Source organism: Colwellia sp. BRX8-5 (genome assembly GCF_014077325.1).
Taxonomy (GTDB): Bacteria; Pseudomonadota; Gammaproteobacteria; order Enterobacterales; family Alteromonadaceae; genus Colwellia_A.
In genome coordinates this window covers 57,672-115,342 of record NZ_JACGVR010000008.1, presented here as the reverse complement: position 1 = coordinate 115,342, position 57,671 = coordinate 57,672, and the positions used below count along the sequence as shown (strand labels likewise).

The window sequence follows — 57,671 nt, the reverse complement described above, 5'->3', positions numbered from 1 at the left end:
TAATGAAGTTAGCACTTGTTTTTGTTCAAAACTTGCAATGGCTTCAACACGGCCATAACAAGGCTCACCTAATTTTTCAGCAAGCTCTTGGTATAGTTGATAGGGGTCTTTACCGGTAACAGCAAGAATTTCTGCTGCCAGTAACGCCATAATAAAACCGTCTTTATCTGTTGTCCAGCAACTACCATCACGAGATAAAAAAGCAGCACCCGCACTCTCTTCACCACCAAATGCATATGAAGCATCACTGAGACCATCGACAAACCATTTAAAGCCCACCGGCACTTCTGATAAAGGACGGTCAATATAGTTAGCAACACGGTCTATAAGTGAACTAGACACTAACGTTTTCCCAATTTTACTGGTTTTAGGCCAGTCACGATGAGTCATCAAATAATATATAGCAACGGCTAAGTAATGATTAGGGTTCATTAACCCGCCCGTGCGAGTGACGATACCGTGGCGATCAAAATCGGGATCATTGCCAACAGCAATATCAAACTTGTCTTTTAAAGCAATGAGTCCGGCCATGGCATAAGGAGATGAGCAATCCATGCGAATTTTGCCATCTTTATCAAGTGGCATAAAAGCAAAACTGGCATCAACAACAGGATTGACAACTTCAAGATTTAACTGATATTTCTTTGCGATAACTGGCCAGTAATGAATCCCTGAACCACCAAGCGGATCAACACCAATTTTAACACCGGCTTTCGCAATAGCTTTCATGTCAACCACTTGTTCAAGTTCGTTAACATAAAAAGTAATAAAGTCTTGTTTTGATAATAAAGCGGACGAACAAGCTTGCTGGTAGCTAACTTGTTTGACATTGATGAGCTTTTCGGCAATTAAGTCATTGGCTCGTTGTTCAATTTTTTTAGTCACACCACCTTCAGCTGGCCCGCCATGAGCTGGATTATATTTAATGCCGCCATCTGTTGGTGGATTGTGAGAAGGGGTAATAATTAAACCATCGGCTTGCTTATCTTTATTTATCGATAATTTATTATGAGCAATAATGAGCCTAGAAATAACCGGGGTTGGTGTAAAACCATCATCGTCTTGAATAACGACCGGGATGTTATTAGCAATTAACACCGACAGCGCATTAGCAAAAGCGGGCTCTGAAAGGGCATGGGTATCTTTACCTAAAAACAATGGCCCTTTCAATCCTTGTTCAATGCGATGTTCGGCAACTGCCTGGCAAATAGCCAGAATATGTTGCTCATTAAAGCTGGTTTTACTGGCATTACCGCGATGACCTGAGGTACCAAAAGTTACCCTTTGCGCGGTAATAGCAACGTCTGGCCTTAATAAAAAATAATCACTGACTAATTTACCAATATTGATACGGTCTTGTGGTCTAACTGGTTTTCCTGCGTGTGCATGAATAGTCATGATATTCCCTTTATTTTTTATTTAAATATTATCGTCGACAACTTTATACGGCTTATAAAAGATCTCTAATATTTTCGGCATCTTCGTTAGTGTAACCTAACATTAGCGATGCTTTCGTTAACATCATTTTTTTACGGGTAGTGTTCGAGTTTGTCATTACCCAAAATGGACTATCAGGTATTTGTAATGGTTTGGTACTGCTACCACTGGCGGAAAGCTCATCTTTGCTTTTGGCAAAATATAGACGGTCTCGCCCGCGGATCTCAGAGACAACAGCAAAACTTTCACTGTGCACGCGATATAAAGCGGCAAGAATAAGTAAAAATCGACCAACTGCACCACGTTGCATGGCTAACTCTTCTTTATTGATATAATTGAGTACATTATCAATACTAGGTGGTTCTGCCATTACTTCTTCAACTATCACGGCTTCCATTTCGATATTTTCTTCAACGCCAGGCACTAAGTTGTCAGTGGTGACTTCAACATCTTGAACACTTTCGACAAGATCATCAAGCGCATCTTCAGCTAACGTTAAACTCAGTAAGCGACGCAAGATTGACGAAGCACTTTCGCCAATAAATTGGGTATTCGACACTATGTGTTGATAAAGTTCTTCATCTATTTCAATGTTTTTCATTAATTACCCTAGAATTTTATTATTCGCGCAGGATTATACTTAGCTTAAGGAAAACTTTCCAGCGCCAATATCTCGATAAAGCCTCAAAATAATTGCATGGTGCAATAAAAGCTAAGACAATAAAGGTTAAAGCAAGTATATACATTCGATGAGCTATCAATGACTAAGAATTTACATTACCAACAACAAGGCTCCGGCGCCGATATTATTTTAATACATGGCTTATTCGGTAGTTTAGAAAATCTCAATATGGTGGCAAAAGGTTTAAAAGATAATTACCGAGTAACTAATATCGATGTGAGAAATCACGGTTTATCTTTTCACAAAAATTCAATGAGCTATCAAGAATTAGCCCAAGACGTTGTCGATCTAATGGCAATAATTAATATTGAACGTGCCCATATCCTTGGACATTCGATGGGCGGTAAAATAGCCATGCAGCTTGCACTAGACCATAGTGAAAAAGTGGATAAGCTTATTGTTGCTGATATCGCGCCTGTTGCCTATCCACCTCACCACAATCTAATTATTGAAGGTTTACAAAGTATTAAGCTTGAAGACATTAATAATAGAAAAGATGCAGACAAGCAATTGTCTGCATTCGTTGATGACATAGGCGTTAGGCAGTTTTTATTGCGTAATTTAGTGGCCAAAGATGGAAAATTCAATTTCAAATGCAATTTAGATAATATTCAGCAATGTTATCGACAAATAATGGCGGCAAATGAAGGTAAACAAGATTTTAAAGGTGAAACCCTTTTTATCAAAGGTGGTAACTCTGATTATATAACCGCAGCGCATCGTGATATTATCCAAGCATTATTTCCAAATAGTCGAGCCAAAATCATACAAGGCACGGGGCATTGGTTACATGCAGAGAAAACGACAGTATTTAACAAAATTGTTAATGACTATTTAAGCCTTTAATATCGACTTATAAACGCTTTAAAACGAATGAATCAAATAACCTTTTTAGGTTTGCTACAATTAATTGATTGAAAAAATAGCGTCAAATTGCCTTGTCATTTGTGGTAAAAATTATGTGTTTAAGCGTTAGATTATGCTATAGTGCGCCTGAAATTTTTAGGGTGAATTATGTTAGCTGAAAACTTAGAACTTATTGAAACTATTGGTTTGAATTTATTTTTTGCTTTTATCTTTATTTTCATTGGCTTATCAGTCCATGATGTAATGACAAAAAATGATGTTCCCAAAATGGGCCGTATGGTCGTTTATTTGGTTCTATTTTTAGGTTGTGCTGGCTTTATTGCCAAAGGCATTATTCAACTGGTTTGGGAAAGCCAAGGGGTTGGGTAAGAGTTAACAATGGCAAAAGAAGCAAGTGATTTAACCACTATTGATTTGTTTAGTGATGAAAAGCGTCCCGGGCGCCCAAAAACAAATCCTCATTCGCGTAGCGTGCAAGTAAAAATAAACAAGCGCAATCAAGTTAAACGCGATAAAAACAATGGCTTAAAACGAGTTGAGTTTAAAATACATCAAGACTTGTTTGAGCAACTCGACGACTTAGCTAAAGTTAAAGGTGTTAGTCGCGGAGAACTTATTGAGTCGATATTGAAAAATTCAATGACGACACCAGCATTAAATATTAGTAAATAAGGGTTTTATACCATGGCAATTGTAGGTTTATTTTTCGGTAGTGATACAGGCAATACTGAAGCTGTCAGCAAAACTATTCAAAAAAAGTTAGGCAAAAAATTAGTTGAAGTAAAAGACATCGCAAAAAGTACAAAAGAAGAAATAGCTGAATTTGATTTAATCATTTTAGGTATTCCAACTTGGTATTATGGCGAAAATCAATGTGATTGGGACGACTTCTTACCTGAGCTTGAAGAAGTAGACTTTACCGATAAGTTAGTCGCTATTTTTGGTTTAGGTGATCAAGAGGATTATTCTGAATACTTCTGTGACGCAATGGAACCTTTAAAAGATATTGCCGAGTCAAGAGGCGCAATTATTGTTGGTAACTGGTCAACTGAAGGTTATGAATTTGAAGCATCTAAAGCCTTAGTTGATGAAAAAACGTTTATTGGTTTATGTATTGATGAAGACCGTCAGCCAGAATTAACTGAAGCGAGAATTGACAAGTGGGTTACTCAAATATTTGAAGAAATGTGTTTAGCAGAACTTGCAGACTAATTTATTTCTTATAAGCCACTAATAATAAGCCTGTATCGACAGGCTTTTTTTTGTCTTACTTTTACCTAATTAGGTCAATAAAGTCGGTTTATTCTTCTGACGTATATATAAACGCCTATTTAGTTTAGCCACTAGCTCACCATCAATATTTTTGACATAAACATTGACCGTGGGTTGATATTTTTCACCATGACGGGTTTTTTCAATAATCTCATTAATAAAATCATCACTGACGTAAAAATCAGCTGTTACTTCGCCTTTCCCTGGTCTGATAAAGTCAATGTCAGCTGATTTATCCCAGACATAATATTGATTATCTAAACGCGCTAAAATCATTAACACATAAAAAGGGTCGGTCATCGAGAATAGTGAACCTCCAAAATGTGTGCCTAAAGCATTTTTATTCCATGCTCGCATTTTTAAACGCACCTTGGCTTGTCTAAAATCACTAGATAGCTCTGTAACTTTGATACCCGTAAATAAAAATGGCGGCCAAATATTTAGCAGTAATTTTAATAACCACGCTTTTCTTAACATCTAAATCTCCTTTGATCCTATAATCACTCGCTCATACAGCTCATCGTACCAGTAAAGCTATTGGTGTTTATACAAATTTCGAAAATCAAAGCCAATGAATTTACTATTCATTTCAACTAAGGCTTCCCTCAAGCAGAAGAACCCCCTATAATTTTGTTTAAATTACCGAATTAGAGAATTAAAGTTAATGGCAGACCAAAATGAAGAGCTAAAAAGAGCTGGATTAAAAATCACCCTGCCGCGAATCAAAATTCTCACTATTTTGCAAAATCCGAATAATCAGCATATTAGTGCGGAAGATGTTTACAAAATATTATTAGTGCAGAATGAAGAGATTGGCTTGGCTACCGTTTACCGTGTACTTAATCAATTTGACGATGCGGGCATTGTTAGTCGTCATCATTTTGAAGGCGGTAAATCAGTTTTCGAATTAAGTCATAAAAAGCATCACGACCATCTTGTTTGCTTAAAATGTGGCAAAGTAGTTGAGTTTGAAGATAACGTCATTGAACAACGCCAAGAAGATATTGCTAAATCACATAAAATAAAGCTAACAAACCATAGTTTATATTTATATGGTGAGTGTGAAGATGAAGAAGCTTGTGATTCATACCGAACATCTAATAGCTAAGTTGTAGTATGAATTTCGCTTAATAAAACCTGCTTTTAGCAGGTTTTTTCTTTACTGAACAACAATATAATTTCGACAAGTATTAAGATAAATTAGGTGTGTAAATAATCTTTTTCTAGACAAAGAAAAAGCGACATAAAAGTCGCTTTTTTCGTTACTAATTATAATGCTGCAAATCCATTTGCTAATTTTTAAATTTCCTAAATCATACGGAAATTATTTTTGGGTAATATCACTTTACTCAAACTTTATTACTATCCTTAATTAACATCCATTTCAGTACTAACTGTTCATTTAATTCCTTTAAATGACTCCGTATAAGCAGAGGTATTATCTCTGTGTTAAGTATCCCTTCTCAGCTAGTTTCATCCATAAATTTTCATTCATTATAAGCGTAGTAAATTAAGTTAACTTCAGCACTTGTTGTTGCATCCATTCATGTAAATCCATTTACCTTCCATTCCGTTGGAAATGTTAGTGTCCTTGCGGGTAAATCCTTTATCAACTGAATATTAACTTATACCACTTTCCATTTCGTACTTCCTATACGTGTTCAACAAATAGTATTTATCCCTTAAACTTATTTGTAGTGTTATCCATAACTTGTGTCGTCCTGACAAGATAAATATTAGCATTCATGTGTTTTGTCGCTAGCAAGGTAAACGAAATAAAATTAACGTTATTTTGTCTTTTTATCGAACAATTAAAATTTATTACTATTAAACATATAGTTACAAAGTGTTTCGTTTTACACTTACAAATTATTGTATGATCACTGACGTCATTGTGCGAAATGGCTTACACCAGAGGTGTGACTTTGTCGGAAGGTATCAAGATGATAAGTGATGGAATATGAAAATATCACTGAAAGTTAAAAGAAAATTGGTTACTCTTGCCAAAGTTTTCAGATCAAACAATATTTTTAGGAGTTTATGTGCTTTTGTTGAAGTCACTATTTTGTTTAACCGGTTCAGATAATCGTCGTCGATTCATCGCTATTCATATAAGTTGTTACTTGTTGTTTACCCTTACTAGCGCCATTTTTTCTTTTAACAACTTATTATCTTTTATGGCATTGTCTATTTTTGCAGGTATTTTTACTCTTTCAACAAAACGTCGTCTAAATGATGCCAACCTCAAGATAAGCTGGTTGCTGCCACCTACAGCCAGCTTTTTACTTGCTGGGTTAATTATCGTCATCAGTGATAACACCATAAGCTACTGGTTACTTTTACTCCCTTTAGCTATTTCTACATTCTTAATGACCTACAAAAGCCAAAAAATTAATCATATTCTTGGTTACGCTGGTGATGTCGATTTAACGGGCTATATAAAAAAAGGAAGTTCTCAACCTCAAAAACGTATAGAACCGACATTTAATCAGCACGAAGTAAAAGATTCATTGGCAAGCTCCTATCAAGATACCCCTGATACGTTGGCTCAACATGATAACAAAGCTAAAGACTCGCCTGTTTCCCCTGCTAATGATATTGGTGAAGCGATCAGGCTGAAGCTACTTAACAATAAACAGAAGGTATTAGTGTTAACAGTACTAATATTAATCATCATAATGGCAATAATTCTGCCATCGAGTATTACCTCAGTTGATGATGACGTTATAGCAGCAAACACTAATGAAACAACAGCCATAGAGCAATCAAAATTATCCCTGAGGCACGAAGTTACACTGCCTGATAACTTTTCTTTATTGGCATCATCTTTTGATGGTATTACTATAAAATGGCAGGGTGACAAATCTATTAGTGGTTTTTTATGGCAACAAATGACCGCACAAGGTGATAAAAGCTGTCAGGTTATCTCTTATGATAGTGGTGAAGTGATTAGAACATTGGACGTTAATCAAGAAAATAATGGTGACTATTTAGCGCGGTTTTCACCACTAGATACTAAAGTGATAATCAAGAATATTGCCATTAGAAGCAGCTTTACTTTATGTGGTTATACCTTTTCTCTTAAGGGTAGCCAAGCCATTTTAGGTAAGCACCCATATTATTCAACATTCCTTGAGAATTAAATTACTATATTTTAAGCAAAAAAATACGGCTCTAAGAGCCGTATTTCCTGAACTAGCTTATATGCATCCTGCATATTATATGTGTCCCGCTTCATCCATAAAGAACTGTCCGTAGTGTTTCCTAATAATCCTTTGCTTTCCATTCATCTTCCGTGATTGCAACTCGTCCTGAGTCACATCAATAGTGATATTTCATCCTTGGGCTTATTCCGTCAGCCGTTATTCCTTTAACCTAAATCCATTTAGTTCATTCGATGACTCCTGTCATCTGGCTTGTTCCTCTAGCCGTTATTCCTTTAACCTAAATCCGTTTAATTCCTTCGATGACTCCTGTCATCGGGCCTATTCCTTCAAGCGTCCTTTTAAGAGTACTCTACTCTATCGGTCTTCCTGACCTGCATCTTCCTGATGTGGTTAATATTACGTTAATTAAGATTTATTCGTACCCATAATAATATTTTATATTTAACGATATAAAAATGTAACAAGCATGTAAATATACAAAAACCAACATAATCAACAACTAAAGTATATAACACGTCTTTTTTTTTACATCTACTTACTCAATATCTTACATTAACGTAAGATATGTCTTACAAATATTTAATCAAAAATGCAATAGTCTGCAATAAATTGCGTGGTTCGTCACAAATAATAAGAAATGACTCACACGATGAGGAAATTTAACATTTAATTTACACCGGAGAAAATTTTGTAACCCGTCAACGATCCAATAAGGTCAGCAAAGATACGATAGCGGAAGTTAGCATTGGCTTCACTAACGACAAGAGAACCGACAACAGTGACCAAAAATGCTTTCAAAATTTATCGTTACTAAAGACTCCTCTGTGGCAAAAATGATCAAAAAAAATTATCATATAGAAACTACAATATTTAATGGCTATCCATGTACCACGAAAATCTACTAAATCTTTGCTTTGAGGCTTTATTACATCTTTACTTCACAGTTCAGTCAAATGATAGTTATACTTCTGCTACAGCTAGAAATGCGATACTAGTTAAGTTTTTAAAACCTAAATTGAAGTTAGCGGCTTATAAAGATCAAAAAAAGAATATTCAGCTCATGCTACGACTGGGACGTCAAAAAGATAAAAAATTAGAGCTAGAATTATTTGAGTTAAAAAAACTTACGTTCGATGTTTATAATGCTCCCGATTCTTAAGATCCCTGACTGGCATCTAAGCCACCATTGCCGTCAGTCACGAAGTTTCATGGCATGACTTCAAAGTGCGCCTTGTTGACATGGCCTAGTGGCTAATCTTTAGGTCAACTGATAGCAGTTAAGCAGATGGTCAGCGGTTGTTATCAAATTTCAATTTCAGCGAGATGCAGTTATATGAATAAATAAGTCGTGACTGACTTGTGGATCGCACTTACCAGTCATGCATTGCGTACTGTTTTTAGTATTTTAGCGGCCAGTGATCATCCAAGATAGTTAACTGGCTTTGATTTGATACTATTGAAATTGTAAATTGCTCCTTAAGTTCTTTTTTTTCGATATTTCCATCCAAATAAAAGTGTCAGGTTTCTTTACATTTTCTTATGTTTAATAAATATAGAACAAACCAACACATTGTATTTTATAGATAATTTAATGATGGCGTAATTCGTGCTGAATAAGCATAATAGACAGTAGTCTCTTCCTGTTTCCTAATTCTAGACACTTCCCGTGTTGAGTTTTTGCTGATATGAAGTCCTCACCTTAGGAATAAATTGTCCTTCTATGGGCATTTCAATTAACGTGATATGGAAACACCAAATGAAATTTAAGTTCCGAAACCAGATACTAGCCGTGTTTTACGCCATAACCATGTTTATTACGGGTGGCGCAAACGCTGGTTTGATTACAATAGACGCCGTTAAGCATAATATTGGGAGTGTTATAAGTTTTGACGAATTTGATGATACGTTAGGCACGTTAAGGAATGTTAAATTACATTATAGTCTTAGCATGTGGCTACGTATAGTGAATGATTGTTGCGATATAGCTGCCGACGAGTGGAACGCGGCCGTCGAAGTCAGTATTGATGACTTTATGACTTATGAAGCCTTGGGGGTTAAGACGTACGATGTTGCAACGTTTGATATTGTGGAAAGCGGCGGGTCGGTGGTGATGTATGAATTCACTATAAGCGATGTAATGGACATCGCGCCGGCCACAGGCGTTGTCGGGATTCAATGGATTTATGTGAGAATTTTCGGAAGCGGGGCTGACGCAATGTTTAGGGGGTTGAGCGGAGGGGACGCGTACTGTGAGGATGATTACCATTGTATAGGCGGCGGTTTTAGCAGTGTACGTTTAGAGTACCAATACGAGACATTTGCCACAACCACCCAGACCAATGTACCCGAGCCGTCAACACTTGCTATTTTTGCATTAGGAATGATGGGTTTAGTATCACGTCGGTTCAAGAAGTAATCTTAAATTTACTGATTCAATATCAAAATTAATTATCGACGACCCAATGCTTTGGTTTATATTAGCCAAGCCATGTAAGCCAGCGTTGTCACGTAATTTATAAAAGAATCACCAAGAAGCATCTTCCAATTAGGTAGGTGCTTTTTTGATCGCCAAGGATGGTGGAATGAGACAAACGCAGGTCCAGTTTTTGTGCGGCTCATAAAGGCGTGTAAATCTACGAATGTAGTTGTTTAATATTAATACTAACATCAGCTATACGCTTTAAAGCGTTCAGCATATGAGTTAAATATCTCCATTAATCAAGACCGCAGTGTGGAAAGGTTTTGTGTCCAGCGACGATACGCCACAGAGTCCTTTGAGCTTAAACCAGCCCCACAAGTGAGCAGAAAATTTTGGTTAATATTACCCTAAATATACTCCTGAATTTGCTAAGGCTTAATGTCCGCAATTGGCTGATAAGTGACCATTCAGTACATAGCTTAGGAGGTTTTTAAATTTCCTTATTTTTTGTGACGTTTTTTATAGTTTTCTCACGATTTTTGACGAAAATTTTTCAATCGATTTAACTCAATCTAGCTACAGCCAAGAAAATCCTGAACGAGAGTTCTAATTATTCATGAAGATCCATAATTGTGCAGATCCTCCCTCCTTAATCATACAGGGTAACGCAGACAAGGATGTAGCGATTGTTTAAGGGGGAATTACGTTTAGAGAAGGTCAATCCCCTGGAGTTGAATCTCAATATATAGAGTTTGAGGATACGAGTCACTCGCCGACCCTCGAACAGGATCAGCGCGGAGTATATGCGGTATTAAAGTCGTTTAAAAAGCATTTTTAATATGACTAATTAGCGTATGCCAAAAATATTAATGAGACGATTAAAAAGGTTATTTTTAATCGTGATGTCTAGCAATAAACATTTGCTACCCAAACTTTAATGATTTAGAGAGCGGTTGTTAGAACATGGGGTTTATATTTCATCCTTTAAATAATAAAGGCACAAAGCTATTTTGTTAACTATGCCCACCTATGATTAGTTAATAACTTCTCGCCACGAGATGACTCGATCATTTCCTCTAAAGACTCCAAAGGTGGCAACAGCAGTAGGATTATCATCATACTCACCATCATTGTCCCAATCATATTTCAACCAGTCATAGCTATCGTACAAGACGCCTATTTCCCCTTGTTTACCTGATCCCGGCGCTGTCAATTTAATATCCCGAGCTTTACCCGTCATAAACACACCCTGTCCTTCTGCACGAGTAAGTGCGGGGTCTAAACTAATATTGCTCAGGGAAATTTTATCTGCGTTATAAGTAACACAATTATTATCAGTGGTAGTAATAAAAGTTGTACCATCAAAATGTTCACTATTGATCAGTTGGTTAAGATTGGCAGTTTCAGGCCCAAAGCTATTGACTAATGATAATCTTCCAAAGCGAATTTCGACTCCCACCGGTGACGCATCAGCCGTCGTTATTACGTTAACATTGTCAGAATCGGTAATTGAAGCTATTGAAAAATCAATATCAGCGGTAAAGGGTGCCACCAGAGCGTTGGCAGAGCGGTCATAAAAAAAGTTATCACTATTTGATAGTTGATAGTGCAATACCCCTTTAGGGAGCGGATTATCTTCGGGTATTAATGTTGTTAAATCATTTTGACTCAAAATACCCGTATTCATATTAGCCGTTAACAATAGTTTAGTGCTATCAGCGCCTATCGCCACTTGGTCTAAAGTCGGCTCAGTGATACTAACCCCCGTATTGCTGAGCTTCATATAACTGTCGGTATAGTTCTGGGTAATTTGGCCCTGTTGATTGTAAGCCGTAATAGCCAGTGTTGGATTAGTTAAGTATGTTATTGCACCAATAGTGTTAGTCGCTTCGTCTTTTTGGCCGCTGTAGGCAAATGTTGTTCCTGAGTTACATGTCGCCAAAAAATAACCATCTTCTGCTATTGTTTGAATAAAGTGATCGGGGATAAAGCGACCGATATCAATTGCATCAGCTAAAACAGTAATATTAGCATTGCCATAATTACTGTCTTTTACCGCTAAGTTAAGCAAGCCTACTTCTGAATATTGTGCTTCACTATAAGTAGATACACCTGAAGAAAAATCACTAAGCGTTACATTTTCAAATTCAGGTTTTAGATAAGCCTTTAATAGACCTGTTGTTGCATAATTAAAATTACCATCTGCACTTACACCTACTGTTGGACCTGTCCTACTTAACTTAATTTGTATTTGCCCTGGCGAGTAGTTTGGCGTAATAACATCAAGACTATTGAATGCTTTTACACTTAACTCAAAATTTGCACCTGCTGGGTGTACTTTAGTTGCCGTTGACGTTGCGCCATTTATATCAGTTGTGCCCGCTTTAGCACTAACAATTAATTTAGCTGGACTTACCCAAAAGGTATTACTCGTTCCCAATACTGTTGATTCACCTAAGGTATAACTAGCATGCAAACGAATTTGACCTGCATCATGATAAATTGGCATGGGTATGACGGCAATACTATCACCCGTAAACTGTAACGTGGTAGGTGAAGTGTTTGGATGTTTGGCAATAATCCTATTGTTAGTGGTAAAGCTAAGACCGCTCGTCCCAACAGGATCGATATTTTCTTGCGATAAAGCTACGCTAACATCATCATTAAATAACCCCGTACACACTCCAAGAGTATCTTTTACAGCCTGCAACTTTAATGTATCGTCAAATACCGAACCTGATATTTGATTCGTTAATGTCAATCGATTATCGTCACCGTAGAGGAACCTAAAACCAACATTACTAAACGCCATATCACAAGAAGAGCCAACGCCATCATCACACACAAAGGGATTAGAAGAGGTAACTGAAGCGTTTGCTATTGAGAAGGTTAAGGTTTCAACGCTGGTATAACTAAAATCAATGCGAGCACTACCGTTAAAAGTAGGTGAACTGATGATATTGCCATCAGCAAGGAAATCTAATGACACTGATACGGCACTTAAACTTGAGCAGCTTTCATCAATACAGGCTTTAACGGTCACAGACTCTTCTGCACAAGTTAACCCTTGGCCATCATGTACGATTTCGTAGTGATGAACAACGGGTTCAGGACAAGTACGCGGACTACCGTTATAATTTTTTTCGCCGGTAAGTTGGTTGTTATAAATAGTACGCACATCATTTAAAGATAGCACTGAACCAAAAACCAGCAATTCGTCGAGTTGACCGTTAAAATTTACTCCATTGTTTTTAATGAGACCAATACTAGAGAAGGCTGTACTCACATCTCCAATTTCAGAGGTTACAGAATTGTCTAACTTTCCATCTACAAATACTTGCACTACTCCGGTTGAGCTGTCCCAAGTTAATACAACATGGTGCCAACTGCCGTTATTAATAGGTTGGTTTGAAACGGCGGAACGTCCATTACCTTTTTGTATTCGTATATGCCCAGAGGCATCTATATAGCCCCAAAAAATATCATTGCCACCACCGTTTTGCTCAACACCGGCAATACCAGGGGCATTCCAAGCAGTATTATTACCAACTTGAAGAGTATTTATCCAAAAGGAAAGACTTGCTGTCGTACTAAGGTATTCATCGATACCCGGTACCTCGACGTAATCGCCACTACCGTCAAAAGTACCCGCTCTACATACCTGTCCATCATTAATGGTCGTGCTATTACCAATGGCAGTACCATTAAGGCCGTTACTTAAATTATCAAGTACTTCACCACTGTTTCCGCCCCAGCTTAATTCATCAAAGTGATACTCAACTAACAGGTTTGTTTTTTCATAAACAACGATATTACTGAAAAAGCTATCAGCTCTTTGTCTTCTATCATCGTCATTTATAAAAAATAAATATTGAAAATTACCGGTATAAAATTCGCCTACAGGAATAGTAAAATGGGTTGTACCGTTACCGGTATAAGTAGCAAAATTAGAAATCCCCCAGTTTTGTGTGCCATGTACCCTAAAACTTTTATCTGAGCTGATGCCTAAATCGTTATCAAAACCTAAACCGTGTATCTCACCCTCAACAGTACTTTGAAAATCAAATTCTATAACCGTATCTACGGTAACCGTATAAGGAAAATCAATCTTTTGCCAACGATTACCATCCATGTAAAGCCCTAAACCAGCATCTCTTATCTCTACCGCTCCGGTTCTGTCTTGACTTGAACCGCCATAACTAGAAACACCATACTCACCGATCACGTCCTCGGTATATACAGATAATTTAATCGGTTTTGGTGTGTAATCAACAACTAATAACGGGCCGTTATTACGTTCCCCATCATATGATTCTGCAGTACGTTGGCAAGTCGGTAATATGCACCCCGAACCAGGTTCAACAATCAGTACTAGATTATTGTTAGCCAACCAACCGGCTCTATCAACAATCTCTTGAATGATACGGCTAAGATCAGGCGTTTGATGAAGGGCACTAATAGTATTCCAAGCTGATGGTGTCCAATTTACCGCTGCTGAGGTTTTAGCTCGGTTGTTGCTAATATTATTAGCAACACTGGAAAATTGATTAGCGCTGTCAGCATCTTCGCCAAATATAACTAGAGTAGTAGCACCACTGTCACGCTCATCAGTTTCGAAAACAATATAAGCTGAATTTATGGTTGCACCTTGAGGAATATTGACATTTTGAAAGCGCATACCAACAATTTGTAAACCGCCAACAAACTCATCAAAACCAAATTCAAGATCTGTACTATCCCGGTACATGTCGCCATCCGTGATACGTTCTTCTACGTCATCATTAGTCGAACTTATTCTAATTTGTTCAGTGACAGCCTGAGCGGGTAATGAGAATATTGATAAAGCCCAGAGAAGGCACGCGATTAAACAGCGAGAATTTTTATGATAAACATACATTTGAGACTATCCCCTAAAAAGCTATTTCCTCTACAAAACATCATAATTATAATATATAAAAAATCGTATGTATCTACTAGAAAAGTAAAAATAACTAGTCAAAGATCTAAGCTTATGCCCTTTTTTATAAGGTATAAAAAAAACACTAAAACAATAAAAACACCCTTCAAAAACAAAACTTACCTTACCACCAAATAAAAATGGATACTCACTTGTATCCATTTTTTTACTTATTCAAACAACCTATAGCTTACGACTGTTAATAAACCTGTTAAATAACGAGACCATAAAGATATTATTTATCTTTATGGTCATTAATATCTACCCATGAATTACCTCAAAGATATCTTTAAATGAGGTTTTAGTAATAATATCAATATGTAAATGTAATTTCCGCGCAATATCACTCGAAGATATAACACCTCTTATATGGTGATTACTCCTATCAACAACTAAACAATGGCGTAATCCATAATTTTTTAATGTTGAAACAACATCATTAACCTTAGCATTTTCAATATCTTTGTAATCAAGTGCGTGTAGCATAGACCTTGGTATCATCATATCTTTTACTAGTATTTCATCTCTAGCAATGCCCTTCGCAACTTCTGCTACGATACTTTGCTCTGACAACTCATTGGTACTCACTATACCTAAAAAATCATTGTTTGTTGACACAACTATTTTCATTTTTACATGTGCTTTGAGCATCAACTTTAAAGTATCAGCAGCATCAGTATCCCCTTCAATCACTAACGCCTTATGTTCTTTAAAATCAGTAAAGATATCTGTAGCTGGCGATGTTAAAGATATATTGTGAAAATCTTCTGGTGATATAATCTTATCTATTAAATCTAAATCAAATAACTGTAAACTGGTCATAATTACTACTCACTTTATTAAGAATCATCTTGTCTATAACAGAAAAACACATACTAAATAAATGATATTTTCCTGCTGCTTAATCAAGGTTTTAATCGTGTTACTCAGTTAATTAAACGCTTGATTAAAAGCATCTTTTGTATAATTACAAATCACTTTTATATTGATGTTTTTTCTGCCTAGTAAATGACATATGACAGCCGAACTTAGCATGACCTTTTCGACAACTATCAAGCTCAAAAGTAACGTGAACACAATGAATTAAATGTGTATGTATACTAAGGTTTTTACGATTTTATTAACGTAGGATTTTAATTTTGCGTCCTACGTTTAATAACAAAATATCGTTGATAGCATCTTAAATAAATCTCCACAAAAAATTGTCGAGATTAGGTCAAAAATCAATATTTAAATGGTCTAATTAAAAGCAATGAAATTTATACGATTTTTAAGGGAGGAGCTCTTGGGTGCAGGTATTGAAATTTGTCATTCAATAATATGATGTTTTTGTTTGTTGAGATTTTAAATAGATAGGTAACTTGGTTGATGCGATTATTTGTTTTATTGCTGATAAGCAATACATCAGGTTCTGCATCACATGCGATATCAGTGAAGACTTCAAGAGTGAATTGTTGAGCAATGTTCGAGTTTATTTCATCGCCAATACTATATCCTAACTCTCCATGGGAGCTGGTTATAACAAATAAAAGTATGGCGAAGATAAATTTACTCAAGCGGTTCTCAAAATAAATTACTATTAAATATATATTGAGTGACAAGTTTATTTTTTCAAGTCAGTAAATGTAATTTTTTATTTCTATGATTTTCAAGTTACTTTTTCACATGTAATTTCTCTTAAATGACACTTTAGATAGCGCTTATTTAGGCTATCTACTGGTTATATCTAACAGCATAATCTAAGTAAAAACTCAGCAAATCTTAAGTTAACTCTGCTATCTTCTACAAAGAGAAACTGTTTATTATAGGCTTACCTTGAAAATATTAATTATTGAAGATTCAACTTCATTAAGAAGAAGTCTAAAAATAGGGCTGTCAAACTTAGGTTTCACGGTAGATGATACTGGCGATGGCTCTGAAGGCCTGAGTATGGCTTTAGCTGGTGATTACTCGCTACTAATACTTGATTTGATGCTGCCATCTGTTGATGGCACTGCAATATTAAAAGCTATAAGAAAAGCCAATAAAGACCTAAGGGTACTGATACTATCAGCAAGAGATCTGACTGAGGATAAAATATCAGGCTTACTAAATGGCGCTGATGACTATTTAACAAAACCGTTTTCATTCGATGAACTCCATGTTCGTCTGCTTTGCTTAATGCGCAGAGGCAGCTTAAATATAAATGACAGCAAAATTAATATTGGCGTTTTTTCATTAGACATCCATTTAAAACAATTGCTATGCAATAGCATCGATGCCCATTTAACACCTAATGAATATAAGCTTGTTGAATGTTTATTTACCAATCAAGGTAAAGTCGTCTCTCCTGAAAAACTAAGTGACTATCTAGCCGGCCAGTACAATGCAGTAGCAAAAAATTCCATTGAAGCCCATCTATCAACTACCCGAAAAAAAGTAAGAGATATAGGTCATGATTTACCCATAAAAACCAAGCGTGGTTTCGGCTATTTTGTTGAGAAAAATTAATGACTTCTATTAAGAAAAAGTTAAGTCGATATATATCAATATCAATATCGATATTGTTAGTCTCGCTCTTTTTAATTACTGATATTAGTGTTGATAGTTGGATCAGCAGTCAGTTTGACCGCGCGATGATTAATAAAGCCGGTTTATTAGAAACCTTAGTAAGCGAGCATCCTGACAAAGTAGATTTTGATTTTGCTGATGAGTTTATGCCTGAGTTTTCAGGGGCTAACGATCCTGAATATTTTCAATTATGGCGAGATGACAAGGTATTTGAGCGCTCTGAAACACTTAAGCTTTTTGAAAATAACGACTTACCCAAGTTAGACGTTACACTACACAAATCATCAATAACAAATATAACGCTACCCGATGGGCGTTCTGGCCGGATGTATTTCACAAAATTCATCCCTCAAATCGACAGTGATGTGAGAGAAGAATACGGAATAACAAAAGCGTTCTTTGCAAAAACTCAAAAGCCAATGGAGTTGGCCTATGCAACGAGTAACGAGGGCTTAAATCAAATTCTTTGGTTTGTTGATATTATTTTTATATTGACCTCGATTTTCGCGGTTATCGCGGTAAGGATTATCGTTTTTAATGTTGTTGAGCGAGGGTTAAAACCGCTCGATGAGTTAAATATCAAACTGAAACAGATTAATTTAAATTCTGAAATTAGCACCATATCAACTAGCCAACTCCCCGAAGAACTTATCGCAATAGCAAACGGAATTAACCATTTTATCAGCGAGAATAAAATTCTTTATTCCAGAGAAAAAAGAATTACCTCTGATATTGCACATGAGTTAAAAACGCCAATCACCGAGTTACTTAATTTAAGTGAAGTTGCAATAAAATTCCCTCATGAAGAGCAGTTAGCCGCAAGCTTTAAGACGGATGTACTTGCGATCACACAGCGATTAAGAAATATCGTCAATGGGATACTTTTATTGCAAAAAAGTACTTATCAAGCTGAATTAGAGAAACAACAAGTAAATGTTGAGCTGTTACTCAAGACAATCATGGTCTCTGAAAATAAGCAGTGCAGAAATATTACCCTTAGCTTTAGTAAGCAATGTGGTTATATTCAGACCAATGAATTTGCTTTCACTACTGTGCTAACTAATCTGATTAATAATGCGATCTACTATAGCCCAGAAACAACTCCGGTGATTATTGCCGTAAGGCCAGAAAAAAATACCAATAAAATACGGCTGGATATTTCAAACGTCAGCAGTTTTGAATATTCAGAACAAGACTTAACGATGTTTTTTGAACCTTTGTGGCAAAAAGATTCATCAAGAACATCCGAAGAAAGGTACGGGCTAGGTTTAGCAATTGTTAAATCTTACTGTGAGAGAATAGGGGCTATTTTAGACGTAGCAATAGCACCTGACCAACGTATTACTTTTACTATTATAATATGATCTACGGTATTATTTTATCTAGCCTATGACTAAGCTTGTGGCGTTATGAAAAATAACGACCATCAGTACCACTCAATTGCATTTATGTTTACCGCTTTAAAATTAAATATTTGCGATAAAGCTACGATAATTCGTAAACGTCAAGGCAGTTACCAGGCAACTAAGCTGCCGTTAATATTTTGTCAAACATTGATGATATAAAACTTTTAACTTTAACGATGCCCCCATAACGATCATAAGTAGATATAATAGCTATTTCCCTTTATCAATTTTATTTGTTAATGTGCCAGTGCGTTAAATCAGTATCGATGTGGGGACGACCTCACCGCTCTATTTTTTCAGGGGACGACCCCTAAATTTAATAGAGTGTCTCTATGTATTGGTTCATCTTATTTCTCGCAGGAATTTTAGAAGCTGGCTGGTTAGTTGGTATTCAAAAATCAGAATCTTTTACAAATATCCCATATGTAATATTCGCTGTTCTTTCAATGACGCTTAGCTTAGTGTTGTTCTCAATAGCATTAAAAGACATTCCTGTTAGCCAAGCATACCTCGTTTGGTTAGCTATAGGTGCGTCATCAATTTCAATCATAAACCATTACTTTTTTGATCAACCACTTTCAATTCAACAATTGTTTTTCTTTTGTTTGATCTTTGTTGGTGTGGTTGGTCTAAAAATATCTAATTAATACAAAAATTAAACTTAGGAAATATATATGTCTGGTGAAAAAAACTTAACAAAATTAATCGCGTCAATGACGCCTGTTTTAGTCGAAAATGAATATGTGTTTGGCACTCTTGAGACATACGATTATCAACAAGTTTTGTTGCTAAACCCTTTAAGTACTTTTCAAGAAAAGGAAGGACTAACCGTTATATTGACGAAAGAAAAAGCCGATGAATTTGGCATTTCTTACTCTGGTGTTTTTAAATGTATTACATTGAATGTACATTCAAGCCTTGATGCAGTTGGGTTAACCGCTGCGGTTTCTACTAAATTGACGCAATCCAATATTAGTGCAAATGTGGTTGCTGCTTACTATCATGATCATGTTTTTATTGCCGTTAAGGATGCAGAACAAGCATTAATTGATCTTAACGCACTGACTCAACAAGGCATTGCAGGTTAATACCGTACTGGTTATTGAAAGGCATTACATGGTTTGTATACTGCTGAAGTATCTACTTTGTCAGAGGTTGCCTTTCAAATTTAAAACCCTAATGACTTCAATGTTGGCTTAGTTGCCAGTTAGGATAAATCCGCATCTATGACTTATGATTATGCTCAGTGGCCTAATAATATATTGATGCTAACGTCGCTTAATCGGAACAGTTACTATTATAAAAATGAGTATTAACGACTCTTTTTCAGAAATGATGATGATTTATTTCTGAAAGTTGGTGGTTAACCTAAATAACATTAGCTGGTCAATGTATTAGGTCGCAGTAGTCAATGGTAGAAATCGAAAGTTCTAATATAATTGGGTGGCATAACCGATGTTATTATTCAAAAAAGTAATGCCTAAAGAAGTACCTATTATTGAAATAAATGCCAATGTCGTTCAGTTTCGTTACAAATATGTTTTTTAACACTGGCCACCTTTTATCTAAACTATCGATTTAGTGGCGAATGCCAGATGACATGACTCAATTTAAAAATACTAATCTTAATCTTTATAAAAGACAGCTTAAAAAAAAACGCTCTTCGCCTTTTGACTAAACTGAGGCTTGAATTTTAATCTAGTCACGCTTTAACCGAATAGGTAAACTAGAAGAATCACCTATTTAAGATTCTTCTAGTTTACGGCAGGTATTATCAATTTTTTTAATTCGAGTGTTGCAACTTCTTTACCTTCTTTTTCTTGCTCTACTCTAAAAGGAATAAAGTTATGCTCGACACTTAACCAAAAATGGGTTTTTCTTGAGCTATTGGTTTTTACTCGAGAAACCTTTAACGTATCAACCAGCCCCATTGGTGTCTTAATTTTTTCTCTACCTGAATATTCAAATATATAACTTTTAACTGAATTATCATCATAAACAAAATATTCTAAATGCTGTTCTTTTTTTTGTAAGTCATGGCTCAATTTCTCGATAACTAATAACGGGTCGAGTATATTAGCTTTTAAAGCAAGCGACCATTGTTCAGCGGTATCGCTCCCTAAAACAAGTTGGTTAGCATAATCAAATTCAATCGTTTGATTCTTTGTCTTCTTAAATGTTCGCTCATCTTTGCTGGTATATTTTATTGGTTTTATCTGTTGAGCATCATATGAAAACTCACTAGATTCTTCGGTATTAATAACATAAAAATATTTTGAAGCCTCCGTTTTAAATGTCAATTTATACTGATTATCAGCAGTTTTTGATAACATCCGCTCTGCTGTTCCATATTTATCACCTTTTCGATAAACGGTATAATGCGCTGTATATTCTGCCAAAGTGGCATTATTCGCTACAGTGGGTTTCTCTGTACTTTGTGCATAACAACTGACCATAACTAAACAGGACAATATATAAGTTCGAATATAAGTTGAGCGTAAAAAATGAGAGTAGAGAAACATCCAAATAGTACCTTGTGGTGGTGATGCAGAAAAATCACATGGAAAACGTTCTCTTTTTAGCGTAAATCACGTCCAAGGTAAATTGATTTTTATCTTAAAGGCTATTTTCAGTTTAGCCTAAGCGAACCTTAAGTTTGTATTATTACTATGAAGACACTAACCCATAGGTGTTTTTATGAATTTAATAATTAAATATATCTCTTATTTCAACAATATAAAATTAACAACGAATCAATTATTGTTCTTTACCAGTTGCTACATAGCACTGATCTTGAATTTACCTTTTTTGATCAAATCCACAACGATTATTACGGCGCTTGATAACTATAATTTATTCTTTTTGGTATCATTGCCAATATTTTTATTAGCGTTAACCATGATCATTCAAGGGCTTTTTTCATTTAGATGGTTAACTAAACCTTTGTTGATCGCTACGGTGATTTGTTCTGCTTTAATATTTTATGGCACCATTTCATACGGGATCGTTTTTGATTACGGTATGGTGCAAAATACTATAGAAACCGACACGGCTGAAGCGTGGTCCTACATAAATTTTCACGCTATTATATTCTTTATATTTTTTGGATTGCTCCCCTCGTTCATTATTTATTCGGTACAATTAATTTATAAGCCCTTTTTCAAAGAACTGTTAAGTCGACTAAAAATCATTGGCCTAAGTCTTATCTCGGTCTTTTTAATAGGCGTCTTTTTCTATTCAAATTACGCGGCTGTTGGCAGAAATAATAAAGACCTTATTACCTACATCATCCCTTATAAAATGGTGGTTTCGTCATTCAAATTTGTCCGAAATCATTATTTTTATCCACCATTAGAATTTAAGGTCTTAGATACAACACCATCAATAGTGCGTGACAGTCAGAAAAAGCATGTCACCGTAATGGTATTAGGAGAAACAGCTCGCGCTCAAAGTTTTTCACTAAATGGCTATAGTAAACGGACTAACCCATATACCGAAAAACAAGGTGTTGTCTCTTTCTCAAATATGAGTTCATGTGGAACGGCAACGGCTGTTTCTGTCCCCTGCATGTTTTCAAGATTAAATAAAACGGGTTATGACAAACGTGTTGCGATGGCACAACAAAATGTTGTAGATCTTATTCACTTAGCGGGGGCTGACGTTTTATGGATAAGTAATAATAACGGCAGTTGTAAAGGCGTTTGCACGCGGGTAAAAACGAAACAAATAGACACTAACAAATCAAACCCTTTGTGTGATGGTGAGTACTGCTATGACGAAGCACTTTTAGCGCCCTTAAAAAGTAAGCTTAATGAACTAACCCATAAAAACACCATGATCATACTGCATATGATTGGCTCTCACGGACCCACTTATTTTAAACGCTACCCTAAAGACAAACGTATTTTCACTCCTGATTGTCAACGCAGCGATATTCAAAATTGTACACAAGAGCAACTTATTAACAGTTATGACAACACTATCGCTTATACCGACTTGGTACTCTCAAAAATTATTAATGAGTTAAATCAAGTGGCTGAGAAAAATGATATTGAAACTTCTTTGCTTTATATTTCAGATCATGGCGAATCACTTGGTGAGAATGGACTTTATTTACATGGTTTGCCCTACGCCTTCGCTCCAGAGGAGCAAACCCATGTTCCCATGATCTATTGGAACGACCCAATGCAAAATGACTTTGACCTTAATTGCTTGAAAACATCCGCAAAATCACCTATAACTCATGACAATGTTTTTGACACTTTACTTAGTATTATGTCAGTTCGAACAAAAGCATATTATATTGATAATGACCCTTTTCTGGCGTGTAAATCACAAGGTGCTATAGCACGCACCACTATAACCCAAGACAAATCAATGGAGATTCAAGACTAGTGTTTGACAATATAAATAAACCCAAAGGGTTGCATAGAGTCTATTTAGCGGCTTTAAATTCACTACGCGCATTTAAATGGCTTTACGCCAATGAGTCAGCATTTAGACAAGAGCTTTTACTGCTTATTATAGCCATACCACTGTCTTTTGTTTTTAATATAAGCTTCAAAGAACAAGTGATATTAGTTCTGGCGATTCTCTTTGTTATATTTACAGAAATATTAAATACCGCCATCGAAGCTGTTGTTGATAGGGTTGGTTTAGAGATTCATCCATTGTCTGGGCTTGCAAAAGACTTAGGATCTGCAGCAGTGATGATCAGCCTTATTGTCGCCAGTAGCATTTGGCTAATAATACTTCTGTAATGCTCATAAAAGCTTAACTTCAGTTTAAGTTAAGCTTTCCTTAAGTTTTATACTTTAAGGTAAGTATCGTGTTTTATTAGAGATATTAATAACGATGTTTACCTCTACAACCGCTTTAGTTCGTCCATTTTTACTGTTTGCATTATTATTAATTTTTACACTTTTTGTCGCTAGGCTTGGCTTTGCGATTTGGCAAATTGAACGTTTTACCGATTTTAGCAGTATGGTTACCCTGATACTTAATGGGCTAAAAATCGACTTAAGCACGCTAGGTTATCTATTAATTTTACCTGGAATAGTTCATCCCTTGCTAATGCTGTCTAAATTTCAAAGCACATGGCTTAGCGCGTTAAGAGCAATGTTTTTCTTTATTTTTATGGCAGTGCTCTTTTTTGAGCTTGCCACACCTGCATTTATTAATGAATATGGATTTAGACCTAACAGGTTATTCATCGAATATTTAGCTTATCCTGATGAAGTCATGAAAATGTTATTCAACGGACACTTATTGACCATAGTTGTATTATGTTCCTTAATGATGGTGTCTAGTCCGTTTATTTGGCGTACGGTAGGTAAACTCACTCGTACCAAAAAGCCAATAATTGCTGTAACGCCCTCATCATCATCCCTATCATTTATCATGCTCTTTATTGTGCTTTTTCTCTGCGCCAGAGGTACTGTAGGTCATCGCCCTATTAACCCGTCATTCGTTTATTTTTCTACCGACCCACTGATTAATTCATTAACCTTAAATTCAATCTATAGTGTTGCTCATGCCTATAAACAGTTCGGTAATGAAAAGTATGCATCAAAACTTTATGGCACTATGGCTACAGAACAAGTTATTAAACTTGTTCGCCAGGAAACTGGCTTAAATACACAAGTTTTTAATAATAATGCGCAACCTTCTTTTAGCGCTAGGGCACCCGTTTACCAAGGAAAACCTAAAAATTTAGTGATAATTTTAGAAGAGAGTTTAGGTGCGCAATTTGTTTCATCATTAGGAGGGCTACCACTTACGCCTGAAATTGATAAATTAAATACTGAAGGCTGGGCGTTCAAAAATTTATATGCTACCGGTACACGCTCTGTAAGGGGCATTGAAGCGGTTATTACTGGGTTCACACCAACGCCAGCTCGAGCAGTAGTAAAGCTTGATAAATCTCAGCATGGCTTCTTCACCATCGCAAGTTTACTTGAGAGAAATAATTACACCACGCAATTTATTTATGGTGGAGAAAGCCATTTTGATAATATGAAAGGTTTCTTTTTAGGCAATGGCTTTAGCGATATTGTTGATTTTAACAAAATACAAAACCCTCAGTTTGTCGGTTCGTGGGGAGCCAGTGATGAAGACTTGTTTAATCAAGCTGATATCGAATTAAGCAAATTACACAAAGGTGATAAACCTTTTCTAAGTTTTATTTTTTCATCCAGCAATCATGATCCTTTTGAAATACCCTCAGGTAAAATAACGCCACTAGCATATTCAACAGCGCAATTAGCTCTGTACGATTCAAAAGAACTATTGCGCCATCAGGCGATCCAATATGCAGACTATGCTCTGGGTAAGTTTATCGACCAAGCAAAAAAACAACCCTATTGGCAAGATACTATATTTATTATTGTTGCTGACCATGATGCTAGAGCGTTAGGAAACGACCTTGTTCCTATTAAAAATTTCCATATTCCAGGCGTTATTCTTAATTCAGGCAATAAACATTTATCTGATGAAAGAATTGTAAGTCAAATCGACCTTGCTCCGACCTTGCTGTCCTTAATGGGCGTAACTAACGATTCCCCTATGATTGGCCGTGATTTAAATAATACCCAGGTCAAAGGAAGGGCAATGATGCAATATGCCGATAACTTTGCCTATATGACCGATGAGAATGTCACAATACTGCAACCACAAAAGCCACCAGTAAATTTTGACTATTCTTTAAAGAAAAAGAAACTAGAACCTAAAGCAATTAACGCGAAACTTGCTGAGATCGCTTTAGCCCATGCTTTATGGGGAAGTTTAGCCTATGAAAATCAGTGGTATTCCAGTAAAACTGAGTGAAACACTGAGCAACACAACCTTAAGTTATTGATTTTAATGACTTATTAAAAATATCACTGACATATTTTCGTCAGCATTCCATTCGTGAGCTTTATTAAGTCGGCGGGGCTCAATTCTATTTCTAATCCTCGCCGGCCTGCACTCACATAGATAGAGGCGTAATGGTTAGCTGAGGCGTCAACAATTGTTCTCAGTGCTTTTTTTTGCCCAAGTGGGCTTACTCCTCCAAGAACATACCCCGTTGAACGTTCAACATCAGACTTATCAGCCATATTAGCTTTTTTAGCTCCAACAGCTTTTGCAATAAGCTTCATACTAAGCATAGCGGAAACCGGAATAATACCTACGGCTAAGCTTTTATCATCTAGCATTACCACTAAAGTTTTGAATATTCGTTGTTCGATGACACCTAATTTTTCGGCTGCTTCGAGTCCATAGGACTCCGCGGTTTCATCATGAGAATACTCATGTATTTTATGTAAAATTTTATTTTTTTTAGCTACATTGATTCCTGGTGTCATTTCAATATCCTAAGTGAGTAGCCTAAAGAAATCGCTGATAATTGTTGGCTAATATATTATTATAAAAACAATGTTCAAACTTAAAGAGCTTCTTTAAAGCGACTCTTTATTTTCATGCTGACAGTTCCAGCATATCTCAAAGGAAGCATCATTTGTTTCGGCGCAGCTTTTACATAGCCAGTCTTCGCCTTTGTTTGCCTGCTGATATGACGTTAATATCGTCGTCGCACGTTCAAAATCAGCCTCATTAACAAGCCAGACTTCTGGCCAAGCATCAAAAGCTGATATTTCACCTACGGCTCCTTGAGCAAATTCATTTTTAATAAAGCAACTTATTTGTTGTGCTTCAATAAGGTTTTTAACATTGTTAACCATAAAATGGTTTTCGTGAGCATAAAGCAGTTTCATCATTTCGCCCTAGTGATAGTTATTAATAGGTAGGGTGTAGTTAGCTAAAATATTAACCAATAAATTCATTATTACTTTGTTAATAACACTGAATTTACGCAAGTACGTGTTGGCTAATATGCTGATTAAATTGGATAAGATCGAAAGAACCTTTAATCTCAAATTTAGCCATACCGAGTTCACTGACATAGACTTCTATTTCACAATCTAAATCTAATGTGCCCGATGACTCAACTGAAAAAGCCTGTATTTTGCTATAAGGTAAAGAAGTATAGTCGACCTTTGAACCGGTAATTCCCTGAACGTTGGCGGCAATAATGCGCTTATTCGTGAATACCACTTGGTCTCTAATACTTTTAAAGGCCGCAAAAATTGACTCCCCCTCAATCATAAACTTGTGAAAGTCTTCTCTCGCATCTTCGATTTCTATTGGTTTTAATTTGAACACCGAAGAGTTTTTAAAATCTATCATAGTTAATCCTTATGTAATTAATTTTCGAATACCGTAATAAAAAGCATAGCTTTGCAGTATTGACAAACGTGACATTTATCTCCAACTTCATGGTTTCCCACGATGATGTTACGCCATAGCAGTATAGTTGGGGTGTGCTTGTACCCTATTGATCCACATTTGAATCGCAGGATATTCAAGCAGGTTAAAACCACCCTCTTCTGCTACGTGTGTATATCCATAAAGTGAAATATCAGCGGTAGTCAATGTGCTCCCGACAAGATAAGGTGTTATTTCCAATTGCTTCTCCATAATTCTTAGAGCTTTGTGACCCCCTTCTTGTTTGGATTGATATTCCGCTTTACGGTTATCAGGTAAACCAAGATATTTAGCAATAAACCTAGCAACAGCAATAAATGGCTCATGGCTATATTGTTCAAAAAATTGCCACTGCTGTACCTTTGCATTTTCATATCTATCTTTAGGTAACAGTGATGAACCTGAGGCAAGGTAATTCAAAATAGCGTTAGATTCTGATAAAAAACGTCCGTCATCGAGCTCAAGTAACGGAATTTTTCCTGTTGGGTTCTTTTTCAAAAACGACGCTGTGCCACTCTCACCTGCAAGTATATTAATATTAATCCACTCATGCTCTATCTTTAAAATTGAGGTGACAAGCTTAATTTTATAACAATTACCTGACTGAATATCCGCATATATTTTCACTAAATTATCCTTAAGCATGCCACGGTGCAATAATTGCTCGAACAATTATTATCGACAATATAAATAATAGCTTGTGTAATCAAACAGCGTAATACTTTACTGACTAGCTATGCCGATTACTCGTCCAACAACCAACCTTGCTCTACCGCATTATCAATTTGCTGACAAACATATAACCATAACTGAGGAGCGAGTCCTTCAAGAAAACTATTACGTTTTAGTACCTGTGATTTGTTAACCTTATGCTTAACCCAACTGCCCCCCTCATTCTTTATATTTTGTAAAAAGGGTAAAACGCTGTCTATGGCTTTAGCAAATCGAGCATCAACAGTTTCAGCTTCTTCGAACTCTAACCATAAGGCATTAAAAGCTTGAAATTGTTTATCCGGCAATAAACCAAAGATACGGGTTGCTGCAGCAATTTCTTTTTCTTGTTGCTCTGCTAGTGCTTGTTTATCGGAAAAAGCAAACATATCCCCTGCATCTATCTCGACAATATCGTGAATAAGTAACATACTCATCACTCGTGCTATATTGACCTTCTCTACTGCATACTCTTGAAGTATTTCAGCCGTTAATGAAATATGCCAACTGTGCTCTGCACTGTTCTCAAATCTATTTTTATCAGACTTGACCAGCGCTTGTCGATAAATTCCTTTGAGCCTATCTAATTCAATAATAAAATCTAATTGTTTATTGAGTTCTTCCATTGTTTTTCCAAAATGATAAGGTAAATGAAGCATAATTTGACGACAGTTCGCCGCCTATAGCATAAAAGATCGTGCTTAGTGGTGGTCAACAAATCATCAAATAATGGCGAGGCGGGAATGAGCAACTAAGTGGCGTTTAAAACCAAACCTTTCGATTGATTAATGATCACAAGTGAGAAGACAATTTCTGTTGCTCCACCAATAAATGCGCCAATGATAAAATTAGCACCTAACAATATACATAACATACCAGAAAATATCAGCACGCTTCCTAAAAGCCAATATATTTTTAAGCCATACAGCGTATTAAACACTAGATAACGTACACCAATGATCATCAGCATTATCGGATAAAACCATTCAACTTGCAGCTTTGCTACATAGAAAGCCAAAAATAAACCAACAAATAAGATAATTGTACTTTCTAATGCCAGTTTTCCAAGTGGATTTTTAGGATAGTGATTGCCAGGACGTTTAAAGTATTTTGACAATAGCATCGACAACGGATGGATAAACATACCGCCAAAGAATAATGCTAGCATACTCAATTGATTCGAATGCACTAAGGCAACTGAACCAGCAGCACACCAAATTAAACCAGAAACTAATACACCAATTCCACCATCAAAATATGAAAAGCGCATGTTTTCCTGTGCTGCTTCAAACTTCATCTAAACTCCTTAACTTTGCAATGCATGTCCTATTAACGGCAATTCACTAACAATAATATCCTTAACAAAAATATTGAGTAAAACCCTATAGCTAATACTTAGTGTTTGAACATTTTTTGTAAGCTAAAATGGATAGTTAAAGCACAAAAATTTGATTAATCAACAAAATATAACATTGGCCACTTTGAAAATACAACCGCTACATTTTTAACTTAGGTAAAAAAACACCTTAAATTAAGTAAAAAAATACCAAATATTAATTTGGTATTTATCTAAAGTTGACCAAGAGATTCAGTTTAACTTTTACTTCGGTAATGAATCATCAGTGAACCCGAAACATTACCAATAGAGAGCTCTTTAACCAGTTCATAATCAACTTCTTTAAAAAATTGTTGATATTTCTTTGTTGTCGCATAAACAGCAACCCCTTCACTTGCAGAGTGCTCTTCTAATATTGTATTGACGGCTGCCATAAGGTAATGACCAAAGCCATGATGTTGATGTAAAGGATGAATCGCAATAAAGGCAAGCATATGAAATTTCTTCATTGGTACAGCAGCAAGTACTGTTTTTTCTTTTTCAATCATCTGTTTGGTACTAAAGTAGCCAGCACCTAGCATCATCTTTAAACGCCAGTGCCAAAATCGCTCTGAACTAACACTTTCATCTGGGCTATTTAAACAAGCAACACCTACCATTGCCTCCCCCAAGTATAAGCCAACCATAGGTTGTTTAGCATGCCAAAAAGCACTTAACTCTTCTCGAATGGCTGCACGCAACTTTTGTTCGTAATCGTTGTTTTCATTGGAAAATATTTCTAGAAAAACAGGATCATCATGATAAGCTTGATACAATAAAGAGGCAGCGAGTTTTAAATCTTCACCTGACAAATAAGCAGCTTTTATATCAAGATTTTTTTTATCACGTATTACTTCTGACATACCTTGTCATCCTTGCGTTTATTATTTTTATTTCATCACCATAGCAGTAAAAAACGAATAAGGTCAAACAAAACTCCAACGCTTTCAAGCTATTTTCTTAAGACAAATATGTAATAATAAACCGTCGATAGCAGGTGCCGTTATAGTAAAAACATTAGGGTTTAGTTGTAAAGGTAGCACTAGCGGTTACCTTTACACTATAAACAATAACGATTAACCTGAAATGTTGCGTCTATAATCTGCACCATTACCCGTTTCTAATAAAACACCATCTACAAAATGTAAATATGTGCACTCGTCCTTAGTGGTTAAATCATCTTTATGGACACGATGAGTACGATAAAAGAGCACCTGTATTTCTTTACCGTCTATTTGGTATTTTTCATTGAAGTCGCCAAGCCCTAGCTTTTGCTTAACATCACTATAGCTGGCATTTAATTGAATTTTGTCAATTTTCTTACGGTTTTCATATTCACGATCGCCAAACGAAGTTGACATTGAATGCCCTTCATCACCGCCACCAACAGCAATAACACATCCCGTTAATGATAAAGTTAAAGGTGCCGCAATAAGTAATGCTATAATTGATTTTTTCATAAGTTTCCCTGATTAATATTTTATGTGTAAATATTTTATATAATTTAAACAACGTTATTGGTCTACAACTTACTTAATAGCAAGGGATAAACCAACTCGGCAACACATTGATATATATAAATAAAATAAAAACCAGGTAAACACGGCGAACATGTTTTGTGATATTCGCTAAAACATAGCCTCTTTGACAAGTAATTATAAATTTATGACCATAACTGACGAAATAACAATCATCGCTAATCAATTAGCTAATCAAGGTAAAAAGCCAACGGTAGCCTTGCTTAAAACCAAACTAAAAACACCAGTTCCACTGCCAACCCTTATATCAATATTAAGAAATTGGACCCATGACCCTAAACTGATCACATTAACCGGTGAAACTAAGAAGCTTGTTGAAAAAAATCAAACGCTAGCCTTGAACTCTCCAGAAATAGAGATGATGATAACTAAAGCAATAGCAACGGCATTAGAGCCAATAGAAACTGAATTAGCAGAGCTAAAAGCCCTGATCATTAGCCTAAAAAAAATATAAGTTAAGGAATTCTAGGGCTGAGCATATTAATAAAGCTAACCAGTGAGTCGGCCACTTTCTTATGCGCTTTAGCACCTACTTTTTCGACCCAGATCTCCCCGTTGTCATTGTTGACACTTAAAATCATATTATCGTCGTCGGTCAAGGCAAAAAATAAAGTTAATGGTTGCTTTAATTTCTGCTTCATTAATATATGCCCTATCACATTCTCTTGTAAACGTTGGAAGTCATCTTTGCTCCAAGCAAAAAGTAGTGATAAAGCGCCTTCCTCACAGCTTGCATCTAAGGTGTCGCTGTACAAACTGGTGAAATAGGTTTTAAAATCCGCGTTTATTGTTATTTCTAACGCTTTTTCAACATTATCAAAGTTAATCGGGTCGCTGATTTCACAAGGTTGCCAATATTGATGATTTTCATCATAATCATCTGATAAACATGGAGAAGGCCATTGTTCGTCTTTTTCTATAAGCGGTAAATGCTGGTAACGTTCTTGGTATTGTGATAAATATTTTTGTGAAAATAATGATAAAGATTGCATTAACTCGCATGGTGATGATTTCATCTGTTAAAAAGATCCTTTAAAATGTAACGACAAATAGCCAATAGACTAAACTAGCCATTGTATGACAAATTATAAAAACGCAAAAGTATTAAGCCAATTAACACTTGGAAAAGCCACTAATTATTGCAGTGAATATAACCCAGAACTCTTACAAGCGGTACCTCGAACTTTAAATAGAGACAGTTTAGCTATTCACGCCGAAAGCTTACCCTTTATTGGCGAAGATGTCTGGTATGCCTATGAACTTTCGTGGCTCAATAGCAAAGGTAAACCCATTGTTGCTGTTGCAGAATTTCGTTTTCCTTGCACCAGCACTAACATAGTTGAGTCTAAGTCATTTAAATTGTATTTAAATAGCTTTAATCAGAGTCGGTTTTCATCTTGGCAAGAGGTTGAAGATTGCTTAATTAAAGATCTATCCAATACCGCTGAAGGCAAAGCGGGCGTAAAGCTATTTCCTGTTGATAATTGCCCTGCACTGGAAATAAATCATCAGATTTTTTCTGAAAACACCCTATGTATAGATGATGTTGAACTTGATATTGATAACTATCAACTTGATCCAACGCTGCTCAACAATGCAAATATTGCAGGGGAAATTGTCAAGGATGAATCTTTAGTCAGCCATTTATTAAAATCTAACTGTTTAATTACTAATCAACCCGATTGGGCAAGTATTTATATTCAATACAGTGGTCAAAAGATTTCACCGAGCGCTTTGCTAGCTTACTTAATATCATTTAGACAACATAATGAGTTTCACGAACAATGTGTTGAAAGAATATATTGTGATTTAATGAAATATTGTCAAGTGACTGAGTTGACTGTTTTTGCGCGCTACACCAGACGAGGCGGTTTAGACATAAATCCATTTCGATCGACGTCTACCTTACACGCACCAACCGGAAGAACGCTAAGACAATAAACACTATTTGAGTTAAATCAATTATAAATCATTATCAATGCTGACTTTTTAGCATCTTAGGTTTACTATTAAGTCATATAATTTAAAAGTGTGTTCATTTTTATATTAACTATATTTAGCTATACTCAATGCAAATTTATCAAGTCCATTAGCCGATAAAGTACTTTACGGAAGACCGTTTTTTATGAGCAACAACCCAGCCGCCAACAAAGAAATAACATTACTGAAGAAAAAACTCGAACTCGCCATTACTTCACGTGCCGACGTAGAAAAAGATCTAAAATCACAGTCTTCACTGTTAATAACCTTTATTGAAAAGCTTTCTCTTGTATGCAAGGGCATGGATATTACGTTAGATAATAAGTTGGCTAAGTTACGACTTTTACTCAAACAGTCGGCGCCACTTGCTGACATTCAAGCACACATAGCCGCAACTTCACTTTTACTACAACAGCAATCTCAAATAAACATTTCAAATCTTAACCAATTACACGAAAGATTCCATATCGCTGGTTTAGCTTTGCAAAAAATCAATGGCTTACCTGCTGACTTACGACGTAAATTACGTAGTTTAATCACGGAGTCAAAAGATCCCAAAGATGCTGTTATACAATATGTTCCCTTGTTAAGTCAGTTATTAACCTTTTACGATGACGCCTTAGCAGCAAAGTTTATTGACGCTGCTCCTGTGGGGGGATTATTAGGACAACAGAACTCAACAACAAAAACGGTTAAAGTTAATAACGATGCCGAGCTGAAATACATCGCTCGTTTTGAAACAATTATTGCCGACTTAGTTGTCTCAGATAAACATGCAAAAGATATCGCTGTGATTAAGTCTCAGCTCAATGAAGGTATATCAAACAACAGCTTACTAGACAGTTTTTTGGCCGTATTTGATGTGATCATTGAAGATTTAAACGATGAAAGAAATACTGCAAAAGTATTTCTTTCAACATTAAGCGAAACCTTAACAACGGTACAGTTCGCAGTAAAAACAACACTAAACAGTTGCAAAGAATCTCAATCACAACATGGTTTATTAAATGAACAGTTGCAAAAACAGATTGTAGATATGGCTAATGGTTTAGATAAAGCCACGTCTCTAGCCGATATTAAAGTTGATATTAATGCTAAGTTAAAACTTATTGCTGGTACACTTTTAAAGAAAACAACCTTTGAACGTGAACAACAAGATGCTTTACACGGCCAATTATCGTCAATGACTGAAAAGGTCGAATTATTAGAAAAACAAAGCCGAAACTTTGAAAAACGTATTCAAGAACAACAAGCCAGAAGCTTACAAGACGCCTTAACTAAGCTCAACAATCGCGCCGCATTTGATGAATACTTCGCTAGAGAAATGGTGCGTTTTCATAATAAAAATTTCGACTTGGCTATTGTGGTAATGGACCTTGATAACTTTAAGCGTATTAATGATACCTACGGCCACACTGCTGGCGATAAAACCTTGCAAGTTATTTCAAGTACCTTAAAAAAACACATAGGTAGTGACGCATTTATTGCACGTTATGGCGGAGAAGAGTTTGTACTCGTATTCTCTGGTACCAATCAAGAAAACTTAATCGATAAACTTAACCGACTGCGCTTACAAGTCGCAAAATTACCCTTTAAATTTAAAAGTAATAAAGTGACCATCACCATTTCTATTGGCGTTACACATATCCAACAAGATGATAATGTCCATATGGCTTTTGAACGAGCAGATGGTGCACTTTATCAAGCCAAAGAGAAAGGCAAAAACAACGTTGTTTACCTATAAATATCGTCTGAAAATTCCGTTTTTTCCTGCAATTATCCATAAAAAGCTAATAACCTTGGTACGTTTCAAGTTATTAGCTTTACATTTTTCTGAAGGAGCTCAATGATGAATACGCAAATAAATCCTGTTGGCAATATGAACCTGCTCTCACAATCAGAAATAGAGCAACTTCAAAAATCAGCGAACAGTAAAACTTATCAAGTCTATCGAAATTGTTCACTCGCGGTATTAAATGCCGGCAGCCATACCGATGATGCCGAACAAATATATCAAAAATTTCAAGATTTTGAGATACAAGTTTTGCGCCGCGAACGTGGTGTAAAATTAGCTTTAACAAACCCACCTGGTGATGCCTTTGTTGATGGTAAAATAATAAGAGGTATACAAGAGCTTTTATCAGCGGTGTTACGCGATATTCTTTTTACCCATAATCGATACCAAGCCGATGCTAAACATACTCAGCAGATAACAGATCTTACATTTGATATTTTACGAAATGCGAATGTTATTATCCCTGAAAGCGATCCTAATCTGGTTACTTGCTGGGGTGGTCATTCTATAAACGATAATGAGTACAAGTACACTAAGGAAGTGGGTTATCAATTGGGCCTGCGAGGCTTTAATATCTGTACAGGCTGTGGCCCAGGTGCAATGAAAGGTCCCATGAAAGGAGCAACTATAGCTCATGCAAAACAGCGTAATAAAGACGGTCGTTATATTGGTTTAACAGAGCCAAGTATTATTGCGGCTGAGCCACCTAATCCTATCGTTAATGAATTAGTTATCATGCCTGATATCGAAAAACGCTTAGAGGCTTTTGTTCGAATGTCACATGGTATTGTTATTTTCCCTGGGGGCGCAGGAACCGCCGAAGAATTGCTTTATATTTTAGGTATTATGCTCAATAGCAAAAATGAAGCTCAAAAATTACCTATTATTTTGACAGGACCTAAAGAGAGCGCAGAATACTTTATTCAAATTGATCGCTTTATTGGCGCAACTTTAGGTGAAAAAGCACAAAACCTTTATGAAATTATTGTTGATGACCCAATTGCGGTAGCTAAAGCCATGCGTCATAAATTAAATGAAGTCATAACTTATCGCAAAAAAACGGGTGATGCCTTCCATTTTAACTGGTCTTTAGTGATTGAGCCCGACTTTCAACAGCCTTTTGAACCTACGCACGAGAACATTGCTAACCTGCCAATTAACTATGATTTAGACAAAGCGACATTAGCAGCAAACTTACGCCGTATTTTTTCTGCTATAGTAGCGGGTAACGTAAAATCGCAAGGTATTAGAGCAATCAGAGAGAATGGTCCCTTTGAAATATCTGGCGATAAAAAAATAATGAAACTAATGGATAATTTACTGGCGTCATTTGTTGAGCAACAACGAATGAAACTACCTGGCAGTAAATATATACCATGCTATAAAGTAATTTAAGGGTAAATGAATGTCCGCACATCTTGTATTAATTGATGCGTTGAATTTAATTAGGAGAATATACGCAGTACAAGAGCGTCCTTTTCTTTTTAATAACGAGCTTGCAGAAAACACCAAACAACAAGTCCTGTTTAATACTCAGATCGCTTGCGGACAAGCGTTAACAAAAATACTTGATCATCTACAACCTAGCCATGTTTTAGCGGTATTTGATAGTGATAAGCCTTGTTGGCGTTACGAGCTATTCCCTGATTATAAGAAAGGTAGAAAAAAAATGGCAGCACATTTGGCTGCCAGCCTTCCTGATATTCAAGATGAGTTAATGAAGCAACAAGTCGATTCATTAATACCAGAAGAAGATGAAGCTGACGATATCATTGCGACATTGGCGGTAAAAATGGCATTAAAAGATCAAAATGTTACGATCGTTTCGACAGATAAAGGCTTCCTCTCATTATTGGGTCCACATATCGGCGTTTATGATCACTTTAATCGTCGCCATCTTGATACTAACTTTGTACTAAGTAAATTCAATGTTAAGCCACAACAGCTTATGGATTTATGGACATTAACCGGTGACAATACCAATAAGATTCCAGGGGTTGCGGGGATTGGACAAGTCACTGCTGCACAGTTATTAAATCAGTATGGCTCATTAAAAAGTATACTTGAAGCAACTGATATTAAAGCAACATTAGCCAATAAGCTTGCTGAACATAAAGAACAAATTGCACTCAGCCAAGAGCTTATTACGCTCAAAAAAGACATACCACTGGGCTTTAATTTGAAAGATATTCGCCTTTCTTCATAGGGGAGTGAACAAAATATTTGTATTAAACCTTGTATAAATTAACTAAAATAATTAGCGCTTGTTAAGCTTCATATTTCAATATTGATCAACAATTTAACGGAAATTTTAATAAATGAATAAGAAAGTCATCTCTCGTATCTTAATCGCATTAGCCATTTACGGTGTTTTTGTTGCCCTAGTGGTAAACTTTTATGATGACAGTCCATCTGATATGGAATGGGGTGACCGCGAATCATATAACAAGCAATACATAGGTAAATTAACCTTAGAAAAGTTTAATTTCGACCAAGCGATAGAAGAATTAGGCAGTCCAGATATAACAGAGGCGAAAAAAGTTAATGAAGACAGTTTTCAAGTGACCTTTTATCGTACTCAACACGTTAAATCTGATGGATTTACTACCCAAGACGAATGTACCGCACTTTTATTTAAAAATGGCTCACTTATCGCTATTGGCAACACAGCTTACGAACAGTTTCAGCAACTATAAACTAACGCTGAAAGCAGCTTTAATAAAACAAAAGTCTAATAACGTTTCATTAAACGATCCTTTATACTAACAACTATAAAACACAATCAGGTAAAACCAAACGATGTAGGGTGCCTGAAAGGTTTTATCCTAGATTACACAAGTATCGCGTGCTATAACAGCACCCGTTTCCTAATTTGACAAACTCTTTTGAAAGGCAGAAAAATGGCTACACAAACCATAACAGTGATCCCCGGCGATGGCATTGGTCCCGATATTATCGATGCTACAATTAAAATACTAGACAAAGCCGGATGTGATTTTGCATATGAATATGCTGACGCCGGTCTTACTGCTCTTGAAAATCATGGTGACTTGATCCCAGAAAGTACCTTAGCGCTTATTCAAAAAAATAAAATCGCCCTTAAAGGTCCACTTACCACACCGGTTGGCGAAGGCTTTACTTCTATCAATGTTACTTTGCGTAAGCATTTCCAACTCTACGCAAATGTTCGTCCTGTAATATCGTTTAAAGGCACTAAAGCCCGCTACGAAGACATAAACATCATAACGGTACGTGAAAACACCGAAGGTATGTATTCAGGCTTAGGACAAATATTGTCTGATGATGGCGAAGTTGCTGAAGCAAAAAGTTTAATTACCCGTGAAGGTGCTGAACGCATTCTTACTTTTGCCTATGAAACGGCTATCAAAGAAGGTAGAAAAAAAGTAACAGCTGTTCATAAAGCGAATATTTTGAAATCAACTTCTGGCTTGTTTTTAAAAGTTGCGCGTGAAGTTGCTGCCCGTTATCCACAAATAGAATCGACAGAAATGATCGTTGATAATTGTTGTATGCAATTAGTAATGAACCCAGAACAATTCGATGTCATTGTAACAACCAACTTATTTGGTGATATTTTATCTGACTTGTGTGCAGGTTTAGTTGGTGGTTTAGGTATGGCTCCTGGCGCTAACATTGGTGGCGACTGCGCTATTTTTGAAGCTGTGCATGGTAGTGCACCAGATATTGCAGGCAAAAATTTAGCTAACCCTACTTCAGTGATATTAGCCGCTATTCAAATGCTTGAATATTTAAACATGGGTGATAAAGCCAGTAAGATCCGTAATGCAATTACAGATGTTATTGCTACGGGTGATAGAACGACTCGTGATTTAGGCGGCACTCACGGCACCACTGATTTTACCCAAGCGGTATTAGAGCGTTTATAAACCTAACGGGTTAGAAGTTGTTAGTAATACCCGCTTGTAACAGACATTAAAAAACCGACATTACGTCGGTTTTTTAATGCAAGAAGAGCCGTGCTATTCTTCTTTCATTGGCGGTGGAGATAATAATCTTGCATGAACAGTTATTTCTTCACGATCATAATAAAGGTGCTTAGCGTAGAGTTCATACTTTACTTTATGCTCACTAAAAGCATCTTTAAGTATTTGTAAGTCATTAGTGACTTCCTGATAACGGCCTTTCATTGGCAACTTTAAATTAAATATAGCTTCTTTACAGTAACCTTTTAATAACCACTCAGCCATTAGCTTAGCTACGCGTTGAGGTTTTTCGATCATGTCACATACTAACCAATGAACATTTTGTTTCATTGGTACATATTTGAAACCGTCCATCATGCGATGTTTAACTTGCCCTGTATCCATTAATGACTCAGCCATAGCGCCATTATCAATAGCTGTCACCATCATACCACGACGTACTAATTGATATGTCCAACCACCAGGAGCAGCGCCTAAATCAACGGCTTTAAGACCTGATGTTAAACGTTCGTCCCATTCATCGCGAGGTACAAAGTGAAGAAAAGCTTCATCTAATTTTAATGTTGAACGGCTCGGTGAAGCGCTTGGAAACTTCAACCTTGGAATACCCATAGTATAAACAGAGCTATTATCGGCTAACGAAAAACCAAAAATAGCTTCTTTACCACTTAGAAAAAGACCATGTAAGATAGCGCCATCGTTATCACCTTTTTCCATAAGAATTTTATTCTTACGTAATGCCTGGCGTAGCGGTACAGACAGCTTACGACAGAATTTCGAAAGTTCTTTACCTTCGTTTGTGTCAAGCATTTCCATCCGTAAATCAGCATATTGCCATTCGGTACCTAAAACTTCGGTAATAGCTTCAACACGATTGTAATCAGGTAAGTCAATTTTATCTGTTACGGTAACAAACCAATCGCGAGCGAATATCAGGCGGCGCAATGGGATTTTTTCCATTAAAACTTCACCGTCTTGAGGATTGTTTAAATGAAAATAGACTAAACCTTCGTTTTTAGTTAGCTGTAAATAGCCAAACACTTCATTCCACGCGGCTTTTTCTTGAATTTCTGCACCACACTCTTTTTCAAAGCCTGGGCGACAATATAATATAATAGAGGTCATAACTAATTTACCTACAAACGATCTTGGTCTGTGTTTAAAGTACACAGAGTACTATTAATTCCCGCCCAGCTGATACACAACCAACCCAGCGCAAATGATATACCACCAAAGGGAACTATTTTTCCAATAACAGTAAAATCAAAAAATGTTTTTATATACAAAACACCACTAAAAAATAAAATCCCGGCTATAAAAAAGCTTGCTGATAAATATAAAAGATTAATAACTTTAGCCGCATGACGCTTACTCATTAGAACTTGCAACCAAATGGCCACAGTAAGTAGTGCTATAGTATGAAAAAATTGATATTGCAATGCATTGGCAAGGCGTGATTGTACTTCATTTGGTAAATTTGCCCCAGCATGAGCAAACCAAGCGCCGAATAATACAGAAAAACAGCCACTGATACCAATAAATATCATAATGGCGGTCAAGTAATTTCTATAAACACAACTATATTTCATCTGGGTTATGCTCATCAATAAATTTAACCATTTCATTAACCGCCGATTGTATATGTTGAGCATGGGTAAAACCTGACTTTACTCGTGGTTTCAAATTATGATCCCCATCGGTAAAAAATATACAGTGACAACGCTCTGAAAATTCATATTGTGCAATTTCTTCTTGGCTACCTAACGCATCTCGAGTGCCCTGTAAAATTAATATAGGCATTTGTGTTTCTTGCAAAGGTGCCAACCTTAATTTTTCAGGTTTTTTCTGTGGATGAAACGGGTAACCTAAACACATTACCCCTAAAAACTTAGCTGTTTTATCTCCAGCCAATGTCGCAGCGACACGTCCACCCATTGATTTCCCCGCGATAAAAAGGGGTAAATCACTATCTAACCCGTCAATAACGGTGGAAAAACATTCCAGTAATTTTGGCATTCTATCGGGTGGTCTACGATTACCTTGCGCCAAGCGAACATCCATATACGAAAAGTTAAATCTCAATACATTGATATTTTTTTGGTTTAAAGCAAGACTGACTTGTTCCATAAATTCATGACTTTTATCGGCACCCGCACCATGAGCAAAAACAACCAAAGCTTTAGGCTTTGCTACGGTACTAATAATAGTTGAAATATCAGGAGTAAGATTAATCATCTTATTGGTCATTTAATTCTTCTTGGTCTTGGGCAACAGTATCAAGCACCCATTCACGAAATGCTGCAATTTTACCTAAATCAACTTGTCGGTCTCGACACACGACGTAGTAGGCATTTTTACTTTCTAAAACATCTTCAAAGGGACATATAAGCCTACCTGCATCAATATCAGGTTTCGCCAGGAAACTATGAGCTAATGCGACACCTTGCCCATGCATTGCCGCCTGAACAACCATAGCGGAATGACTGAATATGGGTCCATGATTGACATTGGTTGCTTTAACGTTTACTTGTTTGAACCATCGTTTCCAGTCACGGCGAGAAGTATCATGCAATAAAGTATGGTTGATCAGATCTTCGACTTTATCGAGTGGCTTTTTACCTTGCAACAATAAAGGTGAACAAACAGGAATAAGATATTCTTTTTGTAATTGTTCTGCATCAATATCGGCCCAATGGCCGCGACCAAAATATATCGCTACATCAACATCACCCGTCAATGAATTCTCAGGTTGATCTACCGCTTTAATTCGAACATCGATGTCAGGATGTAAAGCATAAAAAGCATTTAATCTCGGCACCAACCACTGAATAGCAAAACTTGGTTGTGTGCTAACAGTTATCGCGCCTTTTTCACCACGGGCAAACAATCGCTCAGTTGCTTCGTTAATGGCATTAAAGACATCTTTAATATCAAGATAGTAGGCTTGACCTTCTTCAGAAAGCAACAAAGCACGATTTTTACGCATAAATAACTTTATGCCTAAAAAATCTTCAAGCGATTTTATTTGATGACTGATAGCCGCTTGAGTGACGAATAATTCTTCAGCAGCGCGAGTAAAACTCAACTGTCTTGCTGATGCCTCAAATGCTCTCAAAGCGTTTAGTGGCGGAAGCCTGTTAGACAAAATTCACCTTTAATTATAACTTTTACATGGAATAGCATTCAAAATAAATGCATAAATAAGCAACAATGATAAATAACTATTATTCATTAGTTTTTCTAATGATAAACATTATAAATTGTCATTTCAAAAGTTACCAGAGTTAACGTAGAATTCGTTTCATAGATGAAGGACTTCATCTTTATCCCAAACATATTGGGCTAGCTATTGAATGTGATTCCCAACCCATATTCAAGAATTAAGTAAGAAAAGGTCCCAGAACATCTATATGGATATAACGTTTAATTTAAGGGTGACCCTATGAAATTTTTTAATAAAGTAGCAATATTAACAGTAGCAGCAACCATGATGGTAGCACAAGTTCAAGCCATAGAATTGGTAGAAGTAGAAACAGTCGCTGAATTTTCAATAACATTAGCGGCTGAAAAAAGTCTCGCTGATTCAATGAAATTGAGTACCTTTAGCACCATGTTAGCAACAGCTGATATTAACGTGCCAGTGACACAAATAAGCGATAAAGAAGTAAAGTCTACGCGTGACTTTGAAAAGTCACTATTGATTGCTGAGTAAGCGCTTATCTTAATTATAGGTATACTTTAAAAGCTTTTACGGAAGTTTCTCTAGAACTTCTCTAAAGTGGATAATTAAATAATAACCTATAATAACCCAGCGAAAAGAAACAAAAAAGGATGCCATTAGCATCCTTTTTTAGATCTTATTCACTCAAAACGCATGCGTTAACTTGGAAATATACGATTATTTTGCCAAAGTTTACTAAAGATAGAATCAACAGACATTGATGCCGCTTTTGAAAACTTTTCCGCTAAGGTTTTTTTCATTACGTATCTTAAAGCAATAATTTTGTGCGACTTACTTCGAGACTGAAGGAAATCATCACTGGTTTGAATTTCATCAACTAAACCAAGCTCTTTCGCGGTACTGCCAAACCAATGTTCGCCTGTTGCTACTTTATCAATATCTAAACTTGGACGACGTTCGCGAACAAAGTCTTTAAAGAGTAAGTGAGTTTCTTCTAATTCTTCAGAAAACTTTTCACGACCTTTATCGGTATTTTCACCAAACATAGTCACTGTACGTTTGAACTCGCCGGCAGTAAATTGTTCGTAGTCAATATCGTTTTTCTTGAGCAATTTATGAAAGTTAGGAACTTGCGCAATAACACCGATTGAGCCAACAATTGCAAACGGTGCAGAGATAATATGATTGGCAACACATGCCATCATATAGCCACCACTTGCCGCAACCTTATCAACTGATGCAGTTAACGGGATATTATGCTGACGAAGTCTGTCAAGTTGTGAAGCTGCTAAGCCATAACCGTGAACCATGCCACCACCGCTTTCTAAACGTAAAAACACTTCATCTTCAGGGGTTGCAACCGTTAGTATTGCTGATATTTCTTCACGTAGTGCACTCACTTCTCTTGCGTCAATGCTACCATTAAAATCAACAACAAAAATCCTAGCTTCAGCTTTAACTATAGTACCTTCATTGTCGGCTGATAATTTTGCTGCTTTCTTATCGGCTTTAGCTTTTTCTTTCGCTGCTTTCTTATCTTTCTTATCTTTTTCTTTTAATTCTTCTTTTGATAAGAGGTAATGAATAATATCTTCTTCAACATCGATAAACTCTTCAGATAAGTCATTAAGCTCTAACTCACCTTTTTTACCGGCGGGTTTCATCGCTGAAGAAGCAATAACCGTGACAATTGCGACAATCGCAATAACTAAGGTGATCGCTTTAGCTAAAAACAACCCGTACTCATACAAAAATTCCAATACATTCTCCTGTTATTAACCTCATATGTCTAAATCGTTTATTGACTTGAGGCTAATATTTAAATTTATCTATTAGCTATATGGGGCATATTGCAAATAAATAAAGTTAATAAGTTAAAAAGGCAATAAAAAGGCAATAAAAAACCCTCCTAAGAGGGTTTTTTTAGTTGTTGCTAAAGTTATTTAACAACACCTGTATCTGTTACTTGAATTAATTGTCCCATAGTCGCAAAGAATACGGCTACTTGAGATTGCATCTCTTGTGTTGCTCTAGCACTTAACGCAGCATCAGGTGAAGCAGCATTAGCACGAGGGTCAAGTATTGAACTATGATGACCATGAACAAATCTTACCACACCAGAGCCAGCAGTAGTTTCACTAACAGCTTCCAAGCCTAATAAAGCAATAGCAGGTTCTGTGCCACCCATAGGTGTAAACGGTGCTCTGTTAGTCACTGTTTGGTCTGAAAGGTTGTCTGCGCCGTCGCCAACAACTTCAATGAAGTGTGTAGGTGTTTGTGTTGCAGCTAATGCTTGTACATAAGCAATAGGGTCACCAGAATCAGTAACGGTTTGCGCCGCAAATGTGAACTGCGCGAAACCAGCATTTAGTGTTGCTTTTTGCTCAATAGATAAACCATCATAGAAAGCAAAATAGAAAGCACTTAGTTCGGCTTGAGTATAATCAGCAGGTAATGTTGCTGCAACTGCTGCGGCAAAGTCAGGCGATAACTGCATGGTTAAATTAGATTTAGCCAAGCCTTCAAATGCTGGAGAGTCTAAACCAAAGTTAGCTAACATTAAACCTGGCATAGCTAAAGAGGTACTAGCAATTTTGAATAATCCATCAATTTGTGGATTTAGTTCGGTATTTGCTAAACCAACAGCATTCATACCATATATACCACCTAATGAATGTCCTAGAAGGTGTACTTTACTGCTATCAATTTTAATTGGGTTACCATCGCTGTCAGCACCACCTAAAAAGTTCATGCCTAAACGCAAACCTAATAAATCAGCAGTACTTTGACGAGTATTATCACGCATACTCAGCATGCTACCCAAATTAACATAGTGTAATGTAGACACAGTACTGGTATTAATTTCATCAGTACCGTCACCGTCTAAATCAAAACCACGGCTACCATGCAATGGCTGATCAATTGCAACAGTTGCTATTCCAAATAAAGATAATATGCCAGTGATTGGCAACATTTGCTCTTTGGTTGAGGTAATGCCATGCACTAATATTGCTACTGGCCAACCGTTAGCAGGTTCTACTAATGGCTCTAAATCCATACTTGCACGCACTGGGTTAGCCCAAGCTAAATCAGGAGTAGTCATTTGCACATCAATCGGCATCATGACGCTTGTTGCTGGGATAGGGTTAAACTTAGTTAAATTACGTTCAGTATCAAGAGTGGCTAATCCTGGATTTTCGCTTGAGCTTAAATCACGTAAACCAAAATTCATACAAAAACCATCATTTGCATCTAACGCATCAGCAGGGATCGCCGCTGGGTTTGCTGCTGCTAAGCCAGCAAGTGTAGCGCCAGAATCACAACGTGCACGCCACCAGTCATTAACAGGAGCTAATGGGTTTTCAGCAGAAGGTACACCTGAGTAATAAGGAAGTGTAATTGAACCACGAATATAGTTTGCTGCTGAATATAATGGGATCAAACTTTCTGGAATTAAACCCGTTAATACGTTTGCAACTGAAATACCGGTATCGGCTACGCCAATTGCTGGGATTCCTTGTTGAGCATTAGCAACCATTTGAGGTACGCCAGCAGCCATCAAAGACTTAACCGTGCTTAATACACGCGTCGTTGATTGTGTTGTCATTGCAGCGGTATAAACAATAGTATCACTGCTAACCCCTGCTGCGACTACAGCAGCCTCATAACTATTAATTGCAGCTTGCAAACCTAATTGCGATGCATTGCCTAGTGGCAAAGTATTAATATCTTGACGTGCTAATTCATAGGTAGTTGAACCCGCAATAGCTTTACCATTGTTATCACGAAGATTGTTCGTCATTACCATAACATAGGTCGTTTCTGCTTTAAGCGGTTGAATCGGAATAAATAAAACATTATCGCCAGATTTTTGCGTAACAAAATCTTGCATGAACACAAGTTCACCAACAACTTTACAGGCAAGGCCACGAGTTACAGCAGTACAATCACTGTCATTCGCATCACCACCCATAATTGTTTCGAAGACTCTTACCGACGCAGGTTCAGAGGCACTAGCGGCATCTAAAGATGTACCCGCTGGGAATTCAATTCCAAGAGGAAAAGGCTGAGAAATAGACCAACCGTCCAGTGCACTAATGGCTACAAAAGGGTCTGAACCATCAGTTGGATCTGCAACAGGAATTTCTAACGTACCGTCAACGGTACCAGAAAAAATCAAGTCATTCGGAATAGAAAGTCCGGCAGCACCCGCACTTGGATTAAATTTAACACGAGCGGTTGGTGTTACGGCACTGCCGTTTTCAACCACTTCATTTTGAACATCTTTAATTGATTCATCATCACATGCCGTTAGTCCAAGAACACTGGCAATAGCAACACTAAGTACGAGCTTTTTCATTTTATCTCCCCACAGACGAGCTTTATATTATTTAGCTTTTTATGCTTTTATTTTTTATTTATCTGTAATTTCGTGAAGCGTAGCTCACAAAACTAACTTGTTCGACCAGTTAAACTTACCGTAAGAACTGCCTAAGTGCTAGCGGTTTCTTCTTTTATTATAACTTTAACTAACATTTTAGCTAAAATTTTTAAATATTACTCGTCAGTCAATAGGTCAAAGTAGTAGAATTACTGCCTTATTTACCTTCAAATAATTTGTATTGATACTATGTTTAATTACCAAATAACAGCAAATTCTTTAGCCAATAAAATAATTTTAGTTACCGGCGCAGGCGATGGTATTGGTCGCCAAGCGGCATTAACCTATGCTGAATTAGGTGCTACGGTTATTTTATTAGGAAAAACAACCGCTAAATTAGAGTCAGTTTACGACGAAATCATCGCACAAGGTTCCGCTGAACCTGCCATTATCCCCCTTGATTTAAAGGGTGCGACCAAACAGCACTACATAGATATGACCGCGACCATTGTTAATCAATTTGGTAAACTTGATGGCGCGTTACTCAATGCCTCAATGCTAGGTGAGTTAACACCTTACACGCAGATACATCAACAAATTTGGCAAGATGTAATGCAAGTTAATGTCACGGCTCAGCATCTAATGGCTCAAGCGTTAATCCCTGCATTACTGCTCAGTGATCATGCGTCATTGGTCTTTACCACCTCTGGTGTTGGTAATAGTGGTAAAGCTTATTGGGGGGCATACAGCGTTTCAAAGTTTGCAACAGAAGGGTTAATGCAAGTTATTGCTGACGAATACGAAAATACCACGTTACGTGTAAATGCGATAAACCCAGGCGCAACACGCACTAATATGCGTAACACTGCCTACCCAGCAGAACATGAAAACGATTCAGCAAAACCGGTAGATATAATGCCAGCCTATGTGTATTTAATGACGAGTGATAGTTTGGCTGTTAATGGCCAACGAGTTAACGCGCAAAAAGCAAAATAAGCAGCTAAAAAAAAGGCTGTAAGAATAAACTTACAGCCTTTATGTTTTATCAATTAAGAATTATCGTAATTCTCTTCTTAAAATTTTACCTACGTTGCTTTTGGGTAAGTCATCTCGAAACTCAACATACTTCGGTACTTTATAACTGGTTAAATTGGCGCGACAATGTTTAATCAGATCTTTTTCCGTTAATGTTTTATCCTTAAGCACAACAAATACCTTGACCGCTTCACCTGTTGCGTCATTATCTATACCAATAGCAGCGACTTCTAATACACCTTCATGCATCATGACCACTTCTTCAATTTCATTAGGATAAACATTGAAGCCTGAAACGATAATCATATCTTTTTTACGGTCAACAATTTTAAAGAAACCTTTATCATCCATAAGAGCTACATCGCCTGTCGCCAGCCAACCTTCTTTTAGAATTTCAGCCGTGTCCGCTTCGCGCTGATAATATCCTTTCATGACTTGTGGACCTTTTACCCACATCTCACCTGGTTCACCAATCTCAGCATCACTACCATCATCTTTAATGATGCGTATATCTGTCGATGACGCCGGTAAACCAATGTTGCCACTATAGCTTTTTTGATCATAAGGACATAATGTTACTAAGGGTGCACACTCAGTTAAGCCATAGCCCTCTAATAAACGTGTGCCTGTGACACGCTCCCATGCCTCACCAACAGAACGTTGCACTGCCATACCGCCGCCAAGCGACATTTTCAATGTACTAAAATCAAGGTCTTTAAAACCAGGAGTATTTAATAAGCCATTGAATAAAGTGTTAACGCCAGTAATTGCGGTAAAAGGATATTTAGCCAGCTCTTTTACAAAACCAGGCATATCACGAGGGTTGGTGATCAATAAGTTGGTACCACCTAACGTTAAAAAGGTTAGGCAGTTAGCCGTTAATGCGAAGATATGATAAAGCGGTAATGCGGTGACCACGAGTTCTTTGCCATCTTCCATCAAAGGCTTTATTGCGGCTTTTGCTTGTAATAAGTTCGCAATCATATTGCGATGGGTCAGCATAGCCCCTTTTGAAACACCTGTTGTACCACCGGTATATTGCAAGAACGCAAGATCTTCACCACAAAGTTCTACTGGCGTGTAAGCTTTGAGCATCCCCTGAGAGACAACTTTATTAAATCTAATGGTGTTTGATAATTTAAAGGCTGGTACCATTTTTTTAACATATTTGACCACACAATTAACTAGCGCACCTTTTACAGTACCCAGTCGGTCGCCTAATGAAGTAAGAATGACATGTTCAACTGAGGTATTATCAATGACTTTTTCTAAGGTACTAGCAAAGTTTTCAATGATTAACATTGCCTTAGTGCCTGAATCTTTCAATTGATGCTCGAGTTCACGGGCCGTGTATAGCGGGTTAACATTAACCACGGTCAAACCAGCAAGTAAAGCACCAAACAATGCAATAGGATACTGCAAACAATTAGGTACCATAATGGCAAACTTATCGCCCTTAACTAAACCTAAATCATTTTGTAAATAAGCAGCAAACGCTTTTGATTGTATCTCTAGATCTCGGTAATTGATTTCTGCGCCCATATTAATAAAGGCAGTGCGTTCGGCATAAATATCAACGTATTTATTGAACATATCAGATAACGAGGAGTACTTATCTGCATCGATTTCAAATGGGACACCGGGTGGATAACTTTTTTCAAGCCAAATTTTTTGCGTTTGTTGCACTTTGCGACTCCTCTAATAATAGCTTAACTGTAGACGATTATTGGTTTTACTCGATTAATACTTTTATATTTTACGTATTATTTTTTAATCGATATCGTCATTTTACTCTATATGAATGAATTTTTATTTTTTAAAACGGATGTTTGAATTTTCTTTTTACGTGATTACTGGTCTGATGTCTATAAATTTTAGCCACGTTTACCGTTTTCTCTTTATAAACGGTAACATTTAGAAAAAATCAGCCAATAAACTCTAAAATATGTCTACTAGTCTGCTCAGGTTCAGCCATATGGAAGTGATGTCCCCCAATTAATTTATAGCTGATAAAGTTATCAAACAATGGACCAAATTCTTTCAAACCAGTTTGTACAAATGACAAGCCTTTGTCACCATAAATTAATTGCACAGGAATTGTAATATCTTCAATAAACTGTTTTGCTTGCGCCAACGTCAGCCGATACGGCGATGTATTCCTTAAACGACGGTCAGTTCGCCAAATAAAGCCATTACCATCTTCAATAATCCCCCGTTCAACCAATAATTTTGCTTGTTGAAAGTTTAAATCAGACACTTGTACTCTAGCCTTAATTGCAGAATCTAAACTGGGGTGAAATTTTTTCTTTTTTGCTGAAGGCGATAATTGTTGATTGCACGTTAAACGACTTAACAGCCCCTTACGTAAATGCTCGGTCGCTTCCTCAGCTTCACCACTAATAAAGCCAATTGAATCAAGTAAGGTTAATGACTTAACCTTTTCAGGAAAAGCGGCTGAGAATGCTGATGAAATCATTCCACCCATTGAATGGGCAACTATATCAACTTTCTGCCAGTGATTTACTTCCCACAGCAATAACAAATCATAAACGTAATCGATAAAATGATAATGGGCATCGGCACTTCTGTGGGACGATAAGCCATGCCCCGGCCAATCTATGGCGATAACACGCTTACCTTTAAAGTAAGGTAACATAGGTAAAAAACTAGCCGCGTTATCTAACCAACCATGTAGACACAAGACTAGCTCGTCGTTTTTGTCACCACAAGCTAGACCTGTCAGGGTGAGTTCACCTAAGTTAAAACTCACCTCTTCGACGTTATCGGGGATACGCAAGGTGACTATTTCTTTTTAACAGGCGCTGGTGCTTTTCTCACTACAACTCTTCTTGGATAATTGGAATAGCGAGGCTGCCAGAAAGAAGGAGACGACCAAAATGGATTATGGATAACGCGCACATCGACTTGCTTTTTTTCTTTCCACAAGTGTATTTTTGTCGCGGTTAGGACCGGATAATTATATTCGTGCTCGCCAATTTTCCCTTCTTCTGAAGCGGCGACAGTGCCTAATGCGGTTATACTGCGACCTTCTTTATAAATAACGGGATCGAGTAGACCTGAAAAATAAACACGAAATCGTCCCAACGTTTCATTACCTTGCTTGGGTATCGCTGATGACTTTAACGGAAAGTGAACAATTTCTAACATACTATTGTTCGCATTATTGGTTACTTTTGCGATAACGCCACCCCAGCGAGCCGCATTTCCTTGTTCTGTATTAGCATTATCTCGAACAACGACAAAGTCTGTTAATACTGTATTATCAGGTACCTGCAATGCTTCTGGAACTGATGAACAGCCACTTATAAATATTGCACTTACCCATAAGGGTAGCATTAAGATTATATTACGTTTTTTCATCATATTTACCTTTTCTAGATATATTCGCTAACCAAACAATACCACCAACACCAATACTAAACCATATAACGACCCATAAAAATTCAGGTATGCCAGTCAGTTGTGCTAATGCAGCACCATCGCCAAAGTTTCGTCCATCAACCAAGTACCAAGGACTTTTTACACTGTTAAGTAAAATAATTGCCCCTGTTATTTGCAAACTTGTCTGTAAGTAACTTAATTTTTTATATTTAAATTTCAATAAAACGAGTGCTAACAAAACACTAATAATAATTAGCGTTAAAATATCTCTCGCCCAAAAAATCAAAGTGGTTAGTAACAATAATGCGATAATACCACTTAGTATTTGTGCTGCCCGTTGGTGCATACTCGCGATAAAGTAAATCCCTATTCCCCATAACGCCGCGCCAGCATAACCCATAAAGCTAATAAAAAAATTCATTCCTCCACGAGTTGTGCATAGCCCTGCCCCATTAGAAAACAATTGAATTTGTACGATAGTCCCCCCGGTAAAGAGCGCAGCTAGGCCATGGCTGATTTCATGAAAATAACTTTCAAGCCATTTGAAGGGTATTGAAACAATGGGGATTTGGCTAATAATTAATGCGGTAATCAATATTAACCAAAAGTGATATTTTTTCAAAAAGGACGAAGACTTACTATTCATGGATTATTTTTCATTATGATAAAAGAAGAATATGTGACAAAACGCGGCTAGTGTTAATTAGACAAGTAAGTCGATACCAAATACCTGCTGAATATTTTCACGTTGAGCAATATTATCTACTGAAGAATATGCTGCAATTGCGGTTTGGTTTTGCTTTGATGGGCTGTCATAACTTGCTTGGCTATTATTTTTATTGCCGACTTGCTGGTTAGTTTGGCCTGAAAAAGAAATATTACTTGCTGAAACGGTTTGTGATGCACTTGAGTTGAGTTGTGCTTGCTGATTCTCAAATTGAGCTTGTTCGACTAAAGCAAGTGCTTGCTCATCGATATCAAAACGTGCAACTTGACTCGCTTGTTGGTCTTGCTCTTGGGTTTGTTGCGTGCTGTCTTTGTTGGTTTTTTCAGCTTGCCCTGTACTTTGCTCAATTTGTTGGACACGAAAGCGATCACGTTGCTCAGCAACCTGATTTTGATTATCAACCGACAACGATGCGCTTGATTGGGGCGTGTACGAACTCGTACTATTTATTTGCATAGTTTAAATTTACCAAAGTTTTGCCAAATTACAAAACTTTTTGTATTTTCACTTAAATAAAATCGATTACCTACCCGGTAGCTTTTTCCATGAAACAGTATCACGTACATAAACCGGTTGAGCGTTTTCAGCACTAACCGCCTTACCTTGAGAAAAGTAATACTGACCAATTTCTAGTAGTTCTTCCGCATTAGGAAAAAGTATCTCTGGTGTTCCCGCATTAATTTTTAAAGGCTCAAGTTCATTTTGATAAGCGTCCCAGCCAGTTCCTACACCATAGACCTGCTGATTTTCAGTTAAAGACTCATTCAAATACTCAGCTAATTTTTCAGGTGCTAATACGGTATCTTGCAGCGCAGCTTCCATAATACCTTGCTCATTTAATCGATAATAGCCCGCATAAACCTCTGACATACGAGCATCAATCGTTGCAATAACCTCTACTTGCTGGTGCCGACTGTAAGCTTGTTGAGCCATAGCCTGCAGGGTTGATACCCCTACAACTTTTAAATCAGCAGCAAAAGCTAAGCCTTGTGCGACGCCAACGCCAATTCGAACGCCGGTAAAACTTCCCGGTCCTTGTCCAAAAATAAGCCCATCTAATTGTGCTAACGTTATATCGGCTTTTTTAAGTAAGCGGTCAATCATCGGCAGTAACACTAAGCTATGCGATTGTGGTGCTAGCTCAAATTCACTGATCGTTTGGTCGTTAAACGTTAATGCTACTGAACATGCTTCCGTTGAAGCGTCTATTGCCAAAAAATTCAAATTATTCTCTCTAATACTTATCATTATTACTATTTAAATTAACTATTACTCTGATAGTGAAGTAAGAAATTCACTCGCTTGCTCAATATCTCGACTGCGTTTCATCATAGGTAAACTTTTTAAAAAAACTTCGCCATAAGGACGATTCACTAATCTATCATCACATATTACCATGACACCTTGGTCGGTAACATCTCGAATTAAACGACCAACGCCTTGTTTTAATGCAATAACAGCTTGTGGTAATTGGATTTCAGCAAAAGGATCACCTCCGCGCCGTCGAACATCTTCACAGCGCGCCTGCAACATCGGGTCATCGGGTGAAGCGAAAGGAAGTTTATCTATAATGACACAAGTTAATTTGTCACCTCTAACATCAACTCCTTCCCAAAAACTGGCGGTTGCTAATAAAATCGCTTGTGGGTTGTCAATAAAAGCGGCTAACAAAAGTCCTTTACTCATTCGCCCTTGCACTAATAAGGGTGATTCAATCTTTTCCGCTAAAATATCTGCAACTTGGTTTAACATCCGATAGCTAGTGAATAATAAAAAGCAAGCTCCTTTACTTGCTGTTATTAACGGTATCGCTAATTCAGCGAGTGCTAGTGCTCGACTATGGTGCTGAGCAGCAGGTAAATAGCGCGGTACAATTAGCTGTGACTGCGATTGATAATCAAACGGGCTATCAACAAGTAAGGTCGCTGCTTTCGTTTTCGCTATATTTAAACCTAATTGCTGAGAAAAGTGATCAAAGCCACCATTTACCGCCAACGTAGCTGAGGTAAAAACCCAACCCGCTTCAGACTTAGCAATATAATCACTGAATTTGTCGGCGACACTCAATGGTGTTAAATGTAAGACCACATGCCGCCGTGTTGTTTCATACCAAAAGCTCATACCATCGATATCAACGTTTGCCATAATGTCGTATTTCGCGAGTATGTCCACGGCACGATCGTAGCAATTATCAATGGCTTCATTACGAGAAATGCATAACTTGATCACTTGATAGAGAAAGTCTAAATCTGTTTTTAGTGCAGCAAAGGCCTGTTGAAACCTTGGCTGGGCATATTTTTCTCGCCAGTTGCCTCGTTCAGGATCATGAAAAAAGAGTAAACGAAATTCTTGCGCCGCTTTTTGGCACTTCTCTGCAGCTCTGCCTAATTGTTTCACATCGGTTAAGGTTGTTTTGTATATTTGAATAACATCAGAACATAAATCGAGAATTTGTTTAGTAGAAAAAGCGTCACCAAAGTATTCACTGGCGATATCAGGTATTTGATGGGCTTCGTCAAAAATCACCACATCTGCTTTGGGAATAAGTTCACCAAATCCAGTGTCTTTTAAGGCCATATCAGCAAAAAACAAATGGTGGTTAACAACCAAAACATCCGCATCAATTGCTTTTTTTCGAGCTTGCACTAAGTAACAGTCGTCAAAGTTAGGACAATCTTTTGCCAAGCAATTATCTGTGGTACTGGTAACAAAAGGAAAAATGCCAGAATCTTCAGCGACATCGACTATTTCGCCAATATCACCACTGCGAGTCGACGTTGCCCAGGTACGAATTTTGACAAAATCTGTCAACATTGCCGCATCTAGCTGACCACGCTCTTTTACATAAAGTTCAAGGCGATATATACACAGATAATTGGCCCGCCCTTTTAATAGAGCAATCTGCGTATTCGTTGCCATAGCATTACGAATAAGCGGTATATCTTTATGAAACAACTGTTCTTGTAAGTTTTTAGTGCCGGTAGAAATAATGACTTTTTTTTCAGAGAGTAAAGATGGGATCAAGTAAGCAAAGGTTTTTCCTGTTCCTGTGCCCGCTTCTACAATTAAGCAACTCTTTTGTGAGATGGCGCGTTCAACATCTATCGCCATATCAATTTGCGCCTGCCTAGGAGAATAGCCGTTAAGTACTTTAGCGAGAATACCTGAGGGTGAAAATGCTTGTTCAACTAGGGTCATAGAAAATACTACTGATAAATATTGCCACCAGTATAAAGAATAAAAAGCCAGAGAGAAATATACATTCGATTAATGAGCGAGTTGCCCAGTAAAAAACTTAAACAAAAATATCCAAATGAGTGATATCTTCATCAGGTTCATCATGACTTTTCTTAGGGTGAGTCAGTTCATCTTTATGAGTGATCACGTTATCGGTGTCATCATGGGTGTTATCCACAATAGTATCGGCAATCACAGCAGACGTTGATTGATGCTTCTTTTTATTTTGCTGATGGTCTTTTTGATCAGAATCTTTTTTAGCTAAAACAACGTAATGCTCATGATTTTCAAGATGATCCAAATCATCAGTCAGCTCGTTAATTGCAGCTTCTTTAGTCAGTGGTTTCACACGCAGACGTTCAGGTTTAATCGGCACCGATACAACACGTGTTAATACGGTGGTAAAAATATCCATCAGTTATAGGTCCTTTTATTAAACTCTTAACTTAAGTATCGACCATTTTACTTAAGTATCGACTATTTTAGACAATTCTTTATTACCTTATGCGATTATTTTATAAGAAGTGTTTATTTATTACTTGCTCATTATAAAAATAATCAGTACTGTAAAAGCCATGAGAGAATAATCGTCACGAAATAAATTTTTCGTCAGATTATTTAACCCATTTAACGTGTAAAGTGAATGACACTTACTCGTTAAATAACAAAACAAACTATGAGTACAATATGAATATTAACCTAAGCACATTACATCACCATATCGATTAGCTGCTCAGGTTTATTCGCTGAGGGGCTTTGACCTTTCGGCGAGTTGTATAACTCAGATTTAACCCCCGAAAGAGTCTATCTCTCTCGGGGGTTTTTCGCATTTTATAGGCCTTGAAATTGTATATACACGTACTAGAATTTTGGCCAACGCTTTATTAAAGGAAATACAAACATGACTACAGAAACTCGCTTACGCATCGCTATGCAAAAATCAGGTCGTTTAAGTGACGACACTCAAGCCTTACTCAAACGTTGTGGTTTAACACTCAATGTTACTGATCGACGTTTGTTAGCACATGTTGCTAATATGCCTATCGATATAATGCGCGTACGTAGCTCAGATATCCCAGGCTTAGTGATGGACGGGGTTTGTGACTTAGGTATTGTTGGTGACAACACCCTAGAAGAAGCAGCATTAGAACGTGAATTGATGGGGCAAAAGTCTCAATACATTCGAACTTCACAGCTTAATTTTGGTGGTTGTCGATTATCTATTGCGATGCCTGAAGGCTTTGATTATCAGGGCGTCAAAAGTTTAGACGGCTTACGTTTTGCAACGACTTATCCTCAACTACTCAATCGTTATGCTAAAGAAAAAGGCATCAATGTTGATTTTTGTTTATTAAAAGGCTCTGTTGAAGTTGCTCCGCGAGTAGGTTTATCTGACGGTATTTGTGATTTAGTTTCAACCGGCGCTACACTAGAAGCCAATGGTTTAGTTGAAGTAGAAGAGATTTTTAAATCTAAAGCATCGCTTATTCAAACAGCGAGTACTTTGTGTAGTGAAAAACAAAGTATTCTTGATACCTTATTGCCACGCATCCAAGGTGTTATGAAAGCAAAAGAAAGCAAATACATTATGTTGCATGCGCCAAAAGATAAAATTGCCGAAGTAAGTGCCTTAATGCCTGGTAAAGAAACGCCAACAATCTTACCTTTAGCGGGTCGCGATGATTTAGTTGCTGTTCATGTTGTTGCTACCGAAACGTTTTTTTGGGAAACAATGGAAAAACTCAATGCACTCGGTTGTAACTCTATATTAGTTATGCCAATTGAAAAAATGATGGGCTAATGCGCGTCATCTTTGGGATTGCATCGCCACGGCTGTGATCCCAAAAATCTAGGGTACCTTTCACGGTAAGTAAAGTATTAAGGTTAAAAGTAATGATAAATAAAATGATCGATTGGCAAGCATTATCAAAAAGAGAGCAACAAACAGCACTTGCTCGACCCGCGATAAGTGAGAGTGGTTTACTTTCACAGCAAGTTGAAAACATATTAAATAACGTGAAACGAAATGGTGACAAAGCGCTTTATGAATTAACGGAAAAATTTGATGGTGTAAAACTAACCACATTAACCGTTACTGATGAACAAATAACCGCAGCCAGAGCAGCATTGTCGACTAAAAGATTAAAAGCCATTGAAACGGCTTATGGTCAGATCAGGCGCTTTCACCAAGCACAAATATGTGACGACATTACTGTAGAAACATCCCCAGGCGTTCGTTGTACCTTAAAAACTGAAGCAATCGAAAGTGTTGGTTTATATATTCCGGCAGGCTCTGCACCTTTGCCATCGACGGTACTAATGCTTGGTGTACCTTCACAGTTAGCCCAATGTCCGCGTACTGTTTTAGTTTGCCCTCCCGATATCAATGGTAACCTTGCTGACGAAATTCTAGTGGCCGCAAAATTATGTGAAATTGATGAAATTTACACAGTCGGTGGCGCGCATGGTTGTGCAGCAATGGCTTTTGGCACAGAAACAATAAAACCGGTCAATAAAATATTTGGGCCAGGTAATAAATACGTTACCGAAGCCAAAAAGCAACTTGCTCAACAAGTGAATGGTTTTGCCATTGATATGCCAGCGGGTCCTTCTGAAGTGTTAATTATTGCCGATGCCAATGCAAAAGCAAACTTTGTCGCAGCTGACTTGCTTTCTCAAGCTGAACACGGACCAGATAGCCAAGTTATCTTATTATCTGACAGTGCCGAATTAATTACTAACGTTCAAAATGAGTTACTCAAACAAGTCGCGGTACTTTCTCGTCGAGAGATAGCAGAACAAGCGCTTACACAAAGTCGTTTGATTTTAGTAAAAAGTTTGTCGCAAGCGGTTGAGGTTTCAAATATTTATGCTCCTGAACATTTAATTATTCAAACCGATAATGCTCAAGAGCTATTAAAAACCTTACGCAACGCAGGTTCAATATTTGTTGGTGAGTACACGCCAGAGTCCGCAGGCGATTACGCCAGTGGTACAAATCATGTTTTACCCACTTATGGTTATTCTAAAGTAATTTCTAGTTTATCATTGGCCGATTTTTCTCGACGATTTACTGTGCAAGAGATCACTAAACAAGGCTTATTAAATATTGCCGAATGTATCACTGAGCTCACCGATGCCGAAGGACTAGACGGCCACAAACGAGCAGTAACCATCAGGTTAGAGGAATAATCATGTCAACAATAGCTGATAAACTTGCCCGTGAGGAACTTGTTGATATGGTGCCATACCAATCAGCAAGGCGACTTTATGCAAGTGGAAG

Annotated in this window: 56 protein-coding genes (2 of these 56 cut by a window edge); 27 read left to right on the top strand and 29 right to left on the bottom strand. The window is 37.0% G+C overall.

What is annotated here, in order from left to right; translation table 11 throughout:
• Window positions 1-1,398: the 5' portion of a phosphoglucomutase (alpha-D-glucose-1,6-bisphosphate-dependent) gene (gene pgm, locus H4J62_RS08155; protein ID WP_182217714.1), read on the bottom strand. Its footprint begins 258 nt before the window's first position; the window shows 1,398 of its 1,656 coding nt (coding positions 1-1,398); the start codon lies at window positions 1,396-1,398; the stop codon falls past the left edge of the window.
• 52 nt (window positions 1,399-1,450) lie between these two features.
• Entirely contained in the window at window positions 1,451-2,038 is a 588-nt protein-coding gene (seqA, locus tag H4J62_RS08150; RefSeq protein WP_182217716.1) for a replication initiation negative regulator SeqA, read from the bottom strand.
• A gap of 159 nt (window positions 2,039-2,197) precedes the next feature.
• Here seqA and H4J62_RS08145 point away from each other — a divergent pair, with 159 nt between their 5' ends.
• From H4J62_RS08145 to fldA, 4 genes are all read left to right on the top strand, one after another.
• The gene (locus H4J62_RS08145; protein WP_182217718.1) at window positions 2,198-2,965 is read left to right on the top strand and encodes an alpha/beta fold hydrolase; all 768 of its coding nucleotides are present in this window, start codon (window positions 2,198-2,200) and stop codon (window positions 2,963-2,965) included.
• A 168-nt stretch (window positions 2,966-3,133) separates the two neighbouring features.
• Entirely contained in the window at window positions 3,134-3,355 is a 222-nt protein-coding gene (locus H4J62_RS08140; RefSeq protein ID WP_070376277.1) for a DUF2788 domain-containing protein, read from the top strand.
• A gap of 9 nt (window positions 3,356-3,364) precedes the next feature.
• Window positions 3,365-3,658 (top strand): LexA regulated protein, encoded by a 294-nt coding sequence (ybfE, locus tag H4J62_RS08135; protein ID WP_182217720.1) that lies wholly within the window; start codon window positions 3,365-3,367, stop codon window positions 3,656-3,658.
• A 12-nt stretch (window positions 3,659-3,670) separates the two neighbouring features.
• Window positions 3,671-4,198: a flavodoxin FldA gene (gene fldA, locus H4J62_RS08130; RefSeq protein WP_070376275.1), complete on the top strand. Its 528-nt coding sequence runs from the start codon at window positions 3,671-3,673 to the stop codon at window positions 4,196-4,198.
• A gap of 69 nt (window positions 4,199-4,267) precedes the next feature.
• Here fldA and H4J62_RS08125 read toward each other — a convergent pair whose 3' ends face one another.
• The gene (locus H4J62_RS08125; RefSeq protein ID WP_182171757.1) at window positions 4,268-4,735 is read right to left on the bottom strand and encodes a DUF4442 domain-containing protein; all 468 of its coding nucleotides are present in this window, start codon (window positions 4,733-4,735) and stop codon (window positions 4,268-4,270) included.
• A gap of 187 nt (window positions 4,736-4,922) precedes the next feature.
• On the opposite strand from H4J62_RS08125, the gene fur reads away from it, so the two are divergent.
• From fur to H4J62_RS20385, 4 genes are all read left to right on the top strand, one after another.
• Window positions 4,923-5,366 (top strand): ferric iron uptake transcriptional regulator, encoded by a 444-nt coding sequence (gene fur, locus H4J62_RS08120; RefSeq protein ID WP_070376273.1) that lies wholly within the window; start codon window positions 4,923-4,925, stop codon window positions 5,364-5,366.
• Window positions 5,367-6,306: 940 nt separating this feature from the next.
• Entirely contained in the window at window positions 6,307-7,401 is a 1,095-nt protein-coding gene (locus H4J62_RS08115) for a hypothetical protein (RefSeq protein ID WP_182217722.1), read from the top strand.
• Between the two features lie 907 nt (window positions 7,402-8,308).
• A complete protein-coding gene (locus tag H4J62_RS08110) occupies window positions 8,309-8,584 on the top strand; it encodes a DUF2913 family protein (RefSeq protein WP_182217724.1) in 276 nt (91 codons plus the stop codon).
• A 597-nt stretch (window positions 8,585-9,181) separates the two neighbouring features.
• Window positions 9,182-9,841 (top strand): PEP-CTERM sorting domain-containing protein, encoded by a 660-nt coding sequence (locus tag H4J62_RS20385; protein ID WP_259364994.1) that lies wholly within the window; start codon window positions 9,182-9,184, stop codon window positions 9,839-9,841.
• 1,036 nt (window positions 9,842-10,877) lie between these two features.
• Here H4J62_RS20385 and H4J62_RS08100 read toward each other — a convergent pair.
• Together H4J62_RS08100 and H4J62_RS08095 are read right to left on the bottom strand one after the other, a co-directional pair.
• Entirely contained in the window at window positions 10,878-14,741 is a 3,864-nt protein-coding gene (locus H4J62_RS08100) for a LamG domain-containing protein (protein WP_182230864.1), read from the bottom strand.
• A gap of 321 nt (window positions 14,742-15,062) precedes the next feature.
• Entirely contained in the window at window positions 15,063-15,623 is a 561-nt protein-coding gene (locus tag H4J62_RS08095; protein ID WP_182218548.1) for a CBS domain-containing protein, read from the bottom strand.
• A gap of 993 nt (window positions 15,624-16,616) precedes the next feature.
• Here H4J62_RS08095 and H4J62_RS08090 point away from each other — a divergent pair.
• The 4 genes from H4J62_RS08090 to H4J62_RS08075 all read left to right on the top strand — a co-directional run bounded on the left by H4J62_RS08090 (window position 16,617) and on the right by H4J62_RS08075 (window position 19,845).
• Entirely contained in the window at window positions 16,617-17,291 is a 675-nt protein-coding gene (locus H4J62_RS08090) for a response regulator transcription factor (RefSeq protein ID WP_182218550.1), read from the top strand.
• The gene (locus H4J62_RS08085; RefSeq protein WP_182218552.1) at window positions 17,291-18,715 is read left to right on the top strand and encodes a HAMP domain-containing sensor histidine kinase; all 1,425 of its coding nucleotides are present in this window, start codon (window positions 17,291-17,293) and stop codon (window positions 18,713-18,715) included. The genes H4J62_RS08090 and H4J62_RS08085 overlap by 1 nt, the downstream gene beginning before the upstream one ends.
• A gap of 374 nt (window positions 18,716-19,089) precedes the next feature.
• On the top strand, window positions 19,090-19,404 hold the full coding sequence (locus tag H4J62_RS08080) for a multidrug efflux SMR transporter (RefSeq protein WP_182218554.1): 315 nt from the start codon (window positions 19,090-19,092) through the stop codon (window positions 19,402-19,404).
• A gap of 27 nt (window positions 19,405-19,431) precedes the next feature.
• Window positions 19,432-19,845, top strand: coding sequence for an ACT domain-containing protein (locus H4J62_RS08075; RefSeq protein WP_182218556.1), 414 nt, complete (start codon window positions 19,432-19,434; stop codon window positions 19,843-19,845).
• 666 nt (window positions 19,846-20,511) lie between these two features.
• Here the strand turns inward: H4J62_RS08075 and H4J62_RS08070 are convergent.
• The gene (locus H4J62_RS08070) at window positions 20,512-21,279 is read right to left on the bottom strand and encodes a DUF3108 domain-containing protein (RefSeq protein ID WP_182218558.1); all 768 of its coding nucleotides are present in this window, start codon (window positions 21,277-21,279) and stop codon (window positions 20,512-20,514) included.
• Between the two features lie 175 nt (window positions 21,280-21,454).
• Here H4J62_RS08070 and H4J62_RS08065 point away from each other — a divergent pair, with 175 nt between their 5' ends.
• The 3 genes from H4J62_RS08065 to H4J62_RS08055 all read left to right on the top strand — a co-directional run bounded on the left by H4J62_RS08065 (window position 21,455) and on the right by H4J62_RS08055 (window position 25,582).
• Window positions 21,455-23,152, top strand: coding sequence for a phosphoethanolamine transferase (locus H4J62_RS08065; protein WP_220467878.1), 1,698 nt, complete (start codon window positions 21,455-21,457; stop codon window positions 23,150-23,152).
• A complete protein-coding gene (locus H4J62_RS08060) occupies window positions 23,152-23,517 on the top strand; it encodes a diacylglycerol kinase (protein WP_182218560.1) in 366 nt (121 codons plus the stop codon). The genes H4J62_RS08065 and H4J62_RS08060 overlap by 1 nt, the downstream gene beginning before the upstream one ends.
• 94 nt (window positions 23,518-23,611) lie before the next feature.
• Complete coding sequence (locus tag H4J62_RS08055) at window positions 23,612-25,582, top strand: LTA synthase family protein (RefSeq protein ID WP_182231322.1); 1,971 nt, start codon at window positions 23,612-23,614, stop codon at window positions 25,580-25,582.
• Between the two features lie 53 nt (window positions 25,583-25,635).
• Here H4J62_RS08055 and ybaK read toward each other — a convergent pair whose 3' ends face one another.
• The 8 genes from ybaK to H4J62_RS08015 form a co-directional block, all read right to left on the bottom strand.
• Entirely contained in the window at window positions 25,636-26,103 is a 468-nt protein-coding gene (gene ybaK / locus H4J62_RS08050) for a Cys-tRNA(Pro) deacylase (RefSeq protein WP_182218719.1), read from the bottom strand.
• Between the two features lie 93 nt (window positions 26,104-26,196).
• Window positions 26,197-26,511 (bottom strand): DUF2007 domain-containing protein, encoded by a 315-nt coding sequence (locus H4J62_RS08045; protein WP_182218720.1) that lies wholly within the window; start codon window positions 26,509-26,511, stop codon window positions 26,197-26,199.
• Window positions 26,512-26,605: 94 nt separating this feature from the next.
• Window positions 26,606-26,983 (bottom strand): PH domain-containing protein, encoded by a 378-nt coding sequence (locus H4J62_RS08040; protein ID WP_182173093.1) that lies wholly within the window; start codon window positions 26,981-26,983, stop codon window positions 26,606-26,608.
• Between the two features lie 108 nt (window positions 26,984-27,091).
• On the bottom strand, window positions 27,092-27,688 hold the full coding sequence (locus tag H4J62_RS08035) for a glutathione S-transferase family protein (protein WP_182231321.1): 597 nt from the start codon (window positions 27,686-27,688) through the stop codon (window positions 27,092-27,094).
• 116 nt (window positions 27,689-27,804) lie between these two features.
• Window positions 27,805-28,398: an HD family hydrolase gene (locus H4J62_RS08030; protein WP_182217558.1), complete on the bottom strand. Its 594-nt coding sequence runs from the start codon at window positions 28,396-28,398 to the stop codon at window positions 27,805-27,807.
• Window positions 28,399-28,523: 125 nt separating this feature from the next.
• A complete protein-coding gene (locus H4J62_RS08025; protein WP_182217556.1) occupies window positions 28,524-29,069 on the bottom strand; it encodes a DUF7010 family protein in 546 nt (181 codons plus the stop codon).
• A gap of 296 nt (window positions 29,070-29,365) precedes the next feature.
• Complete coding sequence (locus tag H4J62_RS08020; protein WP_182217554.1) at window positions 29,366-30,010, bottom strand: GNAT family N-acetyltransferase; 645 nt, start codon at window positions 30,008-30,010, stop codon at window positions 29,366-29,368.
• 213 nt (window positions 30,011-30,223) lie between these two features.
• Window positions 30,224-30,607, bottom strand: a complete 384-nt coding sequence (locus H4J62_RS08015) for a DUF3192 domain-containing protein (RefSeq protein WP_070376254.1) — start codon at window positions 30,605-30,607, stop codon at window positions 30,224-30,226.
• A gap of 205 nt (window positions 30,608-30,812) precedes the next feature.
• Here H4J62_RS08015 and H4J62_RS08010 point away from each other — a divergent pair, with 205 nt between their 5' ends.
• On the top strand, window positions 30,813-31,139 hold the full coding sequence (locus tag H4J62_RS08010) for a hypothetical protein (RefSeq protein ID WP_182217553.1): 327 nt from the start codon (window positions 30,813-30,815) through the stop codon (window positions 31,137-31,139).
• Window position 31,140: 1 nt separating this feature from the next.
• On the opposite strand, the gene syd is transcribed toward H4J62_RS08010, so the two are convergent.
• Entirely contained in the window at window positions 31,141-31,701 is a 561-nt protein-coding gene (gene syd, locus H4J62_RS08005; RefSeq protein WP_182217551.1) for a SecY-interacting protein, read from the bottom strand.
• A 61-nt stretch (window positions 31,702-31,762) separates the two neighbouring features.
• Here syd and queF point away from each other — a divergent pair, with 61 nt between their 5' ends.
• The 6 genes from queF to H4J62_RS07975 all read left to right on the top strand — a co-directional run bounded on the left by queF (window position 31,763) and on the right by H4J62_RS07975 (window position 38,368).
• Window positions 31,763-32,626, top strand: a complete 864-nt coding sequence (gene queF, locus H4J62_RS08000) for an NADPH-dependent 7-cyano-7-deazaguanine reductase QueF (protein WP_182217550.1) — start codon at window positions 31,763-31,765, stop codon at window positions 32,624-32,626.
• A gap of 184 nt (window positions 32,627-32,810) precedes the next feature.
• Window positions 32,811-34,409, top strand: a complete 1,599-nt coding sequence (locus H4J62_RS07995) for a GGDEF domain-containing protein (protein ID WP_182217548.1) — start codon at window positions 32,811-32,813, stop codon at window positions 34,407-34,409.
• Between the two features lie 105 nt (window positions 34,410-34,514).
• Window positions 34,515-35,855, top strand: coding sequence for a nucleotide 5'-monophosphate nucleosidase PpnN (gene ppnN / locus H4J62_RS07990; RefSeq protein ID WP_182217547.1), 1,341 nt, complete (start codon window positions 34,515-34,517; stop codon window positions 35,853-35,855).
• A gap of 10 nt (window positions 35,856-35,865) precedes the next feature.
• Window positions 35,866-36,666, top strand: coding sequence for a flap endonuclease Xni (gene xni, locus H4J62_RS07985; RefSeq protein WP_182217545.1), 801 nt, complete (start codon window positions 35,866-35,868; stop codon window positions 36,664-36,666).
• 112 nt (window positions 36,667-36,778) lie between these two features.
• Window positions 36,779-37,156 (top strand): DUF3192 domain-containing protein, encoded by a 378-nt coding sequence (locus tag H4J62_RS07980; protein ID WP_182217543.1) that lies wholly within the window; start codon window positions 36,779-36,781, stop codon window positions 37,154-37,156.
• A 204-nt stretch (window positions 37,157-37,360) separates the two neighbouring features.
• On the top strand, window positions 37,361-38,368 hold the full coding sequence (locus H4J62_RS07975) for an isocitrate dehydrogenase (RefSeq protein ID WP_070376246.1): 1,008 nt from the start codon (window positions 37,361-37,363) through the stop codon (window positions 38,366-38,368).
• A 93-nt stretch (window positions 38,369-38,461) separates the two neighbouring features.
• Here the strand turns inward: H4J62_RS07975 and rlmM are convergent, their stop codons facing one another.
• Genes rlmM through H4J62_RS07955 form a run of 4 tightly spaced genes read right to left on the bottom strand, consistent with a single transcriptional unit; the run spans window position 38,462 to window position 41,570 of the window.
• Entirely contained in the window at window positions 38,462-39,550 is a 1,089-nt protein-coding gene (gene rlmM, locus H4J62_RS07970; protein ID WP_070376245.1) for a 23S rRNA (cytidine(2498)-2'-O)-methyltransferase RlmM, read from the bottom strand.
• 11 nt (window positions 39,551-39,561) lie between these two features.
• Window positions 39,562-40,050, bottom strand: a complete 489-nt coding sequence (locus tag H4J62_RS07965) for a DUF423 domain-containing protein (protein ID WP_259364611.1) — start codon at window positions 40,048-40,050, stop codon at window positions 39,562-39,564.
• Complete coding sequence (locus H4J62_RS07960; protein ID WP_182217540.1) at window positions 40,004-40,672, bottom strand: alpha/beta family hydrolase; 669 nt, start codon at window positions 40,670-40,672, stop codon at window positions 40,004-40,006. Before H4J62_RS07960 ends, H4J62_RS07965 begins: the two co-directional genes overlap by 47 nt.
• The gene (locus H4J62_RS07955) at window positions 40,662-41,570 is read right to left on the bottom strand and encodes a transcriptional regulator GcvA (RefSeq protein WP_182217538.1); all 909 of its coding nucleotides are present in this window, start codon (window positions 41,568-41,570) and stop codon (window positions 40,662-40,664) included. The genes H4J62_RS07960 and H4J62_RS07955 overlap by 11 nt, the downstream gene beginning before the upstream one ends.
• A 297-nt stretch (window positions 41,571-41,867) precedes the next feature.
• Here H4J62_RS07955 and H4J62_RS07950 point away from each other — a divergent pair, with 297 nt between their 5' ends.
• Window positions 41,868-42,137, top strand: a complete 270-nt coding sequence (locus H4J62_RS07950) for a hypothetical protein (RefSeq protein ID WP_070376242.1) — start codon at window positions 41,868-41,870, stop codon at window positions 42,135-42,137.
• A 167-nt stretch (window positions 42,138-42,304) separates the two neighbouring features.
• Here the strand turns inward: H4J62_RS07950 and sohB are convergent, their stop codons facing one another.
• Together sohB and H4J62_RS07940 are read right to left on the bottom strand one after the other, a co-directional pair.
• Window positions 42,305-43,366: a protease SohB gene (gene sohB, locus H4J62_RS07945; protein ID WP_182217537.1), complete on the bottom strand. Its 1,062-nt coding sequence runs from the start codon at window positions 43,364-43,366 to the stop codon at window positions 42,305-42,307.
• 179 nt (window positions 43,367-43,545) lie between these two features.
• The gene (locus H4J62_RS07940; protein WP_182217535.1) at window positions 43,546-45,966 is read right to left on the bottom strand and encodes a VolA/Pla-1 family phospholipase; all 2,421 of its coding nucleotides are present in this window, start codon (window positions 45,964-45,966) and stop codon (window positions 43,546-43,548) included.
• Between the two features lie 270 nt (window positions 45,967-46,236).
• Here H4J62_RS07940 and H4J62_RS07935 point away from each other — a divergent pair, with 270 nt between their 5' ends.
• On the top strand, window positions 46,237-46,983 hold the full coding sequence (locus H4J62_RS07935; RefSeq protein WP_070376239.1) for a YciK family oxidoreductase: 747 nt from the start codon (window positions 46,237-46,239) through the stop codon (window positions 46,981-46,983).
• Between the two features lie 60 nt (window positions 46,984-47,043).
• Here H4J62_RS07935 and fadD read toward each other — a convergent pair whose 3' ends face one another.
• The 8 genes from fadD to H4J62_RS07895 all read right to left on the bottom strand — a co-directional run bounded on the left by fadD (window position 47,044) and on the right by H4J62_RS07895 (window position 54,803).
• The gene (gene fadD / locus H4J62_RS07930) at window positions 47,044-48,708 is read right to left on the bottom strand and encodes a long-chain-fatty-acid--CoA ligase FadD (RefSeq protein WP_182217534.1); all 1,665 of its coding nucleotides are present in this window, start codon (window positions 48,706-48,708) and stop codon (window positions 47,044-47,046) included.
• Between the two features lie 238 nt (window positions 48,709-48,946).
• A complete protein-coding gene (locus H4J62_RS07925) occupies window positions 48,947-49,819 on the bottom strand; it encodes an alpha/beta fold hydrolase (RefSeq protein ID WP_182217532.1) in 873 nt (290 codons plus the stop codon).
• A 5-nt stretch (window positions 49,820-49,824) separates the two neighbouring features.
• Window positions 49,825-50,403, bottom strand: coding sequence for a Slp family lipoprotein (locus tag H4J62_RS07920; protein WP_182204073.1), 579 nt, complete (start codon window positions 50,401-50,403; stop codon window positions 49,825-49,827).
• Window positions 50,390-51,070, bottom strand: a complete 681-nt coding sequence (locus H4J62_RS07915) for a M50 family metallopeptidase (RefSeq protein WP_182217530.1) — start codon at window positions 51,068-51,070, stop codon at window positions 50,390-50,392. The genes H4J62_RS07920 and H4J62_RS07915 overlap by 14 nt, the downstream gene beginning before the upstream one ends.
• A 57-nt stretch (window positions 51,071-51,127) precedes the next feature.
• Window positions 51,128-51,607 carry a hypothetical protein gene (locus H4J62_RS07910; RefSeq protein ID WP_182217528.1) on the bottom strand — a complete coding sequence of 160 codons (480 nt, stop codon included), beginning with the start codon at window positions 51,605-51,607 and terminating at the stop codon, window positions 51,128-51,130.
• Window positions 51,608-51,673: 66 nt separating this feature from the next.
• Window positions 51,674-52,399 carry a tRNA (adenosine(37)-N6)-threonylcarbamoyltransferase complex dimerization subunit type 1 TsaB gene (gene tsaB / locus H4J62_RS07905; RefSeq protein WP_182217526.1) on the bottom strand — a complete coding sequence of 242 codons (726 nt, stop codon included), beginning with the start codon at window positions 52,397-52,399 and terminating at the stop codon, window positions 51,674-51,676.
• Window positions 52,400-52,420: 21 nt separating this feature from the next.
• Entirely contained in the window at window positions 52,421-54,349 is a 1,929-nt protein-coding gene (locus H4J62_RS07900; RefSeq protein WP_182217524.1) for an ATP-dependent DNA helicase, read from the bottom strand.
• A 97-nt stretch (window positions 54,350-54,446) separates the two neighbouring features.
• Window positions 54,447-54,803, bottom strand: a complete 357-nt coding sequence (locus tag H4J62_RS07895) for a hypothetical protein (RefSeq protein WP_182217522.1) — start codon at window positions 54,801-54,803, stop codon at window positions 54,447-54,449.
• 486 nt (window positions 54,804-55,289) lie between these two features.
• Between H4J62_RS07895 and hisG the strand changes: the two genes are divergently transcribed.
• The 3 genes from hisG to hisC all read left to right on the top strand — a co-directional run.
• Entirely contained in the window at window positions 55,290-56,189 is a 900-nt protein-coding gene (hisG, locus tag H4J62_RS07890) for an ATP phosphoribosyltransferase (RefSeq protein WP_070376230.1), read from the top strand.
• A 92-nt stretch (window positions 56,190-56,281) separates the two neighbouring features.
• Entirely contained in the window at window positions 56,282-57,580 is a 1,299-nt protein-coding gene (gene hisD / locus H4J62_RS07885) for a histidinol dehydrogenase (RefSeq protein WP_182217521.1), read from the top strand.
• A gap of 2 nt (window positions 57,581-57,582) precedes the next feature.
• Window positions 57,583-57,671 carry the start of a histidinol-phosphate transaminase gene (gene hisC, locus H4J62_RS07880; protein ID WP_182217519.1) on the top strand. The gene runs 1,018 nt beyond the window's last position, so 89 of the gene's 1,107 nt are visible here — the first part of the coding sequence; the start codon lies at window positions 57,583-57,585; its stop codon lies beyond the right edge, outside the window.

Excerpts from the sequence above, each read along its gene's own strand:
- H4J62_RS20385 (WP_259364994.1), top strand. The coding sequence starts at position 9,182 with ATGAAATTTAAGTTCCGAAACCAGATACTAGCCGTGTTTTACGCCATA.
- H4J62_RS08095 (WP_182218548.1), bottom strand. The coding sequence starts at position 15,623 with ATGACCAGTTTACAGTTATTTGATTTAGATTTAATAGATAAGATTATA.
- H4J62_RS07995 (WP_182217548.1), top strand. The coding sequence starts at position 32,811 with ATGAGCAACAACCCAGCCGCCAACAAAGAAATAACATTACTGAAGAAA.
- hisG (WP_070376230.1), top strand. The coding sequence starts at position 55,290 with ATGACTACAGAAACTCGCTTACGCATCGCTATGCAAAAATCAGGTCGT.
- H4J62_RS08140 (WP_070376277.1), top strand. The coding sequence starts at position 3,134 with ATGTTAGCTGAAAACTTAGAACTTATTGAAACTATTGGTTTGAATTTA.
- fur (WP_070376273.1), top strand. The coding sequence starts at position 4,923 with ATGGCAGACCAAAATGAAGAGCTAAAAAGAGCTGGATTAAAAATCACC.
- ppnN (WP_182217547.1), top strand. The coding sequence starts at position 34,515 with ATGAATACGCAAATAAATCCTGTTGGCAATATGAACCTGCTCTCACAA.
- H4J62_RS07910 (WP_182217528.1), bottom strand. The coding sequence starts at position 51,607 with ATGCAAATAAATAGTACGAGTTCGTACACGCCCCAATCAAGCGCATCG.
- H4J62_RS08085 (WP_182218552.1), top strand. The coding sequence starts at position 17,291 with ATGACTTCTATTAAGAAAAAGTTAAGTCGATATATATCAATATCAATA.
- syd (WP_182217551.1), bottom strand. The coding sequence starts at position 31,701 with ATGAAATCATCACCATGCGAGTTAATGCAATCTTTATCATTATTTTCA.
- H4J62_RS08075 (WP_182218556.1), top strand. The coding sequence starts at position 19,432 with ATGTCTGGTGAAAAAAACTTAACAAAATTAATCGCGTCAATGACGCCT.
- H4J62_RS08145 (WP_182217718.1), top strand. The coding sequence starts at position 2,198 with ATGACTAAGAATTTACATTACCAACAACAAGGCTCCGGCGCCGATATT.
- H4J62_RS07960 (WP_182217540.1), bottom strand. The coding sequence starts at position 40,672 with ATGACCAATAAGATGATTAATCTTACTCCTGATATTTCAACTATTATT.
- H4J62_RS08065 (WP_220467878.1), top strand. The coding sequence starts at position 21,455 with ATGAATTTAATAATTAAATATATCTCTTATTTCAACAATATAAAATTA.
- H4J62_RS07900 (WP_182217524.1), bottom strand. The coding sequence starts at position 54,349 with ATGACCCTAGTTGAACAAGCATTTTCACCCTCAGGTATTCTCGCTAAA.
- H4J62_RS08015 (WP_070376254.1), bottom strand. The coding sequence starts at position 30,607 with ATGAAAAAATCAATTATAGCATTACTTATTGCGGCACCTTTAACTTTA.
- H4J62_RS07935 (WP_070376239.1), top strand. The coding sequence starts at position 46,237 with ATGTTTAATTACCAAATAACAGCAAATTCTTTAGCCAATAAAATAATT.
- ybfE (WP_182217720.1), top strand. The coding sequence starts at position 3,365 with ATGGCAAAAGAAGCAAGTGATTTAACCACTATTGATTTGTTTAGTGAT.
- H4J62_RS08100 (WP_182230864.1), bottom strand. The coding sequence starts at position 14,741 with ATGTATGTTTATCATAAAAATTCTCGCTGTTTAATCGCGTGCCTTCTC.
- H4J62_RS08040 (WP_182173093.1), bottom strand. The coding sequence starts at position 26,983 with ATGATAGATTTTAAAAACTCTTCGGTGTTCAAATTAAAACCAATAGAA.
- hisD (WP_182217521.1), top strand. The coding sequence starts at position 56,282 with ATGATAAATAAAATGATCGATTGGCAAGCATTATCAAAAAGAGAGCAA.
- H4J62_RS08045 (WP_182218720.1), bottom strand. The coding sequence starts at position 26,511 with ATGAAACTGCTTTATGCTCACGAAAACCATTTTATGGTTAACAATGTT.
- H4J62_RS08030 (WP_182217558.1), bottom strand. The coding sequence starts at position 28,398 with ATGGAAGAACTCAATAAACAATTAGATTTTATTATTGAATTAGATAGG.
- seqA (WP_182217716.1), bottom strand. The coding sequence starts at position 2,038 with ATGAAAAACATTGAAATAGATGAAGAACTTTATCAACACATAGTGTCG.
- tsaB (WP_182217526.1), bottom strand. The coding sequence starts at position 52,399 with ATGATAAGTATTAGAGAGAATAATTTGAATTTTTTGGCAATAGACGCT.
- H4J62_RS08010 (WP_182217553.1), top strand. The coding sequence starts at position 30,813 with ATGACCATAACTGACGAAATAACAATCATCGCTAATCAATTAGCTAAT.
- H4J62_RS08070 (WP_182218558.1), bottom strand. The coding sequence starts at position 21,279 with ATGTTTCTCTACTCTCATTTTTTACGCTCAACTTATATTCGAACTTAT.
- H4J62_RS07975 (WP_070376246.1), top strand. The coding sequence starts at position 37,361 with ATGGCTACACAAACCATAACAGTGATCCCCGGCGATGGCATTGGTCCC.
- H4J62_RS07895 (WP_182217522.1), bottom strand. The coding sequence starts at position 54,803 with ATGGATATTTTTACCACCGTATTAACACGTGTTGTATCGGTGCCGATT.
- H4J62_RS08110 (WP_182217724.1), top strand. The coding sequence starts at position 8,309 with ATGTACCACGAAAATCTACTAAATCTTTGCTTTGAGGCTTTATTACAT.
- fldA (WP_070376275.1), top strand. The coding sequence starts at position 3,671 with ATGGCAATTGTAGGTTTATTTTTCGGTAGTGATACAGGCAATACTGAA.
- xni (WP_182217545.1), top strand. The coding sequence starts at position 35,866 with ATGTCCGCACATCTTGTATTAATTGATGCGTTGAATTTAATTAGGAGA.
- H4J62_RS07920 (WP_182204073.1), bottom strand. The coding sequence starts at position 50,403 with ATGAAAAAACGTAATATAATCTTAATGCTACCCTTATGGGTAAGTGCA.
- H4J62_RS08020 (WP_182217554.1), bottom strand. The coding sequence starts at position 30,010 with ATGTCAGAAGTAATACGTGATAAAAAAAATCTTGATATAAAAGCTGCT.
- H4J62_RS07965 (WP_259364611.1), bottom strand. The coding sequence starts at position 40,050 with ATGAAATGGTTAAATTTATTGATGAGCATAACCCAGATGAAATATAGT.
- H4J62_RS08025 (WP_182217556.1), bottom strand. The coding sequence starts at position 29,069 with ATGAAGTTTGAAGCAGCACAGGAAAACATGCGCTTTTCATATTTTGAT.
- H4J62_RS08125 (WP_182171757.1), bottom strand. The coding sequence starts at position 4,735 with ATGTTAAGAAAAGCGTGGTTATTAAAATTACTGCTAAATATTTGGCCG.
- H4J62_RS07915 (WP_182217530.1), bottom strand. The coding sequence starts at position 51,070 with ATGAATAGTAAGTCTTCGTCCTTTTTGAAAAAATATCACTTTTGGTTA.
- H4J62_RS08055 (WP_182231322.1), top strand. The coding sequence starts at position 23,612 with ATGTTTACCTCTACAACCGCTTTAGTTCGTCCATTTTTACTGTTTGCA.
- H4J62_RS08080 (WP_182218554.1), top strand. The coding sequence starts at position 19,090 with ATGTATTGGTTCATCTTATTTCTCGCAGGAATTTTAGAAGCTGGCTGG.
- rlmM (WP_070376245.1), bottom strand. The coding sequence starts at position 39,550 with ATGACCTCTATTATATTATATTGTCGCCCAGGCTTTGAAAAAGAGTGT.
- H4J62_RS07940 (WP_182217535.1), bottom strand. The coding sequence starts at position 45,966 with ATGAAAAAGCTCGTACTTAGTGTTGCTATTGCCAGTGTTCTTGGACTA.
- ybaK (WP_182218719.1), bottom strand. The coding sequence starts at position 26,103 with ATGACACCAGGAATCAATGTAGCTAAAAAAAATAAAATTTTACATAAA.
- queF (WP_182217550.1), top strand. The coding sequence starts at position 31,763 with ATGACAAATTATAAAAACGCAAAAGTATTAAGCCAATTAACACTTGGA.
- H4J62_RS07950 (WP_070376242.1), top strand. The coding sequence starts at position 41,868 with ATGAAATTTTTTAATAAAGTAGCAATATTAACAGTAGCAGCAACCATG.
- H4J62_RS07980 (WP_182217543.1), top strand. The coding sequence starts at position 36,779 with ATGAATAAGAAAGTCATCTCTCGTATCTTAATCGCATTAGCCATTTAC.